General features: G+C 69.4%; 55 protein-coding genes and 1 tRNA gene. 14 read left to right on the top strand and 42 right to left on the bottom strand.

Annotated elements, in window-relative coordinates; translation table 11 throughout:
- Positions 1-24 precede the first annotated feature (24 nt).
- The 3 genes from ASD65_RS00285 to ASD65_RS00275 all read right to left on the bottom strand — a co-directional run bounded on the left by ASD65_RS00285 (position 25) and on the right by ASD65_RS00275 (position 3,410).
- Complete coding sequence (locus ASD65_RS00285) at positions 25-606, bottom strand: YdeI/OmpD-associated family protein (protein WP_056224311.1); 582 nt, start codon at positions 604-606, stop codon at positions 25-27.
- A 198-nt stretch (positions 607-804) separates the two neighbouring features.
- Entirely contained in the window at positions 805-2,229 is a 1,425-nt protein-coding gene (locus ASD65_RS00280) for an HNH endonuclease signature motif containing protein (protein ID WP_056216862.1), read from the bottom strand.
- Positions 2,230-2,594: 365 nt separating this feature from the next.
- The gene (locus ASD65_RS00275; RefSeq protein ID WP_056224309.1) at positions 2,595-3,410 is read right to left on the bottom strand and encodes a glycosyltransferase; all 816 of its coding nucleotides are present in this window, start codon (positions 3,408-3,410) and stop codon (positions 2,595-2,597) included.
- A 29-nt stretch (positions 3,411-3,439) separates the two neighbouring features.
- Here ASD65_RS00275 and ASD65_RS00270 point away from each other — a divergent pair, with 29 nt between their 5' ends.
- Positions 3,440-4,603 carry a serine hydrolase domain-containing protein gene (locus tag ASD65_RS00270; RefSeq protein ID WP_056216861.1) on the top strand — a complete coding sequence of 388 codons (1,164 nt, stop codon included), beginning with the start codon at positions 3,440-3,442 and terminating at the stop codon, positions 4,601-4,603.
- 42 nt (positions 4,604-4,645) lie between these two features.
- On the top strand, positions 4,646-5,095 hold the full coding sequence (locus tag ASD65_RS00265; RefSeq protein ID WP_235566559.1) for a DUF1294 domain-containing protein: 450 nt from the start codon (positions 4,646-4,648) through the stop codon (positions 5,093-5,095).
- Positions 5,096-5,107: 12 nt separating this feature from the next.
- Here the strand turns inward: ASD65_RS00265 and ASD65_RS00260 are convergent, their stop codons facing one another.
- The 12 genes from ASD65_RS00260 to ASD65_RS00205 form a co-directional block, all read right to left on the bottom strand.
- Positions 5,108-6,067, bottom strand: coding sequence for a L,D-transpeptidase (locus ASD65_RS00260; RefSeq protein WP_082561501.1), 960 nt, complete (start codon positions 6,065-6,067; stop codon positions 5,108-5,110).
- A gap of 45 nt (positions 6,068-6,112) precedes the next feature.
- Positions 6,113-7,039 (bottom strand): urea transporter, encoded by a 927-nt coding sequence (locus ASD65_RS00255; RefSeq protein WP_056216858.1) that lies wholly within the window; start codon positions 7,037-7,039, stop codon positions 6,113-6,115.
- A 10-nt stretch (positions 7,040-7,049) separates the two neighbouring features.
- Positions 7,050-8,084, bottom strand: a complete 1,035-nt coding sequence (locus ASD65_RS00250; protein WP_082561500.1) for an urease accessory protein UreD — start codon at positions 8,082-8,084, stop codon at positions 7,050-7,052.
- A complete protein-coding gene (ureG, locus tag ASD65_RS00245) occupies positions 8,081-8,716 on the bottom strand; it encodes an urease accessory protein UreG (protein ID WP_056216856.1) in 636 nt (211 codons plus the stop codon). The genes ASD65_RS00250 and ureG overlap by 4 nt, the downstream gene beginning before the upstream one ends.
- Positions 8,717-8,760: 44 nt before the next feature.
- Positions 8,761-9,456 (bottom strand): urease accessory protein UreF, encoded by a 696-nt coding sequence (locus ASD65_RS00240; RefSeq protein ID WP_056216853.1) that lies wholly within the window; start codon positions 9,454-9,456, stop codon positions 8,761-8,763.
- A gap of 8 nt (positions 9,457-9,464) precedes the next feature.
- Positions 9,465-11,189, bottom strand: coding sequence for an urease subunit alpha (gene ureC, locus ASD65_RS00235; RefSeq protein WP_056216851.1), 1,725 nt, complete (start codon positions 11,187-11,189; stop codon positions 9,465-9,467).
- On the bottom strand, positions 11,189-11,626 hold the full coding sequence (locus tag ASD65_RS00230) for an urease subunit beta (RefSeq protein WP_056216849.1): 438 nt from the start codon (positions 11,624-11,626) through the stop codon (positions 11,189-11,191). Before ASD65_RS00230 ends, ureC begins: the two co-directional genes overlap by 1 nt.
- A 59-nt stretch (positions 11,627-11,685) precedes the next feature.
- On the bottom strand, positions 11,686-12,549 hold the full coding sequence (locus ASD65_RS00225) for a hypothetical protein (protein ID WP_056216846.1): 864 nt from the start codon (positions 12,547-12,549) through the stop codon (positions 11,686-11,688).
- Position 12,550: 1 nt separating this feature from the next.
- Complete coding sequence (locus ASD65_RS00220; RefSeq protein ID WP_056216845.1) at positions 12,551-12,856, bottom strand: urease subunit gamma; 306 nt, start codon at positions 12,854-12,856, stop codon at positions 12,551-12,553.
- A 174-nt stretch (positions 12,857-13,030) separates the two neighbouring features.
- Positions 13,031-16,564 (bottom strand): FUSC family protein, encoded by a 3,534-nt coding sequence (locus ASD65_RS00215; RefSeq protein ID WP_156378754.1) that lies wholly within the window; start codon positions 16,562-16,564, stop codon positions 13,031-13,033.
- 167 nt (positions 16,565-16,731) lie between these two features.
- Positions 16,732-17,898: a sensor histidine kinase gene (locus ASD65_RS00210; protein ID WP_056216839.1), complete on the bottom strand. Its 1,167-nt coding sequence runs from the start codon at positions 17,896-17,898 to the stop codon at positions 16,732-16,734.
- Between the two features lie 28 nt (positions 17,899-17,926).
- Complete coding sequence (locus ASD65_RS00205) at positions 17,927-18,592, bottom strand: response regulator transcription factor (protein WP_056216836.1); 666 nt, start codon at positions 18,590-18,592, stop codon at positions 17,927-17,929.
- Positions 18,593-18,750: 158 nt separating this feature from the next.
- On the opposite strand from ASD65_RS00205, the gene ASD65_RS00200 reads away from it, so the two are divergent.
- The 4 genes from ASD65_RS00200 to ASD65_RS00185 are packed head-to-tail and all read left to right on the top strand — an operon-like array spanning position 18,751 to position 22,230.
- Entirely contained in the window at positions 18,751-19,272 is a 522-nt protein-coding gene (locus ASD65_RS00200) for a hypothetical protein (RefSeq protein WP_056216834.1), read from the top strand.
- Positions 19,269-20,357, top strand: a complete 1,089-nt coding sequence (locus ASD65_RS00195) for an efflux RND transporter periplasmic adaptor subunit (protein WP_056216830.1) — start codon at positions 19,269-19,271, stop codon at positions 20,355-20,357. Before ASD65_RS00200 ends, ASD65_RS00195 begins: the two co-directional genes overlap by 4 nt.
- Positions 20,354-21,043, top strand: a complete 690-nt coding sequence (locus ASD65_RS00190) for an ABC transporter ATP-binding protein (RefSeq protein WP_056216827.1) — start codon at positions 20,354-20,356, stop codon at positions 21,041-21,043. Before ASD65_RS00195 ends, ASD65_RS00190 begins: the two co-directional genes overlap by 4 nt.
- Complete coding sequence (locus ASD65_RS00185; RefSeq protein ID WP_056216825.1) at positions 21,040-22,230, top strand: ABC transporter permease; 1,191 nt, start codon at positions 21,040-21,042, stop codon at positions 22,228-22,230. Before ASD65_RS00190 ends, ASD65_RS00185 begins: the two co-directional genes overlap by 4 nt.
- Before the next feature lie 127 nt (positions 22,231-22,357).
- Here the strand turns inward: ASD65_RS00185 and ASD65_RS00180 are convergent, their stop codons facing one another.
- From ASD65_RS00180 to ASD65_RS00140, 8 genes are all read right to left on the bottom strand, one after another.
- The gene (locus tag ASD65_RS00180; protein ID WP_056216822.1) at positions 22,358-24,700 is read right to left on the bottom strand and encodes a cellulase family glycosylhydrolase; all 2,343 of its coding nucleotides are present in this window, start codon (positions 24,698-24,700) and stop codon (positions 22,358-22,360) included.
- Between the two features lie 201 nt (positions 24,701-24,901).
- Positions 24,902-25,774, bottom strand: coding sequence for a DUF1684 domain-containing protein (locus tag ASD65_RS00175; protein WP_056216819.1), 873 nt, complete (start codon positions 25,772-25,774; stop codon positions 24,902-24,904).
- A gap of 27 nt (positions 25,775-25,801) precedes the next feature.
- The gene (locus tag ASD65_RS00170) at positions 25,802-26,770 is read right to left on the bottom strand and encodes an Ldh family oxidoreductase (RefSeq protein ID WP_056216815.1); all 969 of its coding nucleotides are present in this window, start codon (positions 26,768-26,770) and stop codon (positions 25,802-25,804) included.
- Positions 26,771-26,779: 9 nt separating this feature from the next.
- A complete protein-coding gene (locus ASD65_RS00165) occupies positions 26,780-28,411 on the bottom strand; it encodes a dipeptide ABC transporter ATP-binding protein (RefSeq protein WP_056224300.1) in 1,632 nt (543 codons plus the stop codon).
- A complete protein-coding gene (locus ASD65_RS00160) occupies positions 28,408-29,274 on the bottom strand; it encodes an ABC transporter permease (RefSeq protein WP_082561498.1) in 867 nt (288 codons plus the stop codon). The genes ASD65_RS00165 and ASD65_RS00160 overlap by 4 nt, the downstream gene beginning before the upstream one ends.
- Entirely contained in the window at positions 29,268-30,293 is a 1,026-nt protein-coding gene (locus tag ASD65_RS00155; RefSeq protein WP_156378753.1) for an ABC transporter permease, read from the bottom strand. The genes ASD65_RS00160 and ASD65_RS00155 overlap by 7 nt, the downstream gene beginning before the upstream one ends.
- Complete coding sequence (locus ASD65_RS00150; protein ID WP_056216812.1) at positions 30,290-31,900, bottom strand: ABC transporter substrate-binding protein; 1,611 nt, start codon at positions 31,898-31,900, stop codon at positions 30,290-30,292. The genes ASD65_RS00155 and ASD65_RS00150 overlap by 4 nt, the downstream gene beginning before the upstream one ends.
- A 415-nt stretch (positions 31,901-32,315) precedes the next feature.
- The gene (locus tag ASD65_RS00140; protein WP_056216807.1) at positions 32,316-32,969 is read right to left on the bottom strand and encodes a TetR/AcrR family transcriptional regulator; all 654 of its coding nucleotides are present in this window, start codon (positions 32,967-32,969) and stop codon (positions 32,316-32,318) included.
- 89 nt (positions 32,970-33,058) lie between these two features.
- Between ASD65_RS00140 and ASD65_RS00135 the strand changes: the two genes are divergently transcribed.
- Both ASD65_RS00135 and ASD65_RS00130 read left to right on the top strand, forming a co-directional pair.
- Positions 33,059-34,021 carry an alpha/beta hydrolase gene (locus ASD65_RS00135; protein ID WP_200948607.1) on the top strand — a complete coding sequence of 321 codons (963 nt, stop codon included), beginning with the start codon at positions 33,059-33,061 and terminating at the stop codon, positions 34,019-34,021.
- Between the two features lie 56 nt (positions 34,022-34,077).
- Positions 34,078-34,818: an SDR family oxidoreductase gene (locus tag ASD65_RS00130; RefSeq protein ID WP_056216801.1), complete on the top strand. Its 741-nt coding sequence runs from the start codon at positions 34,078-34,080 to the stop codon at positions 34,816-34,818.
- Positions 34,819-34,906: 88 nt separating this feature from the next.
- Here ASD65_RS00130 and ASD65_RS00125 read toward each other — a convergent pair whose 3' ends face one another.
- Positions 34,907-35,233: an ArsR/SmtB family transcription factor gene (locus tag ASD65_RS00125; protein ID WP_200948606.1), complete on the bottom strand. Its 327-nt coding sequence runs from the start codon at positions 35,231-35,233 to the stop codon at positions 34,907-34,909.
- 16 nt (positions 35,234-35,249) lie between these two features.
- Between ASD65_RS00125 and ASD65_RS00120 the strand changes: the two genes are divergently transcribed.
- The gene (locus tag ASD65_RS00120; protein ID WP_056216794.1) at positions 35,250-35,726 is read left to right on the top strand and encodes an SRPBCC domain-containing protein; all 477 of its coding nucleotides are present in this window, start codon (positions 35,250-35,252) and stop codon (positions 35,724-35,726) included.
- A 327-nt stretch (positions 35,727-36,053) separates the two neighbouring features.
- On the top strand, positions 36,054-36,359 hold the full coding sequence (locus ASD65_RS00115) for an NIPSNAP family protein (protein ID WP_056216791.1): 306 nt from the start codon (positions 36,054-36,056) through the stop codon (positions 36,357-36,359).
- A gap of 83 nt (positions 36,360-36,442) precedes the next feature.
- Here ASD65_RS00115 and ASD65_RS00110 read toward each other — a convergent pair whose 3' ends face one another.
- The 3 genes from ASD65_RS00110 to ASD65_RS00100 all read right to left on the bottom strand — a co-directional run bounded on the left by ASD65_RS00110 (position 36,443) and on the right by ASD65_RS00100 (position 38,418).
- Positions 36,443-37,603, bottom strand: coding sequence for an RNA polymerase sigma factor (locus ASD65_RS00110; protein WP_056216789.1), 1,161 nt, complete (start codon positions 37,601-37,603; stop codon positions 36,443-36,445).
- A gap of 62 nt (positions 37,604-37,665) precedes the next feature.
- Positions 37,666-38,073 carry a YciI family protein gene (locus ASD65_RS00105; protein ID WP_056216786.1) on the bottom strand — a complete coding sequence of 136 codons (408 nt, stop codon included), beginning with the start codon at positions 38,071-38,073 and terminating at the stop codon, positions 37,666-37,668.
- A gap of 271 nt (positions 38,074-38,344) precedes the next feature.
- A tRNA-Pro gene (locus ASD65_RS00100) sits at positions 38,345-38,418 on the bottom strand.
- A gap of 109 nt (positions 38,419-38,527) precedes the next feature.
- Between ASD65_RS00100 and ASD65_RS00095 the strand changes: the two genes are divergently transcribed.
- From ASD65_RS00095 to ASD65_RS00085, 3 genes are read left to right on the top strand one after another with little or no spacing between them, the layout of a single operon-like run.
- Complete coding sequence (locus ASD65_RS00095) at positions 38,528-39,109, top strand: GNAT family N-acetyltransferase (protein ID WP_056216783.1); 582 nt, start codon at positions 38,528-38,530, stop codon at positions 39,107-39,109.
- A gap of 25 nt (positions 39,110-39,134) precedes the next feature.
- Positions 39,135-39,842 carry a lysoplasmalogenase gene (locus tag ASD65_RS00090; RefSeq protein WP_235566558.1) on the top strand — a complete coding sequence of 236 codons (708 nt, stop codon included), beginning with the start codon at positions 39,135-39,137 and terminating at the stop codon, positions 39,840-39,842.
- Entirely contained in the window at positions 39,839-40,207 is a 369-nt protein-coding gene (locus ASD65_RS00085; RefSeq protein WP_056216780.1) for an RNA-binding S4 domain-containing protein, read from the top strand. The genes ASD65_RS00090 and ASD65_RS00085 overlap by 4 nt, the downstream gene beginning before the upstream one ends.
- Here ASD65_RS00085 and ASD65_RS00080 read toward each other — a convergent pair.
- Together ASD65_RS00080 and ASD65_RS00075 are read right to left on the bottom strand one after the other, a co-directional pair.
- A complete protein-coding gene (locus tag ASD65_RS00080) occupies positions 40,204-40,623 on the bottom strand; it encodes a DUF2809 domain-containing protein (RefSeq protein WP_235566557.1) in 420 nt (139 codons plus the stop codon). The two genes, ASD65_RS00085 and ASD65_RS00080, sit on opposite strands and share 4 nt — an antisense overlap.
- A complete protein-coding gene (locus ASD65_RS00075) occupies positions 40,602-41,501 on the bottom strand; it encodes an NUDIX domain-containing protein (protein WP_056216777.1) in 900 nt (299 codons plus the stop codon). Before ASD65_RS00075 ends, ASD65_RS00080 begins: the two co-directional genes overlap by 22 nt.
- Before the next feature lie 271 nt (positions 41,502-41,772).
- Between ASD65_RS00075 and ASD65_RS00070 the strand changes: the two genes are divergently transcribed.
- A complete protein-coding gene (locus ASD65_RS00070; RefSeq protein WP_056216774.1) occupies positions 41,773-42,192 on the top strand; it encodes a GNAT family N-acetyltransferase in 420 nt (139 codons plus the stop codon).
- Here the strand turns inward: ASD65_RS00070 and der are convergent, their stop codons facing one another.
- From der to ASD65_RS00005, 13 genes are all read right to left on the bottom strand, one after another.
- Entirely contained in the window at positions 42,193-43,716 is a 1,524-nt protein-coding gene (gene der, locus ASD65_RS00065; protein WP_056216770.1) for a ribosome biogenesis GTPase Der, read from the bottom strand. It lies immediately after the preceding gene.
- 15 nt (positions 43,717-43,731) lie between these two features.
- On the bottom strand, positions 43,732-44,424 hold the full coding sequence (cmk, locus tag ASD65_RS00060; protein WP_056216767.1) for a (d)CMP kinase: 693 nt from the start codon (positions 44,422-44,424) through the stop codon (positions 43,732-43,734).
- Positions 44,417-45,544 (bottom strand): prephenate dehydrogenase, encoded by a 1,128-nt coding sequence (locus tag ASD65_RS00055; protein WP_056216765.1) that lies wholly within the window; start codon positions 45,542-45,544, stop codon positions 44,417-44,419. The genes cmk and ASD65_RS00055 overlap by 8 nt, the downstream gene beginning before the upstream one ends.
- A gap of 2 nt (positions 45,545-45,546) precedes the next feature.
- Positions 45,547-46,326 carry a pseudouridine synthase gene (locus ASD65_RS00050; protein WP_056216762.1) on the bottom strand — a complete coding sequence of 260 codons (780 nt, stop codon included), beginning with the start codon at positions 46,324-46,326 and terminating at the stop codon, positions 45,547-45,549.
- Positions 46,323-46,964, bottom strand: coding sequence for an SMC-Scp complex subunit ScpB (gene scpB / locus ASD65_RS00045; protein WP_235566556.1), 642 nt, complete (start codon positions 46,962-46,964; stop codon positions 46,323-46,325). The genes ASD65_RS00050 and scpB overlap by 4 nt, the downstream gene beginning before the upstream one ends.
- Positions 46,954-47,808 (bottom strand): segregation and condensation protein A, encoded by an 855-nt coding sequence (locus ASD65_RS00040; RefSeq protein WP_056216757.1) that lies wholly within the window; start codon positions 47,806-47,808, stop codon positions 46,954-46,956. Before ASD65_RS00040 ends, scpB begins: the two co-directional genes overlap by 11 nt.
- Complete coding sequence (locus ASD65_RS00035; protein WP_056216754.1) at positions 47,792-48,625, bottom strand: ParA family protein; 834 nt, start codon at positions 48,623-48,625, stop codon at positions 47,792-47,794. Before ASD65_RS00035 ends, ASD65_RS00040 begins: the two co-directional genes overlap by 17 nt.
- A gap of 167 nt (positions 48,626-48,792) precedes the next feature.
- Positions 48,793-49,308: a septum formation family protein gene (locus ASD65_RS00030; RefSeq protein WP_056216752.1), complete on the bottom strand. Its 516-nt coding sequence runs from the start codon at positions 49,306-49,308 to the stop codon at positions 48,793-48,795.
- An 88-nt stretch (positions 49,309-49,396) separates the two neighbouring features.
- A complete protein-coding gene (gene xerD, locus ASD65_RS00025) occupies positions 49,397-50,320 on the bottom strand; it encodes a site-specific tyrosine recombinase XerD (RefSeq protein ID WP_056216749.1) in 924 nt (307 codons plus the stop codon).
- A 1-nt stretch (position 50,321) separates the two neighbouring features.
- The gene (locus tag ASD65_RS00020) at positions 50,322-50,921 is read right to left on the bottom strand and encodes an NUDIX domain-containing protein (RefSeq protein WP_056216746.1); all 600 of its coding nucleotides are present in this window, start codon (positions 50,919-50,921) and stop codon (positions 50,322-50,324) included.
- Positions 50,914-52,611: a CTP synthase gene (locus ASD65_RS00015; RefSeq protein WP_056216743.1), complete on the bottom strand. Its 1,698-nt coding sequence runs from the start codon at positions 52,609-52,611 to the stop codon at positions 50,914-50,916. Before ASD65_RS00015 ends, ASD65_RS00020 begins: the two co-directional genes overlap by 8 nt.
- Positions 52,612-52,683: 72 nt before the next feature.
- On the bottom strand, positions 52,684-54,378 hold the full coding sequence (recN, locus tag ASD65_RS00010) for a DNA repair protein RecN (RefSeq protein WP_056216740.1): 1,695 nt from the start codon (positions 54,376-54,378) through the stop codon (positions 52,684-52,686).
- Between the two features lie 13 nt (positions 54,379-54,391).
- The gene (locus ASD65_RS00005) at positions 54,392-55,339 is read right to left on the bottom strand and encodes an NAD kinase (RefSeq protein ID WP_056224289.1); all 948 of its coding nucleotides are present in this window, start codon (positions 55,337-55,339) and stop codon (positions 54,392-54,394) included.
- Between the last annotated feature and the right edge of the window lie 252 nt (positions 55,340-55,591).

The following is a 55,591-nucleotide window of genomic DNA, read 5'->3' as shown; positions in this document are numbered from 1 at the left end:
GGGCCTTCACGCGATGCGGCTCGCTCACGGCCGGGGATGCGGCGTCTCCCCGCGCGCGAGCATGTCGACAAGACGCGCGACGCGATTCGCTCTCGTCACGGCAGTGGGGGCGGTCATCACGCGATGGAGCACGGCGTACCGGTTCGTCGCATCGAGCTGTGCGAACAGAGCGGATGCCGCGGGTTCGGCCGCGAGCGCCGCCGCAAGGTCGTCGGGCACCTGCGCAGTCGACGCACCGGAGTAGGCGCGATCCCAGCGTCCGTCTCCCTTCGCGCGGTCGATCTCCGCCTGTCCCCGCGGACGCATCCGGCCCTCGTCGACGAGCCTGCCGACGATTTCGACGTTCCGCTTCGACCACAGCGAGGCCTTGCGCCGCGGAGTGAACCGCTGCAGAAAGGTCGCAGCATCCATACTCGCCTTCTGGCCGTCGATCCACCCACTGCAGAGTGCGTGCTCAAGTGCCTCGGCGTAGGTAAGCGTCGTAGGCGCGGTCGCCCCCTTCTTGGCGAGCACGAGCCAAACGCCCTCCGAAGTGTCTTCGTTCGCGTCCAGCCACACCCGCCAGGCGGCGGCATCCGTCACGACGAAAGGATCCTTGTCGGCCATCCGTCGAGGGTAGCCGGTGACCTCGGTGCGCTGCTCCACGACGGCTCGCCATCGAACGATGTGCCCGCGAGCAGAAACCCTCGATGACGAACTCGATGGTTGGTACAACCGGTCGACACAGTCGGATCGCGTCCTGAGGCGGGCCGGCGACGACGCTTCGACAGATTCAATCATCGGGGTGGGTTCAGGGTCCGGGGGTCATGTTCGGAGGGCGAATCGTTCTCGCATCCGCACCGGCGATTTCGTGATCGGGCGCCATTGCCCCGACCCGTCCCACCACGTGGGCCCGCGGACTTCCGGGATGCCGTCACGCATCCGGACTTTCCAGCCGCCTGTGTCGAGGGTGCGATGGTGGTGCCAGCACAGCAGCACCCCGTTGTCGGTATGCGTCGGTCCACCTCGCGCATGTTCGTGCACATGGTGGATTTCACACCAGCTCGCATCGACATGGCAGCCCGGGATGACACATCCGCCGTCGCGCAGCGCGATCGCGAGTCGCTGGCGGTGGTTGAACACCCGATCGGAGGTCTCGATCGACACGATCCGCCCTCGGTCGTCGGAGGTCACTCGTTGCACCGCGCGGCAGCACGCAATCTGCCGCGCCGCGCCCACCGATACCGGCTCGTCGCACCCGTGGAGGTGCGCGTATCCGGAGCCGTTCTGAAGGTCTTCGGCACGCACCGACACGACGAGGGTGGGCGCGGCGCCACCGAGCGTCGGCAGTACGCCCGACCCGGCGACCCGTTCCAGCACCATGGCGAACACATCGTGCAGCTTCTGTGCACGGGTGCGACGATCAGCAAACGTCTCGGCTTCGGTGTCGGGTTCTTCGGTGAACCATGGCCCCGTGGGTGTCGGCGCTTGGTCGACCTTGGGATTGAGGATGCTGTCGGCGACCAGCTCAAACTGCGCCGCGACGTCCGCGAGCAAGTTGCCGTGAAAGGGCACGACCCCGTCGCGGCAGACACCGAACGTCACTCCACGCCTGCGCAGCGCCACTCGCTCGCGCGGCTCGGCGCCGTCTTGATCGAGGTACATCGCCCACACGGTCGCGAGCGCCCGCAGATCGTCGGCGCACGCCGCGGGGGCTCCATCCACACCCTCACCCCGGGAGGCCGCGGCCAGTTCGTGATCAGCCGCGAGGAGCGCGGCATGACCCGCCGTCGAAGCGACCCCTGACAGCGGGACGGTGACCGCGAGCACGCCGTCGACCCCGATGTGTCCGGCTGCCAGTGCCGCGCGCATCGCCGGGTAGTCCGCCGGCAGCACCTCACCCGAGCTCGGCGCCGTCTCGCGGATGACCGCGCGCCCCGCCTTCACCAGGTCGGCCGCCGAACGGGACGAAACCTGCGTGACCCGCTGCACGAGCTCCCCCGCCGATCGGCATCCGAACCTGGTACTCATCCGCTCGTCGCGCACGGGCACGCTCGAGCGGTAGTCGATCTGCGCGGCCCCCTCGATCATCAGCGCCTCAGCCCGGCGGGCCACGCGCGCAGCCACCGCCATCACCTCGAGCAGACTCTCGTCCGTCGCTACCCGCAGCCCGTGATCGGTGAGAGCCTCATCGACCGCACCGCCGAGCGCAGCATCAAGTGTTGCGAGGGTGGCGACGAGGTCTTCCATACCCCTATTCTGCCGAAGGCCTCCGACATTCCTGACCTAGAAAACAGCAGATCAGCACACTAATTTCCTGTTGATATCTCCGCTCTGGAGCCGCTTGGGGAGGAGCCGTCGCACGGCTGTTCCTGAGCCCGACACCAGGGCCGACGATGCTTCGACAGGCTCGGCGAACGAGAGGCGTAGAGGGCACCCCGGGAGTGCACGCGCGGGCATGTCGCCTCGGTCGCTTCGCTCCCTCGCTCAACAACCGGGGCGGGCAGGGGCGGGCGCTTCGTCTCGCTGCGCTCGCTCAGCGACCGGGGGTGGACGTACGTCGGCGGGCGCTTCGTCTCGGTCGCTTCGCTCCCTCGCTCAACAACCGGGACAGGTCAGCGGCCGAAGCCGGGGGCCCAGTCCTCGTCGGTGGGCGACCACGGGTCTTCGCCGTCGACGATGGTCACGCGGCGCGCATCCGCCAGCTCGCTGCGCCGGCGCCACGCGGCACCCTCGGGCCAGCTGGCGGCGAAGGTCGGGACCACGCGCCACACCCGTCGCCACAGCCCGCGCTGCGAGGTGAGCGGGCGCGAAGACACCGGCATCCGCAGTGTCGGGTCGTACCGGATGCCGTCGGACGGCCGCAACTGGATCGTCAGGTCGAGGTCATCGTGGATCTTCGCGTTGCTGCGATCCACGCGGTCGCGCACGCGCTCCCACACCGACGCGCGCATCGCGAAGTTCGAGCCGAAAACCAGCGGATGCCCCAGCCACTTCTTGATCCAGTAGTGCCCACCGCCGATGTACCAGTGCTCACCGAGATAGTGGACGAGCGGCGTCGCGCCGTAGAACTCCGCACCGCCGGTCAGCACCCCGAGCCCGGGGTCCGACACGAACGCGCGCACCAGCCGGGCGATCCAGTCGTCATGCGGACGTGAGTCCGCGTCGATCCGCGCGATGATGTCGGCCGACCCCATCGCCTCGTCGTATCCGCGCGCCGCGGCGGGCCAGATCCCGACCTCCGGCTCCGGGAACACCTCGGCGCCGAATCGACGTGCGACCTCGGCCGAGGCATCCGTACTCGCGTTGTCGATCACCACGATCCGGTCGGCCTGATGCGTCTGCAGGGCCAGTGCCTGCAGGCAGGCCTCGAGGAACTCGGCATCGTTGCGGCACGGGATGACGACGGTCACGCGGGGTGGGAGCGACACGAAAGTCACCCTACTCGTAGGCTCAGACCGTGGATGCGACGACGCGGGTATTGGACGAATCCGTCGATGCGGCGATCGGATCGGGCGTGCCTCTGATCATCGCAGGACTGACCGACACGAGCGAGACCCGCTATCTCCACCCCGCAGGCCGACGCACCGCGGACGGGGATGCCGCGGCATCCGACACCGTCCTCGCACTGTTCTCGGCGACCAAGGCGTTCACCGCGACCGCGGCCCTCCAGTGCGTCGAGGACGGCCTGCTCGACCTGGACGCCCCGGCCCGCGAGTATCTGCCCGAGATCGGCGATCTGCGGGTGCTGGAGGAGCTGGGTGCCGACGGCTCGGTGCGCACCCGCCCGCCCAGCCGCGACATCACGGCGCGCATGCTGCTGCTGCACACGTCCGGACTCGCGTACGAGATGTTCGACCCCCGCTACGCCGTGCTCGCGCGGCAGCGGATGAGCCATCCCTCCCCCACGCCGATGCGGGACTCGCTGTTCTCGCCGTTGCTGCACGACCCGGGCGAACGCTGGACGTACGGCATCTCGATGGATTGGCTCGGGCTCGTCGTCGCCGCCGTGCGCGGGCAGCGCCTCGACACGGTCGTGCAGGAGCGCATCTGCGCACCGTGCGGCATGACGTCGACCTCGTTCGACATGCGCCCCGACATGCGCCCGCGGCTCGCGACCCTGTTCCGCCGCACGCGCGACGGGTCGCTCGTGCCGTCCACGGCCGAGGTGCCCGATACCCCCGAACTCGACATGGGGGGCCAGGGGCTGTACTCGACCGTGCCCGACATGCTCGCACTGCTGCGGGTGTGGCTGGGCGACGGCTCCGCCCCGGGCGGACGCCTGCTGCGCCCCGAGACGATCGAGTGGGCGGCGCGCGGGATGCCGGGGCTCGAGGTCACGCCGCTCCCCTCCGCGATCCCGGCCTTGACCCGCGACGCGGACTTCTTCCCCGGCTCGCGCAAATCGTGGGCCTACTCGTTCCTCGTGACGGAGGACGACGTGCCCGACGCCCGTCGCGCCGGCACACTGTCGTGGGCGGGCCTGGCCAACGTGCACTACTGGATCGACCGAACCTCGGGTCTCGCCGGCGTCTGGGCGGCACAGATGCTGCCCTTCTTCGACCCGGCGTGCGCCGCCGGTGTGGACGCCTTCGAGCGGGCCGCGTACGCCGAGCTGAGCTGACCGCAGCCGGGCGGGGTACGTCGGCACCCTAGGATCGAGCGCATGTCGTCCCCGTCGCCGCGTCGCACCGCCGCTCCCCCGGTCCGCCCCGACCGCGACCTGTCGCGACCGCTGCCCGCCGCGCTGAGCTGGTCGGTCGTGCTGCTGTTCGTCGCCGCATTCGCCGCTGCCGTCGTGCTCGTGCCGCTGCCGCTGTGGCTCCCCGCGATCTACGGCGTCCTCAGCGTCCTCGCCTTCGCGACCTACGGCATCGACAAGGCCGCGGCCAAGCGCGGGTGGTCGCGGGTCTCCGAGCAGACGCTGCTGCTGCTCGGCTGGGTGGGCGGATGGCCGGGCGCACTCATCGCTCAGCAGCTGTTCCGCCACAAGACCCGGAAACGCTCGTTCCGCCGGGCGTTCTGGACGAGCGTCGTCGGCAACATCCTGGTCCTGATCGGGGTCATCGTGCTGGCCCGACAGGCGATCTGGGACATCGGCGCGCTGTTCGGCTGAAGCGCGGCAGCCCTACGGCCGGATGATCACGGGTGTGCCGAGCGGAAGCTGGGCGAGCCGGGTGATCGCGTCGGGGTCGACGCGGAGGCATCCGTTGGAGATGTTGCCGGAACGGTCGTCGTGGTAGTGGAAGGCGGTCACCGCGGCCTCCGCCCCGCCGAACCCGTCGAGGGTCGGCGACTGCACGGAGAGGTACACGAGCGGATGCCCGCGGGTGTACCAGAACGACGGTTCGGTGCGGATCGTCATGACGAACGCGCGCCCCACCGGAGTGGGCGTCCCGTCGGCGCCCCAGCCGAAGTCGGTCGCGATGCGCTCGGGCACACCGGCCCGCACGATGTCGATCGTCCGCGCCGAGATGCTGACCTCGACGGTCGCGTCGAGGGGGGTCAGCTCGACGTCCTGCATCCGCAGCCACCCGGTCACCTGCGCGGGGTTGCCCTGTGACGGCACCGCCTCGCGCCCGACCAGGAGCACCTTGACCCAGTTCTCCTGCTGCTCGATCACCGGCACGGTGGTGCCGTCGAACGGGAACTCCCGCGGCAGATAGGCGATCGGCTGCCCGGTCGGGTCGGCGAACACCGGCGCTCCCCAGTCGATCGGCCGCGCGGCGAGGCCGGTGAAGGCGCCATACGGATCGTCGTCGACGGGCAGGCTCCCGAGCACCGTGAAGACGTTGATCTGCGTAAGCTCGCTGAGGCCGTAGCCCGTCGTGTTCGCCGGGAACCCGGTCGGAGTCGGCGTCGGGGTGGGTGTGGGCGTCGGCGTGCGGGTCGCCGTCGGTGTGGCCGAGGGGGTCGGCGCTGCGGCCGGCGCCGCCGCGGGGCGCAGCATCCACGCCGTCGTCCCGGCCGCGATCAGCACCACGACCAGGGCGATGATCAGCCACACCCGAGTCGACCGTCGCCGGGCAGGCGCGACGGATGCCGCATCCGTCGTCGCGGACGCGTCGTGCGGCGCCTCATCCCCCATCACCCCATGGTCGGCCCCGCGAGCGGATGCCGCAACTCGGGCAGGTCAGGTGCGCTTGGCCGACGGGATGTAGTGGGCGATGATCAGGAACACCCACGTGGTCAGGATGTACGGCCAGGTGTAGGTCGGGCCGGACAGTTGATGCATGAACAGGGTGACGAACGCGGTGACGATGGTGCCGATGACCGCGAGGATCCAGGACGTCGGGCTGCTCTTGAGAAACACAACCGCCAGTGCGATCGCGGTCAGCACGCCGGAGTAGCCGGCCAGCCCGTTCGCGGTCTCGGTGAGGGTCTCTCCCATCAGCAGCGCGCAGACGCTGCCGACGGCACTGCCCATGATCGCGGCGAGGCCGACCTTCCAGCTCGCGACGAACAGTCCGAGGAGGATCAGTGCACCCGCCCAGAGGTTGTCGATCAGCACCACCTGCGACACGTTCGTCAGGAGCGACCGTGCGAAGGCGAGCGGCACGGAGTCGACCGTCGGTGACGCCGCGGCGGTCACATGAAGCGCCTGGGTGCTCACCAGCACACCGGTCGCGACGATGCAGAACGGCGCCGTCGTGGACGGCAGCTGGAAGACCTTGAGCGGGGTCTTGGTGAACAGTGCCACCACGAGCCACGCCACTGGTGCGCACAGGGCTCCGCCGACGACGGCGATCGGGTAGGCGGGCCACTGCTCGCCCCCGATCGCGGCGAACGTGGCAGCGCCGACGAGCGCGCCGCAGAAGCCCTGCAGACCTGCGGTGATGTCGGATGCCTTGGCGCCCAGCATCCGTCCCGCCAGCGTCGCCGCGACACAGCCGAGAACGGCCAGGATCGCCATACGCCAATCCGCCACGACGAACGCCGCGATGATCAGCAGCGCCGTGATGATGTTGACCTGGAAGTAGATCTGCGAGAACCCGCGGCCGAACCCGAGCAGCCACGCCCGGAACGACCCCACCGAGTTCGCTGTCGCGGCCTGGCTCATGTCGGTCCTCCTAGCTCTTGCGGATGATCGGCGCCGGCGCACCGGTCAGAAGCTCGTGGGCCGCGGCGGTCGCGGCGGTGTTCGCGCGCGCCATCGCCACCGGGTCGTTGCCGACCAGTCGCACCCAGACACCGGCGTCGCCGGGCAGCGCGCTGACCCCGAACATCAGGTCGTCGTCGTACTCGTCGGCGAGCGCGGCGTGCAGGCAGTCGGCGAGCGCCGCCACCGGCACACGGGACGTGAACACGTAGAGCATCGCGAGGATGTCGTGGTCGGCGAGCACGCCGAGCCCCTCGACCCCGCCCTCATCGCCGGGGCAGAGCCGCACCCGGTCCAGCGCGACGAGGCGCCCATCGGGGCGGCGCACCTCGAGATCGGATGCGTACACGTCGTACTCGTGCCGTTCTCCGCGCGCCAGGCGCCCGGCGTACACGATCTCGCCGAGCAGCAGGGTCGCGGACTCGTCGAGCACGACCTCGGTCTGCTGGTACAGCCGCGACTGCGCGAACGGCACGACCGGCTCCGGCAGGTACTCGACGTACGCATCCGCCTCCACGGTGATGTTCATGAGCGAGACCGCGTAGTCGTGCTCCATCCGGTACGCCCGCGTGTGCGCCTGAGTGGTCACGTACGCCGATGTGCCGGGACCGAAGGCCAGGTCGGTGCGCAGCCGGTCGCCCTGCACGATCCCCCCACCCGTCGACATCAGGTACGTGTATGCCATGTCGGGGCGCTCGGGGTTGAAGTACAGCGGGTGCATGATCTGCAGCGGGGACTTCTGGTAGTGCTGCACCAGCTCGGTGCGGCCGCGGTTCTGCGCGAAACCGAGCTGCAGGATGCCCACCTTGCCGGGGCTGCCGACCGGCAGGATCGGCTGCGACCCGGCGTGCCGCTGCACTTCGATCGGCACCCGTTTCGGTTCGTAGTACTCGGGCTGCAGACGGTACCCGCCCGCGTTCGGCGCGCGCAGCGGCACCACCGGCGCGAGTTGCTCGGCGGGCTCGTCGGTGTCGATCTCCGCCGCCACAGCGGTGGGGGCCGTCATCCGACCAGTTCGGCTCGGGACTGCGCCCAGTGCGACATGATCTGCTCGTGCAGCTGCGCCAGGCCCTCGCCGGTGAGCGAGTTGGTCAGCACCACGGGCTTGTCATCGCGCACCCGGAGGGCGTCGCTGTGCATCACATCGAGGTTGGTGCGCACGTACTGCGCGATGTCGATCTTGTTGATCACCAGGATGTCGCTCTCGGTGATGCCCGGACCCCGCTTGCGGGGCATCTTCTCCCCCTCGGCCGTGTCGAGCACGAACACGAACACGTCGGCGAGCGCCGGCGAGAAGGTGAGCGTCAGGTTGTCTCCGCCGGACTCGTAGATGAGCGTGTCGATGTCGGGGAACCGCTGCAGCATCTCGGCACCGGCGGCGAGGTTCATCGTCGGGTCATCCCGCACCGCGGTATGCGGGCAGGCGCCGGTCTCGACGCCGACGACGCGTTCGGGATCCAGGATGCCGGCGAGCTCGCGCCGCACGTGCTGCGCGTCCTCCTGCGTGTAGATGTCGTTGGTGATGACGCCGGGCGTGCGCCCCGCCGCGATCAGCAGCGGCACCAGCGCCTCGGTGAGTGCGGTCTTGCCGGACCCGACAGGGCCCCCGATGCCGATCCTCAGGACGTTCTCGCTCATGGTCTCCTCTTTCCCTCTGTCGTGCGGGTGAATCGTGGTGAAGCTCAGCTGGCGAACAGGCGCGCCTCGGCTCTCTCGTGCTGGGCGGACATGATGTCGGCGACGGGCGCGCAGCCGCCGAGATCCGCGAGATCCCGAGCCACGGCATCCGCCGCCACCTGCTCGATGACCGCGCCGGTGCCGTGCAGCATCACCTGCGCGTGCCGGTGATCGGTCAGTCGCAGACGCAGCGCGGCGCCGACGAAGCTCACCGCGAAGGCGAACAGATCGGATGCCACGGCCTGCTCCGTCTCGACCCCGCTGTCCGCGTAGACCATGGCCGTCGCGACGGGTTGGCAGCCCGGTGTCGTGCCGGCCGTGACGCGTCGCCCGTACTCGGCGAGCGCCGGTCCGCCGATCACCTCTCCCGCGAGATCGGTGAGCTGATGGCCGCTGCGCACCGATGCCCGGCGCATCTCGGCGTTCAGTTTGGACGCGAACAGCCGCTGATCGACCTCCTGCACCAGCCCCCAGTCCGCGGCGAGAGCCGCACGGTGCGCGGCGGCGAGCGCGGTGGCATCCCCCGGCCCCACCGAATGCGTCAGCAGCTCCGCGAGCAGCTCCTGCACGTCGCCGCGCTCCACGAGACGGGCCTGCGCATACCCCTCCAGTCCGTGGGACATCGTGTAGAAGCCGCTCGGGAACGCCGAGTCGGAGAACTGCAGGCTCGAGAGCAGCTGACGCACATCCGAGTTCGCCATGCCGCCCCTTACGCGAGGAAGAACAGCTGGGTGAGCGGCAGCGACTGCGCCGGGTCGATGGTGGCGACCTTGCCGTCGTACGTCACGACGTACGTCTCCGGGTCCACCTCGATGACCGGTGTCGCGCTGTTGCGCACCATGTGCTCCTTGCCGACCGTGCGGCACTTGTGCACCGGCAGCACCTGGCTCTCCAGCGACAGCTTCTCCGGAATGCCCTTGTCGATGGCCGCCTGCGACATGAAGGTTACGCGCGTGGATTGCAGCGCGCGCCCCTGCGCCCCGAACATCGGCCGGAAGTACACCGGCTGCGGCGTCGGCAGCGATGCGTTCGGGTCACCCATCAGCGCCCAGTTGATCAGGCCGCCCTTGACGATCAGCTTGGGCTTCGCCGCGAACGAGTCCACCGGCCACAGCACGATGTCGGCGATCTTGCCCACTTCGAGCGACCCGATGTAGTCCGAGACGCCCTGCGTGATCGCGGGGTTGATCGTGATCTTGGCCAGGTAGCGCAGCACGCGGAAGTTGTCGTTGTCCTCCGCGTCCTCCGGCAGCTTGCCGCGCTGGTCCTTGCAGTGGTGCGCAACCTGGAAGGTACGCATGAACGACTCCCCCACGCGGCCCATCGCCTGCGAGTCGGACGACACCATCGAGATGATGCCCTCATCGTGGAAGACCGTCTCGGCCGAGATCGTCTCCGCACGCACGCGCGAGTCGGCGAACGAGACGTCCTCCGGGATGTCGTGCGAGAGGTGGTGGCAGACCATGACCATGTCGAGCAGCTCGTCGACCGAGTTCACCGTGTACGGCAGCGTCGGGTTGGTCGAGGACGGGAGCACGTTGGGATGCCCCGCGACCTTGATGATGTCCGGCGCGTGCCCGCCGCCCGCACCTTCGGTGTGGAACGTGTGGATGGTGCGGCCGTCGATCGCGTCGAGGGTGTCCTCGACGTACCCGGCTTCGTTGAGGCTGTCCGAGTGCAGCGACACCTGCACGTCGAACCGGTCGGCGACGTTCAGGGCCATGCTCAGTGCGGCAGGTGTGGCACCGAAGTCCTCGTGCACCTTGAGTCCGGCTGCGCCGGCCTCGATCTGCTCGATGAGCGCCTCCGGCAACGATCCGTTGCCCTTGCCGTGGAAGCCCATGTTCACCGGCATCGCCTCGGCGGACTCGAGGAGTCGGGCGAGGTTCCACACGCCCGGCGTCGTGGTCACGCCGTTCGTGGCATCCGTCGGCCCGGTGCCACCGCCGAACAGCGTCGTGATCCCGTTGGAGAGTGCGGCATAGGCCTGCTGGGGAGAGATGTAGTGCACGTGGCTGTCGATGCCGCCCGCGGTGGCGATGAGGTGCTCGCCGGCCAGGATCTCGGTGCCCGTCCCGACGACCAGCCGGGGGTCGACGCCGCTCTGCGTGTGCGGGTTGCCGGACTTGCCGATGCCCGCGATCTTTCCGTCGCGGATGCCGATGTCGCCCTTCACGACGCCCAGGATCGGATCCAGGATGATCGCGTTGGTGATCACCAGATCCAGCACCATCTGGTCGTTGGTGGCCTGCGGGTCCGCGGCCATGCCGTCGCGGGCGGTTTTGCCACCGCCGTAGACGACCTCGTCGCCGTAGTGCCCCTCGTTGAAGTCCTTCTCGATCTCGATCACGAGGTTGGTGTCGGCCAGCTGCACCCGGTCGCCGACCGTGGGGCCGAACAGGTCGGTGTACTGCTTGCGCGAGATGATGGCCATTACTTCGTCCCCTTCTTCGCCGTGGTGGTGCTTTTGGCGCGGCTGGAGCTCTTGCGCGCAGTCGGCTTGCCGTTCTTGAACCCGAGCTCGGTCATCAGCGCCATCGCGCGCACCTTGGTGGAGGCGGCATCCAGCCCGCCGTTGACGAGACCGTTGAAGCCGATGATGTGCCGGTTGCCCGCATACGCCGTCAGCGTCACTTCCTTCGTGTCGCCGGCTTCGAAGCGCACACCTGTGCCGGCGGGCATGTCCAGATGCATGCCGTACGCGAGCTCGCGCTCGAACAGCAGGGCCTTGTTGACCTCGAAGAAGTGGAAGTGCGACCCGATCTGGACGGCGCGGTCGCCGGTGTTGCTGACCAGCAGCGTCACGCTCGGGCGCCCGGCGTTGATCTCGATGTCGTCGGTGCGGTGGTGGTACTTGGGACTGCCTAGCATGATCTTTTCCTTCCCTCGAAGAGGTTCAGTGCTTCATGTCGCTGTGCGTATGTCGTCCGTCAGTGTGCGTGGACGTGCTCGCCCTGTGAGTGGGAGTGGGTCTCGCCGCCGCCGTGGCTGTGCGAGTGTCCACCGTGGGAGTGGGTGTGGCCGGTCGATTCCTCGAACGCATGCGAATGCGCGTATCCGTGCCCGTGGTCGGCCTGCAGCCCCGCCTCGATGCCGGTGCGGCCGTGCCCGAGTTCGTGCAGGGCATCCCGGACACGCTCCTGGATGACGCGGACCACCGCGGATTCACTCATCAGCGGCCCGAAGAACTCGGCGTACCCGCGCTCGTCCGCGGGGATCGGCGACTCGCGCCCGAAGCCCGCGGGCACGACGACCGCGCTCGTGCTGCCGAGCATCCGAAGCCGGCTCAGGGCCTCGATCATGCCGGCATCCCCATCCGTGATGGCGACCTCGACGACGTTGCCGGCGCCGTGCGTGCGGACGAGGTGCGCGATCCGGTACAGCTCCGCGTCGTCGAACGGATTCGCGGCCGCCGCCCAGACCGCCAAGGCGGCATCGGGTGCGGTGCGGTGCACCGCGCCGGCGGCAGTGCGCAGCCACGCCGTGAGGTGATCGTCGGTGCCGAACGAGTCGGCCAGTGCGAGCCGGCCGTGCGCGCTGCCGGCCAGCCACTTCAACGTCTTGGCGGTGTCCGCGACGAACGTCGGGTTGCGACCGAACGTCATCGGAATGACGACGATGGGTGCGTCATCTGCGGCGATCAACCGGGTGATCAGGTTGTGCAGCGGCCGCCCGGCGGGGGTCACGATCGAGTGCGGCACGAGGTCGGTGAGGTACAGCAGATCGGCGCCGTTCGCGCTCTCGTGTCCCCCCACCAGCACCACCGTCGCACTCGGCGCGGCGGGCTGCGTCACGTCATACCCCGATCGGATCGTGGCAGGAGACGAGCTTGCTGCCGTCGACGAAGGTCGCCTCCACCTGCAGCAGCGGCAGGCGCTCGCGCACCCCGTCCATGCAGTCCTTCTCGGAGACGATCGTCTTGCCGAGCTCCATCACCTCGGCGACGGATCGTCCGTCGCGGGCCCCCTCGAGGATGGCCTCCGAGATGAGGGCGATGGCCTCGCTGACGTTGAGCTTCGTGCCTCGCTCGCGTCGGCGCCGGGCGAGTTCCGCCACTTGGTACACGTAGAGCTTGTCGATTTCCCGTGGAGTGAGGTTCATTTCTTCCCCGCCATTCGCCGTCGTGATCGAGTCGATACTCCCGCGCCAGGCTCCGAGCCAGGCCCGTCATCCGCGACCCTACGCCCCTCCTCAGGGGCTTGGCTACTGGTCTGCGAGAAGTTCATCCGGACGCGCGAGCGGTCGCGCGAGGCTCATGCCGCGCGGGGTATCGGGCTACTTCGACGCGAGCGCGGAACGGATGCGCGCGAATCGGCCGGTGTCGGGCTGGGCGTTGTCGATCATCACGGCGAGCGTCTGATCGATGCGCGCGATCGAGCTCAGCACGGCCTCCAGCGTCCTGCTGTCACCGGAGTCGTCGCGATCGGCGAGCGGGATGTCTTCCTGCAGCGCAGCCGGCAGCCGCCCGTCGAGCACCGTGAGCAGCACGTCGAAGTCGTCCTCGCACACGGTGCGCACCTGGTCCCACTCGTCGGCCGTCAGCGTGTTCTCGGCGGGTGCCAGCGCGTCTGTGGCGGCGATCAGGTGCCGTGTGTACAGCAGCAGCGCCCACAGCGCCGTCAGCTGCCCCTCGATGCCGTGGACGTCCAGAGCGCCGGACGCGCGTCGCAGCGGTGCCGCGGTCGCCTGCACGCGGCGCAGCTGGGCGGTCATCTGCAGTTCTTCGTGCGCGAAGGACTTCCTGTCGAATCCGGCTGCGGCGGGGTCGTTGCTCAGCCGCTGCAGGCACCGCTCGGTGACGTCCTTCACCGTGCGGACGAGGCGCATCGTGTCGGTGTTCAGGCGGGTACGGGTGCGGGTCGGCAGGATGAGGGCGGCCACCACGAGGGCGATGACGGCGCCGACGACGGTCTCCAGGATGCGCAGCTCGATCGTCTCGGTGTCGAGCTTGCCGAGGTACTCGTAGAGCATCGCGAACATCATCGTCTGCCAGAAGGTCGACAGCGGCGCCGACACCGCCCGGAAGTAGGTGGAGGCGAAAAAGGTCAGCGCGAGCGCCGGCAGCAGCACGGCGGGATTGCTGCCGACGGTGATGGCGAGCCCGAAGCCCACGGTGGCGCCTGCGACGGTGGCGAGGATCCGCTGCGTCCCCTTGCGGTAGGTCTCCCCGTCGGTCTCGCCCAGCACCTGGTGCGCGGGCATCACAGCCCAGTACTGGTAGCTCGTCGAGATCAGCGACCCGACCCACAGCGCGAGCCCGGTCGACAGCGCGGCCTGAACGGCGCGTCTCAGCGGGGCGGCGAACGGCGACGCATCGGCATCCGACGTGGGCGACGTCGCACCGGCCGGACCGGCTGCGGCGGCGGCATCCGTCTCCGCTTCTCCCTCGGATGCGGGATCCTCCGTCGCGTCCGTGGGCGACGCCGTCCCCTCCGACGTGGCATCCGCGGCCGGTGGGGCCCCCCACGCCGCGGTCGCATCCGCCGGCTCCTCCTGGTCATCGGTCGCCGTCACGTTGCTGCCGAGCTCAGCGCTGCCCGCGGTGTGCAGCGCATCCGTGGCGGTCACCAGCTCGTACAGGGCACGGTGGACCTGCCGGGCCTGCGGGGGCCAATCGACGGGCGGGTCGCGGAACGCGAGGGCGGGGTGGACGGCTGCCGAGGAGTCGTCGCCGGAGGTCGCCCACGTCGGGCGCTCCGGGTATTCCCGCACGTGCTTCTGCACATGCTCCAGCTCGCCGGCGAGGAGCGCCCGGATCGGCACCGGCACCCGCAGCCCGGTGGCCGATCGGGCCGCCGTCGCCAGGTTGACGACCGCGAGCTCGACGTCGAACACGCGCATGCGCAGGGCGTCCAGCTGCCCCGGCGTGAGGCCGAGCTCGGAGTCCGGCTCCACCAGCTGCCCGCTCAGGAAGGATGCGGCGTGGTGCAGCTGCTTCAGTTCGGCGTGGACGCGGCGGCGCAGGTCCGGATCCCACCGCGCGGCCGAGACGGTGTCGATCAGCGGGTCCATCACGCGAGCGATGCGCAGCTCGAGCGCATTCACGCCGCCCACCACGACGCGGGCATGCGCGTTGCGGTTCGGGATCGCCTGGATCAGGACGGCGACGATGACGCTGAGGGTCGCGGTGAGGGCATAGAGCAGCCACTCCCTCGGACTCAGGCGCAGCAGCAGGATGAAGTAGAACGTCACGAACGCGAGCTGACCGAACCCGCCCCACATCGGACCGAATCCGGCCAGGATCATCCCGACGAACGCCAGGAGCACCAGCACGATGGCGGAGATCAGCGGTCCCGCGGGCACGATCGCGTCGAGGCCGATTGCCGCGAGCACCGGAATGATCACGACCACCCCGGCGAACCTGCCCCAGCCGGATCGTCCGCGGCCGGCGCCGGCCGCGGAGGCCGCGAACATCGTGATCATGCCGCCGAAGATGGCGATCTGCATCGGCGCCGATCCGGTCGCGGCGAACCCCACGCCGACCACTACGACGACCGTGAAGATGGCCGCACCCAGCACCCGCAGCGCATCGATGGCCCTCGACAACCCCGGGTCGATCAGCGTCATGCGGCGGTGGAAGAACGATCGGATGCGGGACGGGAGCTTCTTCGGAGACGGCGGGATCAGCACCGCATCCTCGACCTGATCGGTGCCGTTCGAATAGACCGGCTGGTAGTCGAGATCCTTGCTCACCGCGATGGTGAACTGCCGCGCGTGATACGCGAACGGCAGCCACTGGAGGTACCGAGCGTAGGCCTCCTCGAGGTCGACGAAAGGGGCCTCCTGCACGAGCTCGCCCATGTCGCGGTTGACCCCGGCGAATCGCGTCACCCACGGGTCACCGGCATCCGCCAGCTTCGCCGCACGCCGGCGGTTCATCGAACCGTGCAGCTTGCGGTCGGCCTCGATCAGCCGGTCGAAGTCCGCACGCGACAGCGCCTCGGGCACATCCGTGCTCTTCCAGTTCAGCAGCGGGTGCATGTACGCCTGGAACTTGTCGAACTGCTCGGTGAGGGGCAGCAGCGTCGGCTCCTGCGTGACGGGGTTCGAGGCCGGCAGCCCCCAGCGCAGCCCCGCGATCACGCCGCTGAGCATGCGGACCGAGTACGGCAGTGAGAACGTGTCGCGTCCGCTCTGGAAGTAGTACGCGGCGTGGTGCAGCCGCACGCCGTCGGTGTACGAGCCGAAGCTGTCCGAGATCGAGTCCAAGTGCCCGTCCAGTCCGCGCGACCTGCCCTCCGGGAAGTACGGCTTCAGGCTCGCGATCGGCTCGCCCACCCCGCGTCCCGCGCTGAAGAACTGAGACGAGAGGCTGCGCAGCGAGCTGATGACGTCGTAGATGCCGAGCAGGAACGTGAGGATCAGCGAGACCAGTACCACCCCGGTCAGGGTCTCGGCGATGGAGAGCACCCGGAGCACGTCGGTGTTCGGCGTCAGCTGCGACGTGCCGACCGTGGCCAGCTGCGCCGCGCTGAAGTAGATCGCGCCGAACAGGTCGGCGTGCACCCCGTCGTAGAGGAAGCTCTTGCCCTGCATCAGACCGAGGTAGATCAGGCCGAAACCGAGGATCACCCCGCCGATCCACGCCAGCACCGTCACCATGATCTGCAGGCCGGTCACCTGGCGCAGCACGACCGGCCGCCAGCGACGGGAGAGACGGCGCGTGATCTGCCGGATCAGGCTCCACTGCCACGAGGCGAGACGCCCGGCGAAGAAGCCCGCCTCGTCATAGTTGAGCGCAGTGAGAAAGACGTCCAGGAGGGTCAGTCCCAAGACGGCAATTCCCAGGCCCACCCAGACGGCGTCCACGCGGCCAGCATAGGGGTACGAGGTTCTCGCGTCGCGTGTCACCGCAGGATCGGCCTCGGCACGCCGCCGGGCACAACTGCGGGACGTCCGCTCGACACGCCGCCGCTACGGGCCGCACAACCGGCGCGTCGGCCCGAACCTCCGCAGTTCGGCACGCCGGGGCGTACCTACTTCGGTGCGGGCTCCGCGGGGAAGGTCACGATCACGCGCAGTCCGCCGGTGGGGCGGACCGTGAGCTCCAGGGCGCCGTGGAAGCGGGTGACGATGGCCGACACGATCGAGAGCCCGAGGCCGTGCCCCTTGGCCGACGTGGACCGGCGTCCCGCCGCGCGGGTGAACGGCTCCGCCAGGGCGGTGACGGCATCCGCTTCGAGGATCGCGCCGCTGTTCTCGACCTCGATCACCGCGGATCCGTCGGGGGCCGTGCGGGTGACGATCGTGAGGAAACCGTCGGATGCCGCGTTGTGCCGGATCGCGTTCTGCACGAGGTTGGTGACCAGTTGACGCGCCAGCACGGGTTCGCCGTCGAAGGGCGCGGGCTGCAGATCGAGCGCCACTGTGACCCCCGCTTCGACCGCTTCGTCGGCGCAGAACTCCGCGACCTCCGCCGCGACTCTCGCCAGGTCGATGCGCTCGCCGGTGACCGTCGACCCTTCGATCTGCGCCAGGCCGAGCAGTGCTTCTGCCGTCTCGATGCTGCGCTCGTTCATCGCCCGCAGTCGGTCGAAGAGCGCGCGCTCGGCAGGATCATCGCGCTGGGCGATCGCGACATCGAGCATCGCCCGGGTGGTGGCCAACGGGGTGAGCAGCTCGTGCGACGCGTTCGAGGCGAACCGCTTCGACGCGGCGAAGGAGCGCTCGAGCTGCGCGAGCATGTCATCGAAGTTCGCCGCCAGCTCGGAGATCTCGTCGCGCGGCCCCTCGAGGCGGATCCGCTGCGCAAGGTCGCCGTGCGCGGCCTTGCGGGCGGCGCCGTTGATGTACTGCAGCGGCCGCAGCATGCGCCCGGCGACAGCCCAGCCGACCGCGATGCCCACGAGGGCGAGCACGATGAGCACGATGAGGGAGACGATCAGCAGCAGGTTCAGCAGCTGCTCGGTCGAAGTGATCACGATCTCGGAGGCAGGGGTGGTCGTCGACGCGGGGGTGGTGCCGCCCGTGACCTCGGGCATCGGCGTCGAGATGCCCGGCTCCATCGGTTCCGTCGGGAAGGAATCGGATGGCACGAGGTCGTAGGTGGGCACGAATCGCATGAACACGTAGACGATCGTGAGCATCACGAGGCCGGCACCCGTGAGCAGGGCGGAGTAGGTCAGCGCCAGGCGCGTGCGCACGGTGGCACGATAGCGCCGGGTCTGCGGCTCAGTCGTGGTCTGTGATGGCATAGCCGACCCCCGGGACCGTGGTGATGATGCTGTGCTCGCCGAGCTTGCGACGCAGGTTGCTGATGGTGACTTTGACCGTCGCGGTGAATGGATTGGCGTTCTCGTCCCATGCCTTTTCCAGGATCGTCTCCGCGCTCACAACTCCGCCGTCCGCCCGCAGGAGCAGCTCGAGCACGGAGAACTCCTTGCGCGTGAGCTGCACGAACCTGCCGTCCCGGGTGACCTCGCGGCGGAACGGATCCAGACGCACCCCGCGCTTCTCCAGCACGGGCGGGAGCGCGGTGAACGTGCGACGGTTCAGTGCGCGCAGCCGGGCGATCAGCTCGGGGAACTGGAACGGCTTCGTCAGGTAGTCGTCGGCGCCGAGCTCGAGCCCACCCACGCGGTCGTCCAGGGCACCGGCCGCGGTCAGCATGAGAACAGCGGGACTGCTGGGGTCGGCGGCCAGGGTGCGGCAGACATCGTCACCGTGCACACCCGGGATGTCGCGGTCCAGGAGCACCACGTCGTAGTCGTTGATCTCCACCGCGGCGAGTGCGGCATCCCCGTCCCCCACGATGTCCGCCGCGATCGACTCCATCTCGAGCCGGGTGCGGATGGCGTCGGCGAGGAACTCTTCGTCCTCCACGATCAGCACGCGCATGCGCTCCCCCTCCGGTCGGTGATGTCCGCACCGAGTCAAGCAGACCGCGGGTTGGAGAAAGGTAAAAGGGACGCTTTACCGTCTCGCAACCGCCGCTTTGGTGAGGTGGAATCTGCCAGGTCGCCAGAGCCTGGCCAGATGTCGCAAGGAGCAAACACATGAGATTCTTCACCACCACCCGCAGCCGCCGCGCGACCACCGGCGTCCTCGCCCTCGCCACCGGCGCGGTGCTCGCCCTCGGGTTGTCCGCCTGCGCACCGGCAGGAGGCGCCGATCCCGAGCTCAAGTCCGGCGATCTGCAGACCTCGATCGTCGAATGGCGCCAGGCGATGGACGACTGCATGCTGAAGGCCGGCTTCGACCTGGCACAGACGTCCGCGGACGGCAGCCCCTCCGACTCCATCGACACCTCGCAGTGGGACATGAACGAATTCGACAAGGCGTACGCCTCGTGCACCGCCGAGGTCGGCGAGGCGCCCGTCGATGACAGCCTGCCCAGCGAGGACGAGCTCTTCGAGTCGCAGCTCGTGTTCGCGAAGTGCATGCGCGAGTTCGGCTACGACTACCCGGACCCGGTCAAGGGCTCGGGCGGCATGGGACAGGCGTTCGGTCCGGAGACCAACGGCGACGACGTCGACACCTGCACCGAGAAGGCCAACCAGCCGGTGGGGTCCAAATGAGCACGGACACCACACCGACCACCCCGCGTCCCCGGCGTAAGCGCGCGCTGCTGCTGACCGGCCTCGGCGTGCTCGTCGTCGCGGCGATCGTCGCTGCCGTCGTGCTCGTGCAGCGGCCGTCCTCGGCCGAGCCGAAGGTTGACAAGGTCTCGGTGGAGACCGTCATCATCACCCGCGGCGAATTGACCGAACAACTGCGCGCACAGGGCACGCTCGGGTTCTCCTCGCCCCGCGACATCGGCTCGACGCTGTCGGGCATCGTCACCGGCGTTCCGGCCGGCGGCACCGTCGTCACCGCCGGACAGGAGCTCTTCCGCATCAACGACTCCCCCGTCATCCTGATGCACGGCAACCTCCCCGTCTGGCGCGCGTTCACCGAGGGGATGACCAACGGCGCGGATGTCCTGCAGCTCGAGTCGAACCTCGCCGCGCTCGGCTTCTTCGGTCGCACGCCGGACGCGCAGTTCACGTGGCACACGATCGACGCCATCAAGAAGTGGCAGAAGTCGCTCGGACTCGAGCAGACCGGGATGATCGAAGACGGCCGGATCGTGTTCTCCCCCACCGATGTGCGCATCCAGTCCGCAAAGGCCTCCGTCGGCGACGCCGCGAGCGCGGCCATCGTCTCGGTCACCGGCACCTCCAAGGAGGTCCTGGTGTACATCGACACCCCCGACCAGGCCATCGCCCCGGCGGGCAAGAGCGTGACCGTCGTGCTGCCCGGCGGCGTGGAGACCACAGGCACCATCGTGACCGTCGGCGCGCCGGTCGAGCGCGACGGCACCAACGGCAAGACGCTGAAGGTCCCGGTGACGCTGACCCTCGATGACCCCGCCGTCGGGGCGGACCTCGACAATGTGACGGTGAGCATCCTGCTCACCCAGAGCAAGGGCACCGACCTGCTCCTCGCTCCCGTCACGGCACTGCTGGCTCAGCCCGGCGGAGGATTCGCCGTCGAGGTGATGACGGGCAAATCGGGCAAGACGAAGCTCGTCCCCGTCGAACTCGGCGCCTTCGCCAGCGGCCTGGTGGCCGTCACGGGTGGTGACCTCGCGGAGGGCGACAAGGTCGTGGTGGCCAAATGAGCGCCCCGATCGTGCAGCTGCGGGGCGTCACCCGCAGCTACGGCTCTCCGCCCACCGTGGCTCTCAACGGCGTCGACCTGACGATCGAGGAGGGCGAGATGCTCGCGATCGTCGGGCCCAGCGGTTCGGGCAAGTCGACGATGCTCAACATCATCGGCTCGCTCGACCGCGCGTCCGCCGGGAGCACCGAGATCGCCGGTCAGGATGTCATGAGCATGAGCGACAACGAGCTCTCCGCGCTGCGCGCCTTCACCATCGGGTTCGTCTTCCAGCAGTTCCACCTCTCGGACGGCGTCACCGCACTCGACAACGTCGCCACCGGCCTGCTCTACACCGGCATGCCTCCGCGTGAGCGCCGCCGCCGGGCCGCGATCGCCCTGGAGCGTGTCGGCCTGGGCGATCGCCTGCACCACCATCCGCGCCAACTGTCCGGCGGCGAGCGCCAGCGCGTCGCCATCGCCCGCGCGGTCGTGGGTGAGCCCAAGCTGCTCCTCGCGGACGAACCGACCGGCAGCCTCGACACGAAGTCCGGAGCCGGAGTGATGCAGATCCTCCGCGAGCTGCACGACGCAGGCACCACCGTCGTCGTCATCACGCACGACCAGGGTGTCGCGGCGGGCATGCCCCGGCGCGTCCACATCAGCGACGGCGAGATCGTGGCCGACGAGCGGGAGGAGGCGGCATGAGCATCGACCGACGTTCCCGTCTCCGCCCCGCCGACCTGTTCTCGCTCGGGTTCCACGGGCTGCGGGCACGGCCGCTCCGCGCAGTGCTGTCCTCGCTCGGCATCGCGATCGGCATCGCGGCGATGATCGCCGTCATCGGCATCTCGACATCGAGCCAGGCGCTCATCAAGGACAAGCTGGCCGCGCTGGGCACCAACCTGCTCACCGTGACCGGCGGCACCGACATGCTCGGTGCACCGGCGCCTCTCCCCGAGGATGCCGTGGCCCAGGTAAGGCGGATCCCCGGCGTGCTCCACGCGAGCTCGACCAGCACGCTGGACAAGGTCAACATCTACCGCAACGCGGAGATCGAGCGTACCCGCACCGGCGGGCTGTCCGTCGCGGCGGCGGATCTGGACCTGCTGGCCGCGACCGGCACCACGATGCTCACCGGTGTGTGGTTCAACGAAGCCACGGCGCAGTTCCCGACCGTCGTGCTCGGGCGGACCGCCGCCGAAAGACTCGGCATCCTGAATGAGGGTTCGCTCGTGTGGCTCGGCGAGCGTCAGTTCACCGTCATCGGCATCCTGGATTCGTCACCGCTCGTGCCCGAGCTGGACTCGGTCGCCTTCATCGGCGAGCCGATCGCCCGCCAGGCGTTCGGCTACAAGGGCAATCCCACGATGATCTACGAGCGGTCCGAGGAGGACCGCGTGGCCGAGGTCCGCAAACTCCTGCCTCCCACCATCAGCCCGCAGGCACCGACCGAGGTGAAGGTCAGTCGACCCTCGGACGCGCTCGCGGCGAAGAACACCGTCGACCAGGCGTTCACCGGGCTGCTCATCGGCGTCGGTTCGATCGCACTGCTGGTCGGCGGCATCGGCGTGGCCAACACCATGGTCATCTCGGTGCTCGAGCGCCGACGCGAGATCGGCCTGCGCCGTTCCCTCGGGGCGACCAAGCGCCACGTGCGCCAGCAGTTTCTCTTCGAGGCCATGCTGCTGTCGGCATATGGCGGGATCGCCGGAGTCGCACTCGGCTGGATCATCACGGCCATCGCCGCCAAGGCGAACGGCTGGGTCGTCGCGATCCCGCCCGAAGTGCTGGTCATCGCCGTCGCGGTCACCGTGGTCGTCGGAGCTGTCGCCGGGCTCCTCCCGGCGGTGCGCGCCGCACGCACCTCCCCCACGGCGGCGCTCAGCACCTAGGTCCTTCCGCGGCACAGCTTCGGGGCATCCGCTCGACACGCCGGTGGTGCGATGGCATCCACCGGCGTGTCGCGGTCTTGGCCCGAAGCTGTGCGGCGCGGCGGCCGACCGGGCAGAGGCGCGCCGGCTACTCGCCCGCCGTCAGCGAGTAGTCGCCGTCCGCACAGCCGCCGATCAGCCAACCGCCGGGCACCTGTGTGGTCGTGAGCTTCGTGATGCCGTCGACCTCGACGTTGGTCGCGGCGTCACCCGGGATCCACACCTCGAGGTCGCACCCGCGTTCCGGCGTCATGCCGGAGAACGTGAGGTTCGCGCCCTCGCCGTCGAGCGCCGTGAGATGCCCGGGCGCCACGCGCGGGTAGGCACGGCTCAGGATCTCGAGGATCGCGGTCTTGGGCGGGGCATCCCCACCCGTCTCGCAGTCCTGCACCATCAGGCCGTCACCGATCGGCTGGATGCCGTTCTGCGGGTCGCCGCAGGCCTGCTTCCATACCCAGTACGCACTGCCCAGGATCTGCGCGTCCTCTTCATCGGCGTAGCGGTTCAGGCGTGCGAGCACATCGGCATCCTCACCCCAGTACCCGTACTCCCCCGACCATAGTGGCGCGTCGTATTCGTCGGCCACGCGCTGCGCGAGCGTGAACTGCCGCTCCAGGCTGACGATCGGCGGAATCCCGAGGTCGCGGTCCATGGTGATCGACTCCGCGTACAGGTGCGGCGAGAACACGATGTTCTCGTCGTCGGTGAATCCGGGGGTCGGACCGGTGTCGAACCCGAGCCCCGACCACAGGATGCTCGGCTCCACGAACACGATCTGCGGTGCTCCGGCATCCCGGATCTCGGTGATCGCCTTGTCGTAGAACCCGCCGAGGAGGTGGGCTGTCGTGACCGGCGCGGTCTCGCCGAAGCCGGGTTCGTTGAGCAGGTCGAATCCGGCGACCATCTGCTCGTCGGCGAACTCCGCCGCCAGCTTTCCCCATGTCTCGGCGAGCGCCGTCTGGATGCCGTCGGTATCGAAGTAGAAGTGCTGGAAGGCCCGGTCGCCGGCCGGCGAGATGTCTCGCCCCTGGAACTGGCAACGCGGGGCGTTGTCGGTGATCGTCGCCCACTCGGGTGCGCCGTCGAAGCCCCACATCGGGTCGGTGCCGGGCCGGCAGACCGTGCCGTCGGCGGTGGCGCCGTTCCACCAGCCGTCCTGGTGCATGTCGAGCACCGTGTAGATGCCGTAGTCCTTCGCCCACTCCACGGCCTGCGTGATCTTGCCCAGATACTCGGGGTCCAGCGTGCCGCGCTCCGGCTCGAGCGCCGACCACGAGATGTTCAGGCGCACGACGTTGAAGCCTTGCTCCGCCATCCCGGCGTAGTCGTCCTCGGTCAGCGGTCGGTTCACCGGCACGTCGGGGCGCGCCTGGTAGAAGTCGACGAGCTGGTTCACGTTGACGCCGCGCAACAGCACCTGGTTGCCGTTGCCGTCGGAGATGATGTCGCCGTCGGCGCGGAGGAACCCGGCCGGCACGGCCTCCTTCGACTCGGCCGCCGACGTCGCCGATGCGGACCCGGTCGGCACCAGCCCGAGGGCCGCCACCACGGCGATCAGAGCGACGGATGCCGCGACCACCTCGGGCACGCGGGCCGAGCGTCCCGCGCGCACGCGGTCGACGATGACGGCGCTCACGCCGACGATCCAGCCGACGCACGCGGCGAAGGCGATCCCGTCCGCGACGGCGATGTAGGCCACCATCAGCGGCCAGATGTCGCCGCGGAATCCGCCGTCCACGACGAGGCCGACCAATGCCTGGATCAGCCCGACCATGCCGCCCGCGACGACCGCGGCCAGCCAGCCGCCCAGCACGCCGGGTACGCGCGCACGCATCCAGCGCAGGGACAGCAGTGTGGCGCCGACGATCAGCAGCATGGCCAAGATCATCGACAGCGGACCGCGGTCCAGACGCGGAGCCGGGATGCCGGGGGCATACACCGCGCCGGTCCACCACATGCCCGCAAGGAGCGGAGCAACGACGCCGAACAGGATGGCCGGTAGCCACACCGCCCCGCGCTCGCGCCGCACGCGGGTGGACGCACCGCCGAACCAGCGGGCGAACGCCGCCACGATCAGTGCCGCCGGCACGGCCTTCGCCGCAATGAATCCGGCGGCGTAGCCCGCCACGGCGAGGTTCCACGTCATAGCGAAGCACGCGGCCGCCTGCGCCAGCAGCACCGCGAGCACCAGACCGGGCACCAGGGTCCAGTAGCGGTCCCCGGCACGCAGAGTGACCCACCACGTCATGCCGAGCAGCACCGGCACGAAGATCACATACGGAGCGAGCGGCCACAGCCCGAGATCGAAGCGCAGGTCCGCGCCGGACCAGCCGACCAGCGCCAGCAATCCCGTCGGATCGGCGACCGCCTGGATGATGACGAGCAGGACCATCGCGATGAGCGCGACGGTGGGACGTCGTACCGAATTCATGTCACTCCGTCGTGGCAAAGATGTGTGCGGGACCGTCCGGATGACCTTCCATGAGGCTGGAGGGAGGTCAATCCCAAACGGTGCTTATGTTTACGATCACATTACATCGCATCGCTCGTCCACATCAACGGAGAAGCCCTGGCGACTCCGTCGAGTCTCCAGGGCTTTTTCGTGTGAGCGATTCGCGTCAGCGCCGCGGCGTCATCCGTTGTACGTGAGAACCCTTTCGATCGACTCGACGGGCTTGCGCTCGCCCGCGAGGATTTCGATCTCGACCGAGTTCTCGCGCGGCGGGATCGGGCACGTCACGAAGTTCGTGAAGGCGCACGGCAGCGGCGTGAGGTAGTTCAGGTCGATCGACTCGATCGACTCGGGCGCTTCTCCGGGAAGCCCCAACTCGACCACGCGGCCGGCGCCGTACGTCGTGCGGCCGCTCGTCTGGTCGCGCAGGTGCACCACGGGCTGGATGCCGGTGGCGGTCTCCTTGCCGATGACGACCAGGTCGTACGGCTTGCCGCCGAGCTCGACGCGCAGCGTGCCGATGCGAGTGGTGGTCTCACGGACGCCGGTCTCGACGGTGGCCTGCTCGACGTCGAGCGCCGCAGTCGGGGTGAACGTGGCCGGCAGTCGCCAGGCGAGGTCGTACTCGTAGGACTCGAGGTTCGAGAAGTCCTTGGCGGCCGACACCTTCGGGTCGCGCACACGGACGGCGAAGATGCGCTCGTCGGCATCGTTGGTGCGCACGATGGTCTCGATCTCGCGGTCGCCGAAGTACACCGGGACGCTCTTGCCGTGGCCGTAGGTCTGGTTGCGACCGGGGACGATCGCGACCGGCGCGCTGGGGTGCTCACCATCGACCGACAGCGTGGGGCCCTCGACGGGCGGAAGGAAGGTCACCTGTCCGTCGATGACCTGCCACTGGCCGGGGAGGTCTTCGAGGGCCTTCGGCTCTTCGCCTTCGTGCAGCCAGTACTGGGCGACCAGCGACGTCCATCCGTACGGCCGCGACAGCTCGGCGACGCGCGCGTGGCGCCATTCGCGCCACTGACCTTCGAGGTGCTCTTTCACTGGCATGCGCAGTGTTCCTTTCAGTGAGGTGGATCAGGCGGATGCCGCGTCGCCGGGCAGGGCGGGCAGCATCCGTTCGTCGATGGTGAGCGTCGCCGGAAGATCGGCGAGTCGCGAGGGCAGCAGGTCGAGGCGACCGGGGACGTGACCACCCGCGGCTTCCCAGCGCTGCAGGAGGTCGACACTCCCCTGCGCCGCCTCGTCGGACGGGGGCCGGAACGCGATGACGGTCACGCCGCGCAGGGCGTGCGGGCCGCCGCCCGCGGTGCCGCTGGTGCTGCCGGTCGCGACGCCGGCGAGCATCTGCACGAGCAGTCCGACGAGCGATGACATCTTGGTCGCGGGGAGGAAGGCGGCCAGCGCACTCGCGTCGGTGGTGAGTGCGCCGTCGGCGTCGATCCCGACACCCTCGGCCAGCGGCTCGCCCGTCTCGCGGTGCCCACGCAGGGCGGCGAGCGTCATCGGCGCCGTCGCGAAGTCGACGACGAGCGGCACGTCGCCGGCACGCGGCGCGGCGAAGGCGATCGGGTTCGTGCCGATCGCGGCGGCGGTCCCGCCCCAGGGCGCGACCATCGGTGCCGACTCGGCCAGCACCAGGGCGATCAGGCCCTGCTCGGCGAGACTCCGCGCGACGCAGCCGAGGATGCCGGTGGCTCCGACGTTGCGCAGACCGATGACCGCGGCGCCGTGCGCGTCGACCATCTCCCCGGCTCGCCGCGATGCTTCGGCCAGCGCGACGATGCCCGGCAGGCCGAGCGCGTCGAGGTTCGCGACGGCGCCCACCGCCGCGAAGGCCGCCGTACCGGTGCGATCGGTCGATGCCTGGAGGCGCTCGAGCTCTGCGCGCAGCATCCCGATCCCGAACCGTGGCTGACCGAGCAGCTCGGCGGTGAGGAGCCACAGAAGGGCCGTGTCACGGTCTTCGGCGTCGCCGCCGAATCCGGCCAGCGCAACGCGCAGCCGCGCGACGACCTCGTCGGTGGGAACGGATTCACCGGGCATGGTCACTCCTCACGCCTGCGCCGGCGCGACGGGTTCCGGCAGCGCCGGGATCGCGGCGAGCAGAGACTTCGTGTACTCGGATCGGGGTGCGGTGAACACGTCGTGCACCTCGCCGGACTCGACGACCGCGCCATCCCGCATGACCAGCACCCGATCGGCGATATGGTGCACGACCCCGAGGTCGTGCGAGATGAAGACGATTGCGACGCCGGTGGTCACGCGCAGGCGGCCGAGAAGCTCGAGCACCTGCGCCTGGACGGTGACATCGAGCGCCGACACGGCTTCGTCGCACACGATCACGTCGGGCTCGGGAGCCAGCGCCCGGGCGATCGCGACGCGCTGGCGCTGCCCGCCGGACAGCGTGCGGGGCCGTCGCTCGAGGTGCTCCTCCCCCAGCCCGACCGAGCGCAGCAAGTCGATCGTGCGGGTGCGGCGTTGCGCACGGCTCAGCGCCGGAAGTGCCTCGCCGATGATGCGGGCGACGGTGTAGCGCGGGTCGAACGAGCCGAGCGGATCCTGCGAGACGGTCTGGATGCGGCGGCGCAGCGCCCGGCGCTGAGCACCGCGGACGCCTGCCCACTGCTCGCCGTGCACGCGCACCTCGCCTGCGTCGGGCGCGACGAGACCGAGGACGATGCGGCCCAGCGTGGACTTGCCGGAACCGGACTCGCCGACGACGCCGAGCACCTCGCCGCGGGCCAGGTCGAACGACACCCCATCGAGGGCGGTGAACTCGCCGCGCGCGCCGGTGCGGTATCTCTTGACGACGTCCCGCACCGACACGACCGGGGCGGCATCCGGATCGATCGGGGGTGCTTCAGGCAGTGATTCGCCGGTGATCAGCGACCGGCCGCGGGCATCCGGTGTCGGGACGGCGCGGATGAGCTCACGCGCGTAGTCGGTGCGCGGCGCGGTGAGCACGTCGCGGGCGTCGCCTTCTTCGACGACCTCGCCGTGGCGCATCACGATCACCCGATCGGCGAGGCGCCCGACGACCGCGAGGTCGTGCGAGATCAGCACGAGGCCGGTGCCCTGGGCCTTGAGCGCGCCGAGCAGGTCGAGGATCCGCGCCTGGACGGTGACGTCGAGGGCGGTCGTCGGCTCGTCGGCGATGACGATCTCGGGCGAGCCGGCGATCGCGGACGCGATGAGGGCGCGCTGGCGGAGGCCACCGGACAGCTCGTGCGGCAGTTGGCGGGCGCGCAGCTCCGGTTCGGGGATGCCGACCTCGGTCAGCAGCTCGCGGACGCGCTCGGCACGCTCGGAGCGTGACCCCATGTCGTGCACGGCGAGTGTCTCGCCGACCTCGGCGCCGACGCGGCGGAGCGGGTCGAGCGAGCCCAGCGCGTCCTGCAGCACGAGCCCGATGCCGCGCCCGCGCACCTGTCGCCATGCCCGCTCGTCGAGCAGAGTCAGGTCGGTGTCGCGCCAGCGCAGCTCGGTCGCGGTGACCGTGGCGTTGCGACCGGAGACGCCGAGCAGGGCGCGCGCCGTGACGGACTTGCCCGAGCCGGACTCGCCGACCAGCGCCACGCACTCTCCCGGCGCGAGCGAGAACGAGATCCCGCGCACGACGGTCGAGGCGCCGCCGTCGAAGCTCACCGAAAGGTTCTCGACGGAGAGGATCGAGGCATCCGTCATCGCGTCACCCCCGAGACGAAGCGGCGCTGCAGCCACCGGCCGACCAGGTTGATCGACACCACGGTGACGGCCAGGAACACTCCCGGCCAGACGCCGAGCCACGGCGCGAGGGCGAGGTAGTTGCGGCTCTCGGACAGCATCAGGCCCCACTCCGGCGTCGGTGGCTGGGCGCCGAGTCCGACGAAGCTCAGCGCGGAACCGGCGATGATCGCGGTGCCGATGCCGATCGTGGCGAGCACGAGCAGCGGACCGATGGAGTTCGGGATGATGTGGCGGATCGCCACGAGTACGCCCGGCACGCCCAGCCCGGTGGCCGATTCGACGTAGCCCGACGACCGGACCAGCTGCACCTGGCTGCGCAGGATGCGGGCGTAGCCGGGGATCGCGCCGATGCCGATAGCGATGAGCAGGGTGGGGAGGCTGACCCCGAGGATCGCGACGAGCACGATCGCGATGAGCAGGTCGGGGAAGGCGAAGAGGATGTCGAGGATGCGCGAGAGCACGCGATCCACGACCCCGCGCGACATGCCCGCGAGCACGCCGATCACGATACCGCCGACGAGGGCCACGGCGACGGCGCCGAGGCCGAGCAGCAGGCTCGTACGAGCGCCGTAGATGACGCGCGAGTAGACGTCGCGACCGAGCTGGTCGGTGCCGAGCAGATGCTCCGGGCTCGGCGGCTGCAGGGCGTTGCCGGCATCCGCCAGCAACGGGTCGTAGGGGGCGAACACCGACGGGAAGAGCGCCATGATGACCACGCCGAGCAGTACGATCCCGGCGAGGATCGCGACGACCGTGTGCCCGGTGACCGCCCGACGCGGGCGGTTGATGCTCGTTTCGAGCGCAGCGCTGGAGATCACCATGCCGATCGCACCCCCGAGTCGATGCGGGTGCGCGGATCGATCGCCGCCGAGAGGACGTCGATGATCGAGTTGACGATGACGAATACGAGGGCGCCGAAGATGATGATGCCCATGATCAGCGGCATGTCGTTGGCGATCACCGCGGTCAGCAGCACGCGGCCGAGGCCGGGGCGGGCGAACAATGTCTCGATGACCGCGGTGCCGATCAGCAGCGAGCCGAGCACGGCGCCGGCGTAGGTCAGCGCGGGCAGCACCGCGTGACGCAGGGCGTGCACGATGCGGATGCGCATGTCCCCTGCGCCGCGGGTGCGCGAGGTGACGACGAAGGGCTGGTCCAGCGCCTCCTCCATCCGCTCCCGCAGGATCTGCGCGAGCACGCCGGTCACGGGGATAGCGAGGGTGATCGCGGGCAGGACGAGAGCGCTGAAGCTGCCCGCACCGCTGGAGGGGAAGATCGGGATCATGAAGGAGAAGGCGGTCAGCAGCAGCAGGCCGATCCAGAAGGACGGCACCGAGATCGCCAGCAGCTCGAACGTCTGCGTCAGCAGCAGGGCGATCGGGCCGCGACCAGAGGACAGCGTGGCACCCACGACGGAGAGCACGATCGCCAGGATCAGAGCGGATGCCGCGAGCGCCGCGGTCGGGCCGATATTGGCCGCGATGATCTCGGTGACCGGCTGGCGCAGCAGGTAACTCTGCCCGAGGTCACCGCGGAACATGCCCGTCATGAACTGCCAGTACTGCTCCCACACCGGGCGATCCAGGCCGTAGTTCGCGATCACTTCGGCGCGCAGACCGGGCGTGATCTCGAAGACGCCCTTCAGTAGCACGTCGGCGGGGTCCCCCGGCATGAGCTGCAGCATGAGGAAGACGAACGTCGCCGCGACGAGCATGACCACGACGATGTCGATGAGCTTGCGCAGCGCCACCCGCCCGATGGCGCGGGCGCGGAGGTTCGCCGACGGGGCGGGCGGCACGATCGCGCCACCCACCCCGTCGAGCCGAACCGGCGTCGTCACTGAGCGGAACCCTTTTGCACGCCGTAGAACGCGGTCGGGTAGCCCACCGGGTCGAACTCGATCCCGCTGATGTCATCCGCCGTCGCGACGATGAAGTTCTGCACGTACAGCGGCATCACGACGCGCTGATCGCTCAGACGCTCCTGGATGCTGCGGTACAGCTCGGCGCGGTGCGCGTCGTCGTCGAGGGTCTCCCAGGCTTCGAACAGCCAGCCGGTGACCTCGTCGTCTTCGTACTTCGGGTAGTTCACGATCGGACCGGCGACGGTCAGCATGATGTAGGCATCCGACTGGCCCCACGACTCTGCCGCGATCTCGAAGTCGCCGTCCTTGATGCGAGACAGGTAGCTCGCGGTGTCGAGCTTCTCGATCTGGATGTCGATGCCGCTCTTGAGCACATCGGCCTGGATGGCCTCGGCGAGCACATCGCGCTGGTCGCGGATGTCACCGCTGTCGAACACCCAGCGCAGCACGAGCGGCTCCCCCGTGGCGTTGACGCGGATGCCGTCCTCGTTCACCTCGGTATAGCCCGCCGCGACGAGCAGCTCCTCGGTGCGGGCCGGGTCGTAGGCGTAGCTCTCGACGACGTCCTCGTTGTACGAACCGGCCGGGGCCGTCGTGGGTGCGAGGGTGGTCCAGGCCCGGTCGTAGCGGCCGGCGTAGATGTTCTCGACGATGCCGTCGAGGTCCGCAGCGGAGAACAGCGCGTCACGCACGGCGATGTCGCTGGTCGGGCCGGTGGCCGTGTTGAGCATGGCGACGAACGGCACGCCGGCGGCCGGGGCATCCACCGTCAGGAAGCCCGCGGATTCCAGCTGCGCCGCGTTCAGCGGAGGAACAGCGGATGCCGCGTCGGCCTGACCGGACTGCAGCGCGCCGATGCGCGCCTGGGTCTCGGGAACGAACCGGATCTCGACCTTCTCCACGTTCGCCGGTCCGGTGTGGGTCGCGTACTCCGGTCCCCACTCGTAGTCCTCGTTGCGTTCGAGCTTCAGCGACTCGCCGTGCACGTACTCGACGGGGATGAACGGCCCGGTGCCGACGAGGTTGGTCGGATCGGCGCAGCGGTCGGCATCGGAGAACTTCTCGATGGACTCGCTGGAGAGCACCGGGAAGTCGGGGGTCGACAGCTGCTGCAGGAGGTTGGCCTGCGGATTGGGGAGGGTGGCCTCCCAGGTGTTGTCGTCGATGACGCGCGAGCTCTCGAGCCAGTCGATGTTCAGCAGCGTGGTGTCTTCGGCGGTGAAGCGATCGGCGCTGGCCTGGACGTCGTTCGCGTCGAGTGTCGTGCCGTCGTGGAAGGTGATCCCCTCGCGGATGTGCAGCGTCCAGGTGATGCCGTCTTCGGCGACGGACCATTCGTCGGCAAGGCCCGGCGAGTAGCTTCCGTCTGCCGCCTGGCGCACGAGCGGGTCGAAGATCTGACGCGCGACACTGTAGTTGGCGAGGTTGCGGTAGCCACCGGTGTCGAAGCACACCGGCTCGAGGTCGCTCAGGAAGACGAACGTGTCGGCGTCGCTGGTCGCGGGACCCGCGCAGCCGGCCAGCACGATGATGAAGCCTGCGGTGGCTGCTGCAGCGCCCGCACGACGGGTGTTCCGGATCATTCGCGATCTCTCTGTTAGATGGAGCTGTCGGACGTCGCGCAAGGCGACAGCCGGGTGACGGCACGCGCGCACGAGCGACTGCGAAACACGTCTGGGAATGAGGACGCCGGGGATGTTGTGCACCCGATCACGTCACGCATCCGCATCCTCTCCAGTGGGGGTATCGCTGGGGAGGATCACAAATCGTTCGCCGTCGCCGTTGACCTATCGGAGGTCATACGGAGGCAGGGCCTGCGGATGGTCGATTCCGAGCAGCGGCGCCCTGAGGCGGCGGTGCGTGACCAACGTATCGAGCCGCCGAGCATTCAGACAAACTGATGATCACAATTGGTGACAAAAGGGGTCGGCGGGGCCTGTCGCGCCCGGGCGCGGGCGCCCGCCCGAGATGTCGTTCCTCACCCCGAGGCGCGACGGCTCATCGGCCCGCTGCCCCAGCGCTGGGAGAGACCGACAGCGGCGCGTCGAGAAGGTTGTCCCGCGCCAGCCAGTCCGGGAGCATGGCCGCGATCGTCTGGGCGACATCGTCGACATCGGACTCCGCCGCCTGCAGGTCCGCGTGCAGCAGTGCGAGTATCCCTCCGACGAGGAACCGCGCACCACGCTGCACGTCGAATCCGACGGGCTTGGCGGGCGCCTGCTCGATCGCGGCGACGAGGTGCGCCACCAACGCCCCGTGCAGTTCGGCGAGCGCCGGCATCTGCCCGTCCAGGACGAGGACCGCCACGCACAGATCCCGGTGCTCGGCGAGGTGGCCGAACAGATCGCGGAAGCTCGCGGCCGTCGGCCCGACAGGCCGGCCGGGCTCCCTCTCCTCCTGGGGCGGGTCGAACGCGTCGAGAACCGAACGGAGCGCCGCGACACCCACGTCCTCGATGCCCGCGAAGTGCGTGTAGAACGAGCTTCTGCTCACGCCGGCCACGCGCACGAGCTCCGCGACCGTCGGCGTGCTGCCCGATTCGAGGAGCTGCTCGTAGGCCGCGAGCAACTGGCTGCGCGTCCGCATCGATCGCGGATCGGTGGGGTCGCCCTCACGCATGAACGCCGCGGGCGGAATTCCGGTCAATCCCATCGGTCACCTCCTCACTTTGAGAGTAGTGGACAACAATCGGACAGATGTCCGTTAGTGTGTTCTCCAACCTCCACCGAAAGGAAGTCGAGATGTCAAAGATGATGCTCGATCCACAGATCACCGCGATCTACACGGCCATGGCCGAGACCCTCCAGTCGTTCGGCGACTTCACTCCCCCGGCTCGCGGCGATGTCCAGGCACTGCGCACGATGATCGACGCGTCGATGCCCGCATGTCCCGCACCCCCGTCCACGGGTGTGAGCCTCACACAACATATGGTCGCGTCCTCGAACGAGGGGCAGTTCGAAGTCCGATGGTTCACGCCTGAGAACCTGGCGACCGACACGGCGGGCCCCGCCGTGGTCTATCTGCACGGCGGCGGCATGGTGGCCGGCAAGGCGGAGTACTACGACGATCTGGTCAAGTACTACGTGCAGCAGTCCGGTGTGCCGTTCGCCTCGGTCGACTACCGTCTCGCCCCGGAGAACCCGGGTACGGGGATGGCGACGGATGCGGCGGACGCGATCGACTGGCTGATCGCGCGAGCCGCCGAGCTGTGGATCGATCCCCAGCGGATCGCCGTGATGGGCGACAGCGGCGGCGGCGGCGTGGCCGCGGGTGCGGCGATCCTCGCTCGCGATCGGGGCGTCGCGCTCGCGAAGCAGATCCTCGTGTACCCGATGCTGGATGACCGCACGATCACTCCCGATCCCTCCATCGCCCCCTACGCGGCGTGGGACTGGGACTCCAACTGGACGTGCTGGACCGCCGTACTGGGAGACGACATCGCCGGCGACGACGTCTCGCCGATCGCTGCGCCCGCGCGCCTCCGCGACTTCAGCGGCCTTGCGCCGGCGTACATCGAGGTCGGCGAGCTCGACATCTTCCGCAACGAGTCGATCTCTTACGCCCAACGCCTCCACGCCGCCGGGATCTCGTGCGAACTGCACGTGCTCCCCGGCGTCACGCACGGGCACGACCGCGTCAGCGTCGACATCGATGTGTCGCGCCGCTCGTTCGCGGACAGGTGCCGCGTCCTCGCCGCGCTCTAGCCATACCACCACCCCAGCACCCAAGGAGGACTCACAACGTGGTCAGAACTTACGCCATGACCGGCTCAGCATCGGGAATCGGCAAGGCAACAGCGTCGCTCCTGCGAGCGGCGGGCCACAAGGTCATCGGAATCGACCTGCGCGATGCCGAGATCATCGCCGATCTGTCGCTCAAGTCCGCGCGGGATTCGCTCGTCGAGAAGGTGCACGCGCTCTCGCCGGGCGGGATCGATGGCATCCTCGCGATCGCCGGCGGGCCCGCGGAGGTCAACTATCTCGGCGCTGTCGCGACCCTCGACGGACTGCGACCGCTGCTGGCTGATTCGCCCGCTCCCCGGGCGGTGGCGGTGTCGTCCTTCGCCGCCGCGCTCGAGGTCGATGAGGCCCTGCTCGAGGCGTATCTGAGCGGCGACGAAACCGTCATCGCCGAGGAGTCGGCGGCTGCGGCGAAGGATGGGCGCGAGCAGTTCCTCTACGCGACGTCGAAGCGCGCGGTATCGCTCTGGGTACGTCGTCAATCGATCACCGCCGAGTGGGCGGGTGCAGGCATCCCGATCAATGCCGTGGCGCCCGGAGTCATCCGCACGCCGATGACCGAAGAGATCCTCTCCACTCCGGAAGGGCACGCGATGCTCCTCGGCATGGTGCCGGCGCCCCTCAACGGACCGGCCGAGCCTGAGGTTCCCGCCCGACTGCTCGCGTGGTTGGTGAGCGAGGAGAACTCGCACGTGACGGGTCAGGTCATCTTCCTGGACGGCGGAGCCGACGCGACGGTCCGCGGGGACAGCATCTTCTGAAACCGCCCCGCACCATTCGAGCGGCCTCACCCCTCCGGGTGGGGCCGCTCGTCTTCGGCTCTGGAGGCCGAATCGAGTGCGCTCGCCGTCACTCCGCGTCCAGCTCGTCGAGCAGATCGACCGCGGCGTGCATGTACTCGCTGATCCAGCGGTCGTGGATGCGCTTGATCGGAAGCGGCGCCAGCGCGAGGTGCCGCTCGCGACCCACCTTTCGACCGATGACGAGTTCAGCCCCCTCCAGCACGCGCAGATGCTGAAGCACCGTAGTGCGGTCCAGCTCGGGGAACAGCGCGCACAACGACCCCGTGGTGTGGGATGAGCCCTTCAGCGCGTCCAGCATGCGGCGACGCACCGGCGACGCCAGCGCCTTGAACACGCGGTCATCGTCGGCATCCTTGTCCGTCGCCTCATTCATGTTGTATAAATATAACATGAATGACGAAATGAACCTCACCGAACTCTCCTTCTCCGTCTCCGGGCGAGTCGCCCGCACGCCGGAGGAGGTGTATGAGGCCGTCGCCGACCCCGCACAACTCTCGCGCTACTTCACGACGGGTGGGGCGCAAGGCAGGCTGGAGTCCGGCACGAAGGTCGCATGGGACTTCGCCGACTTCCCCGGCGCGTTCCCCGTCACGGTGGTCGAAGCCGACGCGCCCCGCAGGATCGTCGTCGAATGGGACGGCAAGGCATCCGCCCGGGAGAACGGCGCCACTCGGGTCACCTTCGAGTTTGAGCCGATCGACGACGGCTCACGGACCCTGGTGACGATCACTGAATCATCGTGGCTGCCGACCCCCGAAGGAGCGACCGCGGCGTTCGGCAATTGCGAAGGCTGGACGATGATGCTGACTGCGCTCAAGGTCTGGGTGGAGCACGGCATCAACGTGCGCGAAGGTTTCTACCGCTGAGCCGATGGCGCGATGCGCAGAGGACGGACCTCCGCAGCACACGACGCTCAGAGCCGGCTCGCCGGGGCGGCCGAGGGGCGAGAGCCCAGTTCTCAGCAGAGATACCGTAACTCGCGGCAACGAGCGGCAGCTTGGTCGCGTCGTAGTTGGTTCGCCGATTCGATCAGATCCGGGGCTCCACGCCCGCATTGCGACTGGTCTACAGACGCGCTCTGCCAGGTTTCCGAGCTTTCTCCGCCATACTTCGAGCGTTGTACCGTGAAGCTCGTCGCGCCGACTTCGCGTCGGCGAGACTCCGCGGGTACGCCTGATCACAAAGGAACCTCGATGATCACTGTTCATCTTCGCTATGAGATCGATCCCGACAAGCTCGACGACTTCACCCAGTACGGCCGCACGTGGATCCGACTCGTGAACAGGCTCGGGGGCACCCACCACGGCTACTTCATGCCCAGCGAGGGCGACAGCGACGAGGCGTTCGCGTTGTTCACCTTCCCGTCGCTGGCCGAATATGAGATCTACCGGAACGCTTCGAAGACGGATCCGGAGTGCCAGGAGGCGTTCGAGTTCGCACGTGCGACCGGCTGCATCCGTCGCTACGAGCGCCGGTTCCTCTCTCCCGTGTTCTCCTAGCGGTCGACGACCGCGACACCCGCGCGGCCGGAGGCGGCCCCAGGTGGATGCTGGTTGCCGCGCACGCGGATCCATGGCCTTGATCAGCGATCGTCGGCGATCGTGTCCCGACTCTGGCTGAGGCGCTGCGCCTGGCGCAGCAGGTGCTCCTGTTCGAGGATGCTGGTCGCTAGGCGTGCGGCCTCCGCGTACTCGGCGGCAGCTGCATCCGTGGCACCGCTCCGCTCCTGGAGGTACGCGAGCGCGGCGTGGTACCGCGGCACATCATCGCCCACGAGGTCGAGGGCGGCCAGGCCCGCGCGCGGCCCGTCCGCCTCGCCGATCGCGACCGCGCGGCCGAGTCGGATGACGGGCGAGTCCCCGAACACGAGAAGCTCGTCGTACCATTCCACGATCTGGACCCAGTCGGTCTCGGCGGCAGTCGGCGCATCCGCGTGCAACGCCGCGATCGCGGCTTGCGCCTGGTACTGCCCCAGCCGGTCCCGTGCCAGCGCCGACTGCAGGATGGCGACGCCTTCGGTGATCGCATCCACGTCCCACAGGGAACGATCCTGCTCGGCGAGCGGCACGAGCCGGCCACCTATGACACGGGCCGGCCGCCTCGCATGGTGCAGCAGCATGAGCGCGAGGAGCCCGGCGACTTCAGGCTCGTCGGTGAGCGCGGCGAGCTGGCGCGTCACGCGAACAGCCTCAGCAGCGATGTCGATCTCGCCCGAGTACCCCTCGTTGAACAGGAGATAGAGAACGCGCACCACACGGGACAGATCGCCCGGCTGATCGAGCGGGATGCCGACGAGTCGCTGCTTCGCGCGGCTGATGCGCTGGGCCATGGTCGCCTCCGGCACCAGGAAGGCATCCGCGATCTGCCGCGTCGTGAGGCCGGCGACCGCACGCAATGTGAGTGCGATCGCCGACGTCGAGGTGAGGACCGGATGTGTGCACAAGAAGTAGAGCCCGAGCGTGTCGTCATGCTGCGGCACGAGGCCACGTTCGGGTTCTTGCGCGAGTCTCTCCTCCCGGGCGGCGCGCGCCGTATCGCTGCGCACCTGATCGAGGAACGCACGCCACGCCACCGTGACGAGCCACGCGCGGACGTCGCGCACTCCCCCGAGGATCGGTCGCTCGAGCGCTCGCACCAGAGCGGTCTGCACGGCATCCTCGGCCGACGCGAAGTCCGCGCCGCGCCGGACGAGGATGCCGACGACCTCTGGAATCGCACGGCGCAGTGCCGTGGCTGGGCCCACGCGCCCGGAGGCTCCGGATGACGCGCCAGCGGCATCTGGAGGGGGCGTGGGGACCACCGACGTCATCCGACCTCGGCCGGTGGAGCGCTCATCACCTCGCGCAGTTCCAGCCACTCGCCGAGAGGGGTGCCGCCTGCCCACGGCGCAGCCGACAGCTCAGAGGCGAGGTCGAGCGCCCGCTGGTAGGAGTCGACTTCGATGAGCATCCAACCCGCGATGAGATCCTTCGTCTCGGCGAACGGACCGTCGACGACGGGCGGGCGCCCCTCGCCATCGAAACGGACCCACGCGCCTCCCATCGAGAGTCCCTCCGACGAGACCAGTTCTCCCGACGCGAGCAGCCGCTCCTCCATGTCCAGCATGTACTGCACGTGCGCGGCCCACTCATCCGGCGTGAGCTGATCCATCGGGACCGCATTCGCCGCGGGGCGACCGCCCCGGTAGTGCTTGAGCATCAGATACTTGGCCATGACAGCCTCCCATTCTGTGCGGCCATTCTGGCCGCTTCAGATAGGAGACGGAACCGACCCGGCGATCTCGACATCGGCCGGGGAAATTCTCCGGGGTACCGCATCGGCCCACTCACGCAAGCACCCGCGCGATCAGGTCGCTCGGCGTGAGGCCGCGCCGCGTGCCGAGCCCTCGAGCGGCGCGGGCCCCCGTGAAACCCGGTTCATCCATACTTCAGCGCAACGCAAAAGACGAAGAGCCGACCCAAAGGCCGGCTCTTCGTCATTTCTGTCGGGATGACAGGATTTGAACCTGCGACCCCCTGACCCCCAGTCAGGTGCGCTACCAAGCTGCGCCACATCCCGAGGCCCGCGCTCTCGCGCAGACAACTCCCCTATCCTACCGGGTCCGCGGAGCGCCCGCGAACCCACACGGTCCCTTGTCGGTGTCCGAGCCCGCCATTACCGTCGGAACATGAGTGAGATCCTCATCGCACCCGCGACGTCAGACCGCGTGGCGGATGCCGAGTACGCACTGTCGGGCGGCGGTGACGGCCGCAGCTGCCAATGCCAGTGGTGGACGATCACGAACGCCCAGTTCCAGAACACCACCCAGGACGAGCGCGCCGGGTTGCTGCGCGACGAGATGGCGTCCGATCCGCCACCCGCGCTGATCGCCTACGTGGACGGCGAAGCGGCGGGGTGGGTGCGCGTCGGTCCCCGCACCGCACAGCCGCGCCTCGCGCGCACACGCGAATTCGCGACCAACTCCCCCGAGCCCTTCGACGATCCGAGCGTGTGGGCGGTCACGTGCTTCGTCGTACGCAAGGAGCACCGCGCGACCGGGCTGAACTCCCGCCTGCTGGACGCGGCCGTCGACTTCGCGCGCGATCACGGCGCGCGCGTGATCGAGGGGTATCCGATCGACGTCTCAGCCGGACCGAAGCGCGCGAACGACCTGTTCCGCGGGATCCTGTCGGTGTTCCAGGATGCCGGTTTCCGCGAGGTCGCCCGTCCACGCCCCGACCGTGCGATCGTCGCACTCGCCCTCGACTGAGCGGGCGCGCGAATACGATGGGGCGGTGACCTCACCCTCCATCGCGCGCCGTAGCGCGGCATCCGCTCTCCCCGGCTCCTGGTGGTGGGGTTTCGTGCCCTTCGTGCTCGTATCGATCGTGCATGTCGCCGCGCTGGCCGCAGACGCCGATGCCTTGGCCGCCCCGACCAAGCTCGCGCTCATGCCGCTGCTGGCCGTCGCCGTGTTCTGGGGCGGGCGCGGTTCGACGTGGGGCACGCCCTTCGCGCTGCTGTTCACCGCGATCGCGCTGTCGTGGCTCGGTGATGGCGCGGCCACGTTCTTCCCGTTCGCACCCACCCTGCCGATGATGCTGCTCTGCTTCGGGCTGGCGCACCTCTGCTACATCTGGCTGTTCTGGCGACGCCTCGCCGTACGCCGACTGCCGGCCTGGTCGATCGTGTACGCCCTGTGGTGGGGTGTCCTGGTCGCCGTCTTGTGGCCGTTCCTCGGCGCTCTCGCGATCGCCGTCGCCGTGTACGGCCTCGTGCTGGGCGGCACCGCGGCCGCGGCATCCCGCTGTCATCCGCTCATCGTGTGGGGCGGGGCGTTCTTCCTCAGCTCGGACACGATCCTGGCTTTCCGCCTCTTCATGCCCGACGCGATGCCCGATTGGACGAGCCCGGCGGTCATGTTCACCTACTGCCTCGGGCAGGGTCTGATCGCCGCCGGAGTGATCGTCGCGACGCGTAGCGGGAAGGTCGCCACGGAATGACGGATGCCTCGGCCCGCGTCGACGCCTGGCTGTGGGCGGTGCGGATCTACAAGACGCGCTCCGCCGCGACCACCGCGTGCCGGGCCGGTCATGTGCGCGTCAACGGCGAACGGGTGAAGGCGGCGCAGCCCGTGCGACCGGGCGATGAGATCCGCGTGCGGATCGCCGGGTTCGACCGGCAGCTGGTCGTGCGCACGCCGATCTCCAAGCGCGTCGGCGCCGCAGTCGTCGCCACCGCCATGGAGGACCGCACTCCCCCGCCGCCGCCGCGCGAAGAGGTCGCCGCCGTGCCGGTGCGCGACCGCGGAACCGGACGCCCGACCAAGCGCGAGCGTCGCGACATCGACAAGCTGCGCGGCTACTAGGCCCGGGACGTCGTACGCCGCAGGATCGCCGTATCGATCAGCAGGAGCGCAACGGCCGTCAGGGCGTAGACCACCAGGTCGCGTCCGTCGAAGACCGTGCCCAGCACGAGCATCGCGGGAGGGAAGACCGCGCCGACCTGCTGCGGGATGCCCGTCAGCTGGAACAGCTCGATCCCCATGCACCAGACCAGGGTGATCAGCCCCACGATCCACGACCGGAGTCGGGGCGCGACCAGCACGAGGGCGGCGTAGACCGCGGCGACGTACAGCGCATCACCCGCGATGTCGGCGAACGTCGACTCGGGCAGTACCCGGTGCACCGCGAGGCCCGCGACGATCACGAGCGCGAGCACGACACCGGCCACGATGCGGAGCTTCGACGCCGCCGCGCCGCTCAGAGCCGGTCGCGCAGCCACGAGACCGACTGGACGCGCGCGCCGAGTGCGGCGACGCGTTCCGAGAGGCCGCGGTCGCTGGTGACGACGGTCACCGTGCGTCCGGCGGCGAGGAGTGCAGCAGTCTGCGCGACGATCTCGTCATCGCCGGATGCCTCGGCCGCGACCACGCGGACCGTGCCGGTCGCCGTGGCGGCGCTGCGCGCTTGACCCTCGACGACGGCGACGAACTCGGGGAACCAGGTCGTGGCAGGAAGGTCGAGGGACGCGGCATCCATCCCCGTCTCCGCGAGCGTCTCGATCCGCGCGATGAGGCGCTCGGCCGCACCCGCGCGGTCCTTCCACCAGCCGTCGGGCACCGACCCCACCACGTTCGCCACATCGACCACCACGGCCGGTCGCAGCGCGAGCGCGGGTCTGAGGCCGACCCAGGAGGCGGCGAATCCGGGATGCAGCGGCAGCGCGTCGATCTCGTCGATCGGCACCCACGCCAGGGCGTGGCTCTCGGGGTCGCTGATCACCGGCTCGAACGGGGTGACCACGTCGCCGACCAGCGTGGCGTACGTCCAGACGTCGAGATCGAGGACGCTGGAGAAGCGCGACACGATCGCCGTCGGCGGTACGCCGGCCTCTTCGGCGGCTTCGCGGAGGGCACCGTCGCGCGCGGACTCGTGCTCGTGCCGCGCGCCACCGGGCAGCGCCCACGTGTCGCCGAAGTGGCTCCACGAGACGCGGTGCTGCAGCAGCACGCCGCGCTCGGGGTCGAGGGCCAGGAGTCCCGCGGCGCCGAATCTGCCCCAGAACCGCTCACCCGACTCGGCCACGACCCAGGCATCGCCGGGGTCACGCGGACCGAGTGGTCGGCGCGGCTCACCGGGCCGAGGGGGTTCGATCGTCACCTCTCCACCTTGTCATATCCGCCTTCGCCCAGCGCCGACCCCCGGCTCGCGAGCTCACAAACCAGCCCGCAGCTTTCGTGAGCTCGCGCGCGGGCGGCGTTCCCGGTCTCGCGAGCTCGCAGAAACGGCGCGCTGGAGCCGCCGGGAGCGTGCCACTTTTGTGAGCTCGCGAGACAGCGGCCCGGCCCACACCATCCGTGGACGCAGCCAGGGGCCACGTGTCCCGGATTGGCCGCGGCCCGGATTCGGCCGGTCCCGGCAGACTGGGGCGATGGACTATGTGCTCGACGACGACCCGAGCCGCATCCAGCGCGATCTCGTGTGGGAGTGGCTTTCGACCGACGCCTATTGGGGCCGCTGGCGCTCGCGCGCCGACATCGAGGCGCAGCTGGACAGCGCCTGGCGCGTGGTCGGTGCCTACGACGCCGCAACCGGCGCCCAGGTCGGGTTCGCCCGTGCCGCCTCGGACGGGGTCGGGTTCGCCTACCTCGCGGACGTGTTCGTCCTCGAGGCTCACCAGGCCCAGGGGCTCGGCAAACGGCTGCTCAGCCTGATGATCGACGAGGGCCCCGGGCGGGACTTCCGCTGGACGCTCTTCACGAAGGACGCCCACACCCTCTACGAGGGCTTCGGGTTCGCCGCTCCCGATGAGACGGCCATGGTCCGTCCATCGGGAGCAGCGAAGCGCTGATCAGCGCGTGCGCTTCTCGCGCACCCGCATGTTGACGACGATCGGCGTGCCCTCGAAGCCGTAGATCTCGCGCAGACGACGCTGCACGAAGCGGCGGTAGCCCGGGTCAAGGAAACCGGTCGTGAACAGCACGAATGTCGGCGGACGGCTCGCGGCCTGCGTGCCGAAGAGGATCCTCGGCTGCTTGCCACCGCGCAACGGGTGCGGGTGCTCGGCGACGAGCTCGGAGAGGAACGCGTTGAACTTGCCGGTCGGGATGCGCTGATCCCACGACTCGAGCGCGGTCTCCAGCGCGGGGACGAGCTTCTCGAGGTGGCGTCCGGTGCGCGCCGAGATGTTCACGCGCGGGGCCCAGGCGACGTGTGCCAGGTCCTGCTCGATCTCACGCTCGAGGTAGCGGCGGCGGTCGGCGTTCTCCAGGTCGTCGTCGCTGAGACGGTCCCACTTGTTGAACGCGAGCACGAGCGCACGGCCCGACTCGATCACCATGTCGATGATGCGGATGTCCTGCTCGCTGATCGGCTGGCTCACGTCCAGCACGACGACGGCGACTTCGGCCTTCTCGAGCGCGGCCGAGGTGCGCAGCGACGCGTAGAAGTCGGCGCCCTGCTGCAGGTGCACACGACGACGGATGCCGGCGGTGTCGACGAGACGCCACAGCTTTCCGCCGAGCTCGACGATCTCATCGACCGGGTCACGCGTGGTGCCGGCCAGTTCGTTCACGACGACGCGCTCTTCGCCGGCAGCCTTGTTCAGCAGCGACGACTTCCCGACGTTCGGGCGACCGAGGATCGCGACGCGGCGCGGGCCGCCGATCTCGTGCTTGGCGACGGCGGAGATCTCCGGCAGCACCTTCATGATCTCGTCGAGGAGATCCGCGACACCGCGGCCGTGGATGGCCGAGACCGGGTAGGGCTCGCCGAGTCCGAGGTTCCACAGGGCAGCCGCTTCGGGCTCCTGGCGGGCGTCGTCGATCTTGTTCGCGACGAGGAAGACGGGCTTGCCGCTGCGGCGCAGCATCTTGACGACTGCCTCATCCGTCGAGGTGGCGCCGACCATGGCGTCGACCACGAAGATGACGATGTCGCACAGGTCGATCGCGACCTCGGCCTGCGCGGCGACCGCGAGGTCGATACCGCGGGCGTCGGGCTCCCACCCGCCGGTGTCCACCAGCGAGAAGCGGCGGTCCATCCACTCGGCCTTGTACGTGACACGGTCACGGGTGACACCGGGGGTGTCCTCCACGACGGCCTCGCGGCGACCGAGGATGCGGTTCACCAACGCGGACTTGCCCACGTTCGGGCGACCGACGATCGCGACCACCGGCAGCGCCGGCAGGATCTCGATGCCGTCGACGCCGCGGGTGCCGGAGTCGAGGATCTGCGCGTCGGTCTCGTCGAGCTCGTAGTCGGCGAGGCTCGCGCGGAGGGTCGCCGCACGGATCTCGGCGAGCTCCTCGTCGATCGCGGCGAGCTTCTCGGCGAGGCGGTCGGGGCCGCCTTCGTATTCGTCTTCAGCGCCCATTGTGCGCTCCTGTCTTCAGCGAGTGATGCCCGTGCCGATGACGTTCAGCACGGCATCCACGGTCTGGTCGAAATCCAAATCCGTCGAATCGACCACGACGACGCCGGGGGCGGCGGTCAGGAAGTCGACGACGGTCGAGTCGGATGCATCGCGACGGTGCAATGCGGCTGCCACGGTCGCGGCATCCTGGGTCGTCACCTCGGCGCTGCGGCGGGCCGCACGCACCTCCGGCGATGCGGTGAGCAGGACGCGCACGGGCGCGTCCGGAGCCACCACTGTGGTGATGTCGCGTCCTTCGACGATGACACCGGGCAGGCCGGAGCCGGCCACGAGGGCACGGAACAGGTGGTTGATGCCCTCGCGCACGGGGGGAACGCGTGCGACGCCGCTGACGGCGTCGGACACCTCGGGCTCGCGGATGGCGGCGGTGACGTCGGTCTCGCCGACGCGCACCCAGTAGTCATCGGGGTCGAGCGAGATGGCGTAGTCGAAGTCGCCGGAGACGTCCAGGACGGATGACGCGTCCGACGTGTCGACGCCCCGCTGGATCGCGAGCCACGCCAGCGCCCGGTAGGCGGCGCCGGTGTCGAGGTAGCCGTAGCCGAGGCGACGGGCGACCTGCTTGGAGACGCTGGACTTGCCGCTGCCGGCGGGTCCGTCGATCGCGATGATCGCCGGAGCCTCGTGCGATGTCGAGAAGTCAGTCATTGGAGGTGCTCGCAATCTTCCAGCCGCGGGCTTCGAGACCCTCGACGGCCCGGCGCACCGCGCTCGGCTCGACGCTGATCTCGGCGAGGCCGAACTGGGCGCCCGGCGAGTGCTCCAGGCGGAGGTCCTCGACGTTGACGTCGAGCTCGCCGAGCTCGCCGAACAGGCGTCCGAGCTGACCGGCGGTGTCGTCGACCATCACGACGATGGACTCGAAGCGGCGGTTCTGGCCGTGCTTGCCGGGCAGTCGTTCGACGCCTTCGTTGCCGCGGCGGATCGTATCGGCCACCGAGCGACGGGCGCCCGGCGCATCAGGGGCGCGCAGGGCATCGGCGACGGAGGTCAGGTCGGCGGCCAGTGCGTCGAGAACGTCGACGACCGGTGCCGCGTTGGCGCCGAGGATCTGCACCCACAGTTCGGGGGCGGACGCCGCGATCCGCGTCGTGTCGCGCACACCCTGTCCGGCCAGGCGCAGCGAGCCGTCCGGCGCGTCGACGAAGCGTCCGGCGAGCAGGCTCGCGACGAGCTGCGGGACGTGCGAGACGAGCGCGACCGAACGGTCGTGCTCCTCCGGGGTCATCTCGATCGGCGTCGCGCCGAGGTCGAGCGCGAGCCCTTCGACCAGCGCGAGGTCGGCGGCGGAGGTCTCTTCATCGCGGCAGACGACCCAGGGGCGCCCGACGAAGATGTCGGCGCGGGCGGAGATCGCCCCGCCGCGCTCACGGCCGGCGAGCGGGTGCGAGCCGATGTAGCGGGTGAGGTCGACACCACGGGCCCGGAGCGCGTGCAGCGGCTCGAGCTTGACGCTGGCGACATCCGTCACGACGGCGTCGGGATAGGCGGCCAGTTCGCGGGCGATCACGTCGGCGGTGACATCGGGCGGAACCGCCACGACCACCAGCGACGGGGCATCGGTCTCAGCCGCGGCGCGACCCGCGCCGTAGTCGATCGCGAGACGCAGCTGCGACGGCGAGGAGTCGGCGAGGACCACGTCGACGCCGAGGGCGGTCAGCGCGTGACCGATGCTCGAGCCGAGCAGGCCGGCACCGACGATGCGGACCGTGCCGCCGACCCGTGCGGCGACGCGCGCGCGCACGGATGCTGCGTTCGATTCGCTCACGGCTACTTCTCCTGGTCCCCCGGCGCTGCGCGCGACAGGGTCAATAGCGCGCCACGTTCTACTTTAGTCAACTCGCGGGCCTTCCCCACTGGGAGGCTTCCCAGGTGGAGCGGGCCGAACTGACGTCGGACCAGCTCGAGGACCGGGTGACCGACCGCCGCCATCATGCGCCGCACGATGCGATTGCGTCCGGAGTGCAGGGTCAGCTCGACCAGCGAGCCCTCTCCCTCGGCCGAGGACGACAGCAGCCGCGCCTTGTCGGCGGCGATGTGGCCGTCCTCCAGCTCGATGCCGCGCGTCAGCGTCGCGATGACCTGCGGCGTCACGCGGCCTTCGACCTTGGCGATGTAGACCTTGGTGACGCCGAACGACGGGTGCGCGAGCACGTGTGCCAGATCGCCGTCGTTGGTGAGCACGAGCAGACCGCTGGTGTCGGCATCCAGACGCCCGACGTTGTAGAGCCGCTCGTCCCAGTCCGCCGTGAACTCGCGCAGATCGCGCCGGCCACGGTCGTCGAGCATCGAGCTCACGACCCCGGTCGGCTTGTTCAGGATCACGTAGCGCTTGGACTGGTCGAGCTGGATCGCCGTGCCGTCCACGTCCACGAGGTCGACCTCGGGATCGATGCGGTTGCCGAGCTCGGTCACGACCTCGCCGTTCACGCGCACGCGACCGTCCACGATCATCTCTTCGGCCACACGGCGCGAGGCGACGCCCGCGTTCGCGAGGACCTTCTGCAGCCGCACGCCCTCTGTCGGCCGGTCTGTCGAATCGTCGTTCATCGTCCCACCTCGTCGAATCCGTCCGCGCCGTCGTCCAGGAGCGGTGAAATGTGCGGCAACTCGTCGAGCGAGTTGATCCCGAGGTTCACCAGGAGCGCGTCGGTGGTGCCGTAGTTGATGGCCCCCGTCTCCGCGTCTGTGAACACTTCGGTGATGAGCCCGCGCGCCAGCAGCGTCCGGACCACGGAGTCGACATTGACCGCCCGGATCGATGCGACCTGGCTGCGCGAGACCGGCTGCTTGTAGGCGATCACGGCGAGCGTCTCCAGGGCCGCCTGCGACAACCGCGACGGCGCCTGCGTGTTGACGAACTCCGACACCACGTCGTCGTGCTCCTCGCGCACGTAGAGCCGCCAGCCGCCGCCGACCTCGCGCAGCTCGAACCCGCGTCGCGGTCCGCCGGCGAGGCCGTCGTAGTCCTCGACGAGACCCTCGATCGCCTGTCGCACGGCCGGGACCGGAGCAGAGACCGCCGCAGCGAGGCTCACGAGGCTCTGGGGCTCCTCGATCACGAGCAGTATGGCCTCGAGCCGGCGGGCGACGGAAACCACGTCGTGCGGGCGCGCAGGGGCTTCGGACGACTCGGATGCCGCGGCATCCGTCTCGCGCATCGTCTGCTCAGTCGGCTCATCGGTCATAGTCGGCCCCCAGGGTCGCAAGGTTCTCTTCGGACCACCGCTCGGCGGTCCAGCGCAAGGTCAGCTCGCCGAGCGGCTCGAGCTGCTCGAACGACAGCGCGGCGTGGCGGTAGAGCTCGAGCACGGACAGGAAGCGCGCCACGAACACGCCGGGCTGCGTGACGCCGGCGACCAGTTCGCGGAAGGACAGAGCGCCCGCGTTGCGCAGCAGCGCGACCACGACGGCGGCCTGCTCGCGGATGCTGACCAGCGGCGCGTGCAGGTGGTCCAGGCCGACGTGCGGGATCTCGCGCGGCGTCATCGCGAGCAGCGCCAGCGCGGCGAAGTCGTCGGCGTTGAGCGTCCAGACCAGCTCGGGCGCGGCGCGGCGGTACTTCTCGTCGAGACGCACGGCCCGCACGTGCCGGCGATCTTCGGTCTGCAGCTGCGCGGAGAACCACGTCGAGACCTGCTTGAACGCGCGGTACTGCAGCAGGCGCGCGAACAGCAGGTCGCGCGCTTCGAGCAGCGCGACGGATTCCGCATCGACGAGCTCGCCCTGCGGCAGGAGCCCGGCGACCTTCATGTCGAGCAGGGTGGCGGCCACGACGAGGAACTCGGATGCCTGGTCCATGTCGTCGTCGGAGTCGAGCTGGCGCAGGTACGCGATGAATTCGTCCGTCACCTTGCTCAGCGCGATCTCGGTGATGTCGAGCTCGTGCTTGGAGATGAGGGTCAGGAGCAGGTCGAACGGTCCGTCGAACACGCTGAGCGAAACGCGGAATCGGCCGTTGTCAGCGGCTTCGTCCGGTTCGGTCCGCTCAGCGACCGGGTCGATGGGGCTCTCCTCAGGCGACGGCGCCACGAGCGACCAGCTCCCGCGCCAGCCGCAGGTAGGCCTGGGCGGCTGGATGCTCGGGCGCGAACTCGGTGATCGGCATGCCCGACACCGAGGCATCCGGGAACTTGACCGTGCGACCGATGACCGTCTCGAGCACATCGTCGCCGAAGGCCTCCACAACGCGCTCCAGCACCTCGCGCGAGTGCAGCGTGCGCGGGTCGTACATGGTGGCGAGCAGCCCGTCCATGGTGATCGACGGGTTCAGGCGGTCGCGGACCTTCTCGATCGTCTCGATGAGGAGGGCGACGCCGCGCAGGGCGAAGAACTCGCACTCGAGCGGAATGACGACGCCGTGGCTGGCCGTGAGCGCGTTGACCGTGAGCAGCCCGAGCGACGGCTGGCAGTCGATCAGGATCACGTCGTAGTCCGGTGCGACCTGACGCAGCACGCGGGCCAGGATCGTCTCGCGGGCGACCTCGTTGACGAGGTGCACCTCGGCCGCGGACAGGTCGATGTTCGCCGGGATGATGTCCAGGTCGGGGGTCGCCGTGTGGACGATGACGTCCTTGGCGTTGCGCTTGGTATCCAGCAGCAGGTCGTAGATCGTGGGGACGTCGTGGGTCTGCACGCCGAGGCCCGCCGAGAGGGCGCCCTGCGGGTCGAAGTCGACGGCGAGCACCCGCCGGCCGTAGTGCGCGAGCGCGGCAGCCAGGTTGATCGTGGTCGTGGTCTTGCCGACCCCGCCCTTCTGGTTGCACAGGGCGATGATCCGAGCCGGTCCGTGCCCGTTGAGCTTCGGAGGGGTCGGGAAACCGTGGTACGGACGCCCGGTCGGCCCCATGGGGGTTTCGGACTCCGAGGTCTTCGTCGACCTGGTCTTCGTTCTGCTCTCAGCCACCGTGGTCTCGCTTCCTCATGCTCGCTCGATAGTAGTCGGCAACAGGCCTCCGTACGGGCAGAAACGGCGTCGCGGCGCCTACCCGAGGGGTAAGCGCCGCGAACACGGACTCAGCGCGCTGCGCCGGCGAGGGTGCCGGTGAGCTTCGCGCCGGACGGATCCCACGCGATGCACAGCACTTCGCGGTCGCCCGAGTCCCACGAACCCTCGGTGGGGTACATGGGCCAGAGGTCGAGCGCCGACTCTTCGTAGGCGAGACCGACGAACGTCGTGAACTCGACCGCGCAGGCTTCCTGGGCATCGGCGATAAGCGCTTCCTCGCCCGGGAAGGCGCCGTCCGCGACCTGGTACGAGAAGTAGACCTCGTCGTCGTGCGGCTCCGTGCACGGGACGATCGGGAGGCTGCTGACCTCTTCCGTGTCGATCCCGGCCGTGTTGAGGCAGTCGCCCACCTGGACCGCGAAGACGTCGGCGTTGCCGGCTTCCTCGGTCACCTCGCCGGTCTCGGCGTCGCGGACGGGCTGCGACGACGGCAGGAACTGGTCGAGCATCGAGCAGCCGCTCAGCGTCACCATGGCCGTCAGCACGATGGCAGCGGCGGCAAGGCGCGCGCGTGTGTTCTTCATGTGTTCCCCCCGGGAATCCTTGAGGCCGCCCCAGTGACGGCGCCAACCGCCCAGTGTGGCGAAGATCTCAGGTAGACGCCAAATCGCTTCAGCGCGCGCGGGGGTGAGAGGTCGCGTAGACATCGCGCAGCGCGTCGACGGTGACGTGCGTGTAGATCTGGGTCGTGGACACCGAGGCGTGGCCGAGCATCTCCTGCACGACGCGCACGTCGGCGCCGCCCTGGAGCAGGTGCGTGGCGAACGAGTGGCGCAGCGTGTGCGGCGAGACGTGGGCGGTGAGATCCGCGCGCGCCGCGGCATCCCGGATGATCAGCCATGTGCTCTGTCGCGACAGCGGCGCGCCACGGGCGCCGAGGAAGAGCTTCGGGGTCGCGCGTCCTCGGCGGGAGAGTTCGGGGCGCACCCGCGTCAGGTACGCATCGATCGCCGCCCGGGCGTACGACCCGACCGGCACGATGCGCTCCTTCGATCCCTTGCCACGTACGCGGAGCGCCTCTCCGTGCCCGACGTCGTCTACGTCGAGCTGCACGATCTCGGACACGCGGGCCCCGGTGGCGTACAGCAGCTCGAGCAGCGCGCGGTCGCGCACGCCGATCAGCTCCCCCGCCGGCGCATCGGCCGGAGCGGGTCCGGAGGCGTCCAGCAGGCGCTCGACCTGCTCGATCGTGAGGGCCTTGGGCAGGCGCCGCGGAGCCTTCGGCGGGCGCAGCCTTCCGGTCGGGTCCTCAGCCTCGATCCCTTCGCGTACGAGGAAGCGGTGCAGCCCGCGCACGGAGCTCTGCAGGCGGGCGAGACTGGATGCCGCGGGTGCGGGCTGTGCAGATGCCCTGTCGGCGATGAACTCGCCGACGAGGGCGGGCGTGACCTGTGTCGATTCGTCCACGCCGCGCTCTGCCAGCCAGGCGAGGTACCCGGACAGGTCGCGCCGATACGCCGAGACCGTGTGCTCGGACAGCCCGCGCTCGATCGAGACATGGCGCAGGTACGCGTCCACCGCCCGATCCAGCCGCATGTCAGCCCGCGGCCTCGCGCCGGAGCTTCTCCGCGGCGGCGAGGACGCCGGAGGCGAGGATGCCGTTGCGCATCCGTCCCTCCAGCACGGCCGTCACGGCATCCGCCAACGGCACCCATTCGATGCGGATGTCGGCCTCCTCCGCCTCGCGCGCGTGCGGCTGGTCGCTGGGGGCGAGGCCGCGCGCCAGGAACACGTGCACGATCTCGTCGTTGCCGCCGGGCGTCGTGAAGACGCTGACGAGCGACTCCCACTCGGCGGCGACCAGGTCGACCTCCTCGGCGAGCTCGCGGCGCGCCGACTCGAGGGGCGACTCCCCCGCGACGTCCAGGAGCCCCGCCGGGATCTCCCAATCGCGATGCCGGATCGGATGCCGGTACTGCTGGATGAGCAGGACCCGGTCCTGCTCATCCAGCGCGACGATGGCCGCGGCGCCCGGGTGCGCGACGTACTGGCGCACCAGGTCGTGCCCGTTGTACCGGAACGTATCCGAGCGCACATCCCAGATCCGCCCCTGGTACACGCGCTCGCTCGCGACGATCGTCGGCTCGACGATCTCGTCGCGCAGCTCAGAGTGGTGCGACGCCGCGGTGTCAGTCATTCTCGACGTCGTCGAACAGCTCGCTGGCGCGGTGCCGCTCCAGTGCCGCCCCGACGAGCCCGCGGAACAGCGGGTTCGCGTCGGTCGGACGCGAGCGCAGCTCCGGGTGGGCCTGGGTGGCGATGTAGTACGGGTGCACGTCGCGCGGCAGCTCGACGTACTCGACGAGGTTGCGGTCGGGCGACAGGCCGGAGAACACGAGGCCGGCCGCGGCGATCTGATCGCGGTAGCGGTTGTTCACCTCGTACCGGTGACGGTGACGCTCGGACGCCTGCGAGGCGCCGTAGACCTCTGCCGCGATCGATCCCTCAGCGAGATCGGCCGGGTACAGGCCCAGGCGCATGGTGCCGCCGAGGTCGCCGCTCTCGATGATGTCGACCTGCTCCTCCATCGTCGCGATGACCGGCGCCGTGGTGTCCGGGTCGAACTCGCTCGAGGACGCGTCGGTGATGCCCGCGACGTGACGGGCGTATTCGATCACGATGCACTGCAGGCCGAGGCAGATGCCGAGCGTCGGGATGCCCTGCTCGCGCGCGAACTTGAGCGCGCCGATCTTGCCCTCGATGCCGCGGATGCCGAATCCGCCCGGGATGACGATCCCGTCGACCGGTGCGAGCGCCCTAGCGGCACCTTCGGGGGTCTCGCACTCATCGGACGGGATCCAGCGGATCTTGACGTGCGTCTCCTGCGCGAACCCGCCGGCCTTGAGCGCCTCGGTGACCGAAAGGTAGGCATCCGGCAGGTCGATGTACTTGCCGACCAGGCCGATCGTGACCTCGTGCTTCGGGTTGTGCACGGCCTGCAGCACACGCTCCCAGCGCGTCCAGTCCACGGCCGCGGCCTTGGTGAGCCCTAGGGTGCGCACGATGTACTCGTCGAGGCCCTGCTCGTGCAGCATCGTCGGGATGTCGTAGATGCTCGGCACGTCGACGGCGTTGACCACGGCGTCCTCGTCCACGTCGCACATGAGGGCGATCTTGCGCTTGTTCGCCTCGGTGACGGGACGGTCGCTGCGCAGCACGAGTGCGTCCGGCTGGATGCCGATCGAGCGCAGGGTCGCGACCGAGTGCTGGGTCGGCTTGGTCTTCTGCTCGCCCGACGCGCCCATGAAGGGCACCAGCGAGACGTGCACGAAGAAGACGTTCTGACGTCCGAGCTCGTGGCGGATCTGACGCGCCGACTCGATGAACGGCTGCGACTCGATGTCGCCGACCGTGCCGCCGATCTCGGTGATGATCACATCGGGCTTCGGCGACTCGTCGGCCTGCAGCCGCATGCGGCGCTTGATCTCGTCCGTGATGTGCGGGATGACCTGCACGGTGTCGCCGAGGTACTCGCCGCGACGCTCCTTCGCGATGACCTGCGAATAGATCTGGCCGGTCGTGACGTTGGCGGCCTGGCTGAGCTCGATGTCGAGGAAACGCTCGTAGTGGCCGATGTCCAGGTCGGTCTCGGCCCCGTCATCCGTCACGAAGACCTCGCCGTGCTGGAACGGGTTCATCGTGCCGGGGTCGACGTTGAGGTACGGATCGAGCTTCTGCATGACGACGCGCAGTCCGCGAGCCGTGAGGAGATTGCCCAGGCTCGCGGCCGTGAGGCCCTTCCCCAACGAGGAAACGACACCTCCGGTCACGAAAATGTGCCTAGTGGTGTCGTTCGAATTAGCAGCCGTTTGAGAAGTGTCCGTCACGGGCTTTTATCCTATCAGTCGCTATCGGGAGGAAGCTGCGAAACACGTCGGGCGGGCCGCGCCGATGCGTCGTCAGCGGTTGTGAGCGAGCGCGAGCAGTTCTCGCGCATGGGTGAGGGCGGCATCGGAGTCGGGCAGTCCGGACAGGAGCCGCGCCATCTCGGACTCGCGGTCGGCACCGCCTAGCCGCCGCACGCTGGACGCGGTGACCGAGCCGTCATTGGCCTTGACCACCGTGAGGTGGTTGCCGGCGAAAGCGGCGACCTGCGCCAGGTGGGTGACGGCGATGACCTGCGAGGTCTCGGCGAGCCGGGCGAGCCGGCGCCCGACCTCGATCGCGGCGGCACCGCCGATGCCGGCGTCGACCTCGTCGAAGACGAAGGTGGGTACCGGGTCGGTGCCGGCGATGACGACCTCGATCGCGAGCATGACGCGGCTGAGCTCTCCGCCGGAGGCACCGCGCGATACGGGGCGGGGTTCGGCGCCCGGGTGCGGCGCGAGGAGGATCGCGACGTCGTCGCGTCCGGAAGTGGACAGCGCGCCCTCCGTGACTTCGACCGAGAGTCGGGCGTCCGGCATGGCGAGCTCGCGCAGCTCCGCGCTGACGGCGTCGCCCAGTCGACCGGCGGCCTCGATCCGGGCCGCGGTGAGCAGACCGGCAGCGGCGTCGAGCGCGGTGGCCGCGGCATCCCGTTCCGTCGTCAGTCGCTCGATGCGGTCGCCGTCGTCATCCAGCTCGGCCAGGCGCGCGGACCCGCTCTGCAGCAGGTCGATCGCGGCGTCCAGCGTGCCGTGGGTGCGGATGAGCGTACCGAGGACGGCGCGCCGCTCCTCGACCGTGGCCAGTTCGTGCGGGCCGCCCTCATCGAGGTCGGCGAGGTAGCCGGCGAGGCCCGCGGCCGCATCGGCGGCACGGTAGCCCAGATCGGCCACCTGCTCGGCCAGAGCCTCCAGCGCGGCGTCGCTGGACGTAGCGCGCTCCAGCGCCCTGCGCGCCTCGGCGAGCAACGTCCCGACATCCGGGGCGTCGTCCTCGCCGGAGAGTGCGTCGTGGGCCGTGGCGGCCGCCACGCGGAGGTCTTCGGCATTCGCCAGACGCTCCGCGCGCTGATGGAGCTCGAGATCCTCCCCCGGCTGCGGGTCGGCTGCTTCGATCTCGGTGATGGCCTCGCGCAGCTGTGCAGCCTCGGCCCGTCGCGCATCGCGGTCGGTGAGCAGCGTGGTGAGCTCGCGATCGGTCTCGCGCCAGTGATCGAACGTCGCACGATACGCGGCCAGGGCCTCGGCCACCGGCACACCGCCGAAGCGGTCGAGCGCATCGCGCTGGGCGACGGCGGAGCGCAGCCGCAGCTGGTCGGACTGGCCGTGCACGACGACGAGTTCATCCGCCAGGTCGGCCAGAACACCGGCGGGGGCCGCGCGGCCGCCCACCGAGGCTCGGCTGCGTCCCTCACTGGAGATGGTGCGGCCGACGAACAGCTCCGCCCGCCCATCGCCGAGCGGTTCGAGTTCGCCGCCGGCGTCGCGCACCCGGTCGGCGACCGCGCCGCGCTCGGACACGATCCAGACTCCGTCGACGGATGCCTGTTGAGCACCGGCACGCACCGCGCCGGAATCGGCGCGCTGGCCCAGGAGCAGCCCCAGACCGGTTACGACCATGGTCTTGCCGGCGCCGGTCTCGCCGGTTATCGCGGTGAATCCGGGCCCCATCGGCAGTGTCGCCTCTGCGATGACGCCGAGGTCGCGCAGCCGCATCTCCTCGATCACAGTGCGCCCTCGCTCACGAGGTCGCCGAACGCGTGGTGATGGTGCCCGTGATGGCGGCGGGGCCGCGCCAGCCCTCGACGGGCAGGCGGAACTTGCGCACCAGACGGTCGGTGAAGGCGGCGGGATGCAGCCGTGCGAGACGCACGGGACGCTCGGAGCGCCGGACGACCACACGAGCGCCCGGAGGCAGGTCGTGCGAGCGGCGACCATCGCACCAGAGGATGCCGGTGCCGTTGGTGCGCTCGAGCACCTCGATCGCGATCGAGGCTTCCGGACCGACCACCAGGGGCTCGGCGAACAGCGCATGCGCCGACAGCGGCACGACCGCGATGGCCTCGACCGTCGGCCAGATGACCGGACCGCCGGCGGAGAAGTTGTATGCAGTGGACCCGGTGGGCGTGGACACGACGACACCGTCGCAGCCGAAGGTGGACAGCGGGCGTCCGTCGATCTCCATGACGACTTCGAGCATGCGCTCCCGGCTCGCCTTCTCGACCGTCGCCTCGTTCAGCGCCCAGGTCTCGTAGATGACGGAGTCGGCGGAGTCCTTGACCCGCACCTGCAGCGCCAGACGTTCCTCGACGGTGTAGTCGCGGTCGATCACACGGCGGACCGCGTCATCCATGTCGTCGCGCTCGATCTCCGCGAGGAAGCCGACGTGCCCCATGTTGATGCCCAGCACGGGAGCCGTGCCGTCGCGCACGAGTTCGGCCGCGCGCAGGATCGTGCCGTCACCGCCGAGCACGATCGCGAGCTCGATGGCGTCGACTGGCACGTCGATGCCGAGACGAAGGACATCGGGGAGTTCGCCGAGCACCTCGATGAGCTCCTCGCGATCATCCGGAGGAACTACGGCACGAGCCCCTGCGACGCGCAGCGCCTCGAAGACCCGCTGCGCCGCCTCGACCGTGTCGTCGCGGCGCGCGTGCGCCACCACGAGGATGTTGCGCTCGTGCGTCATCGCTCTCCCGTCGATCGGCTGGTTGTCCTCAACCATTCTGTCGGATCGATCCCCCTCAACGCCCGAAAGTGCACAGGCGATGCGAAGGATTCGAGATCGACGTGCGCGATCGAATCCGGAGGCCACCCGCAGACGCGGGGCGGCGCAACTTCGCGTGTTAACGCGAAATGGCCACCCAGCGTTGGGTGGCCATTTCTCGAAAGAAGTCCGGCGGTGTCCTACTCTCCCACAGGGTCCCCCCTGCAGTACCAT

Source organism: Microbacterium sp. Root61 (assembly GCF_001427525.1).
Lineage (GTDB): Bacteria > Actinomycetota > Actinomycetes > Actinomycetales > Microbacteriaceae > Microbacterium.
The sequence above is the reverse complement of the archived record's forward strand: the minus strand, read 5'-3'. Positions and strand labels throughout refer to the sequence as shown.

Excerpts from the sequence above, each read along its gene's own strand:
- ASD65_RS00200 (WP_056216834.1), top strand. The coding sequence starts at position 18,751 with ATGAGATTCTTCACCACCACCCGCAGCCGCCGCGCGACCACCGGCGTC.
- ASD65_RS00160 (WP_082561498.1), bottom strand. The coding sequence starts at position 29,274 with ATGGTGATCTCCAGCGCTGCGCTCGAAACGAGCATCAACCGCCCGCGT.
- ASD65_RS00005 (WP_056224289.1), bottom strand. The coding sequence starts at position 55,339 with ATGACGCACGAGCGCAACATCCTCGTGGTGGCGCACGCGCGCCGCGAC.
- ASD65_RS00280 (WP_056216862.1), bottom strand. The coding sequence starts at position 2,229 with ATGGAAGACCTCGTCGCCACCCTCGCAACACTTGATGCTGCGCTCGGC.
- ASD65_RS00105 (WP_056216786.1), bottom strand. The coding sequence starts at position 38,073 with ATGGCCAAGTATCTGATGCTCAAGCACTACCGGGGCGGTCGCCCCGCG.
- ASD65_RS00140 (WP_056216807.1), bottom strand. The coding sequence starts at position 32,969 with ATGGGATTGACCGGAATTCCGCCCGCGGCGTTCATGCGTGAGGGCGAC.
- scpB (WP_235566556.1), bottom strand. The coding sequence starts at position 46,964 with ATGACCGATGAGCCGACTGAGCAGACGATGCGCGAGACGGATGCCGCG.
- ASD65_RS00125 (WP_200948606.1), bottom strand. The coding sequence starts at position 35,233 with ATGAATGAGGCGACGGACAAGGATGCCGACGATGACCGCGTGTTCAAG.
- ASD65_RS00070 (WP_056216774.1), top strand. The coding sequence starts at position 41,773 with ATGGACTATGTGCTCGACGACGACCCGAGCCGCATCCAGCGCGATCTC.
- der (WP_056216770.1), bottom strand. The coding sequence starts at position 43,716 with ATGGGCGCTGAAGACGAATACGAAGGCGGCCCCGACCGCCTCGCCGAG.
- ASD65_RS00170 (WP_056216815.1), bottom strand. The coding sequence starts at position 26,770 with ATGCCCGGTGAATCCGTTCCCACCGACGAGGTCGTCGCGCGGCTGCGC.
- ASD65_RS00120 (WP_056216794.1), top strand. The coding sequence starts at position 35,250 with ATGAATGACGAAATGAACCTCACCGAACTCTCCTTCTCCGTCTCCGGG.
- ASD65_RS00095 (WP_056216783.1), top strand. The coding sequence starts at position 38,528 with ATGAGTGAGATCCTCATCGCACCCGCGACGTCAGACCGCGTGGCGGAT.
- ASD65_RS00195 (WP_056216830.1), top strand. The coding sequence starts at position 19,269 with ATGAGCACGGACACCACACCGACCACCCCGCGTCCCCGGCGTAAGCGC.
- ASD65_RS00255 (WP_056216858.1), bottom strand. The coding sequence starts at position 7,039 with ATGAGCCAGGCCGCGACAGCGAACTCGGTGGGGTCGTTCCGGGCGTGG.
- ASD65_RS00050 (WP_056216762.1), bottom strand. The coding sequence starts at position 46,326 with ATGAACGACGATTCGACAGACCGGCCGACAGAGGGCGTGCGGCTGCAG.
- cmk (WP_056216767.1), bottom strand. The coding sequence starts at position 44,424 with ATGACTGACTTCTCGACATCGCACGAGGCTCCGGCGATCATCGCGATC.
- ASD65_RS00205 (WP_056216836.1), bottom strand. The coding sequence starts at position 18,592 with ATGCGCGTGCTGATCGTGGAGGACGAAGAGTTCCTCGCCGACGCCATC.
- ASD65_RS00150 (WP_056216812.1), bottom strand. The coding sequence starts at position 31,900 with ATGATCCGGAACACCCGTCGTGCGGGCGCTGCAGCAGCCACCGCAGGC.
- xerD (WP_056216749.1), bottom strand. The coding sequence starts at position 50,320 with ATGCGGCTGGATCGGGCGGTGGACGCGTACCTGCGCCATGTCTCGATC.
- ASD65_RS00175 (WP_056216819.1), bottom strand. The coding sequence starts at position 25,774 with ATGCCAGTGAAAGAGCACCTCGAAGGTCAGTGGCGCGAATGGCGCCAC.
- ASD65_RS00165 (WP_056224300.1), bottom strand. The coding sequence starts at position 28,411 with ATGACGGATGCCTCGATCCTCTCCGTCGAGAACCTTTCGGTGAGCTTC.
- ASD65_RS00190 (WP_056216827.1), top strand. The coding sequence starts at position 20,354 with ATGAGCGCCCCGATCGTGCAGCTGCGGGGCGTCACCCGCAGCTACGGC.
- ASD65_RS00035 (WP_056216754.1), bottom strand. The coding sequence starts at position 48,625 with ATGGGGCCGACCGGGCGTCCGTACCACGGTTTCCCGACCCCTCCGAAG.
- ASD65_RS00260 (WP_082561501.1), bottom strand. The coding sequence starts at position 6,067 with ATGGGGGATGAGGCGCCGCACGACGCGTCCGCGACGACGGATGCGGCA.
- ASD65_RS00240 (WP_056216853.1), bottom strand. The coding sequence starts at position 9,456 with ATGGCGAACTCGGATGTGCGTCAGCTGCTCTCGAGCCTGCAGTTCTCC.
- ASD65_RS00250 (WP_082561500.1), bottom strand. The coding sequence starts at position 8,084 with ATGACGGCCCCCACCGCTGTGGCGGCGGAGATCGACACCGACGAGCCC.
- ASD65_RS00135 (WP_200948607.1), top strand. The coding sequence starts at position 33,059 with ATGTCAAAGATGATGCTCGATCCACAGATCACCGCGATCTACACGGCC.
- ASD65_RS00185 (WP_056216825.1), top strand. The coding sequence starts at position 21,040 with ATGAGCATCGACCGACGTTCCCGTCTCCGCCCCGCCGACCTGTTCTCG.
- ureC (WP_056216851.1), bottom strand. The coding sequence starts at position 11,189 with ATGGCCATCATCTCGCGCAAGCAGTACACCGACCTGTTCGGCCCCACG.
- ureG (WP_056216856.1), bottom strand. The coding sequence starts at position 8,716 with ATGAGCGAGAACGTCCTGAGGATCGGCATCGGGGGCCCTGTCGGGTCC.
- ASD65_RS00020 (WP_056216746.1), bottom strand. The coding sequence starts at position 50,921 with ATGACTGACACCGCGGCGTCGCACCACTCTGAGCTGCGCGACGAGATC.
- ASD65_RS00220 (WP_056216845.1), bottom strand. The coding sequence starts at position 12,856 with ATGAACCTCACTCCACGGGAAATCGACAAGCTCTACGTGTACCAAGTG.
- ASD65_RS00030 (WP_056216752.1), bottom strand. The coding sequence starts at position 49,308 with ATGAAGAACACACGCGCGCGCCTTGCCGCCGCTGCCATCGTGCTGACG.
- ASD65_RS00115 (WP_056216791.1), top strand. The coding sequence starts at position 36,054 with ATGATCACTGTTCATCTTCGCTATGAGATCGATCCCGACAAGCTCGAC.
- ASD65_RS00180 (WP_056216822.1), bottom strand. The coding sequence starts at position 24,700 with ATGAATTCGGTACGACGTCCCACCGTCGCGCTCATCGCGATGGTCCTG.
- ASD65_RS00285 (WP_056224311.1), bottom strand. The coding sequence starts at position 606 with ATGGCCGACAAGGATCCTTTCGTCGTGACGGATGCCGCCGCCTGGCGG.
- ASD65_RS00085 (WP_056216780.1), top strand. The coding sequence starts at position 39,839 with ATGACGGATGCCTCGGCCCGCGTCGACGCCTGGCTGTGGGCGGTGCGG.
- ASD65_RS00265 (WP_235566559.1), top strand. The coding sequence starts at position 4,646 with ATGTCGTCCCCGTCGCCGCGTCGCACCGCCGCTCCCCCGGTCCGCCCC.
- ASD65_RS00130 (WP_056216801.1), top strand. The coding sequence starts at position 34,078 with ATGACCGGCTCAGCATCGGGAATCGGCAAGGCAACAGCGTCGCTCCTG.
- ASD65_RS00230 (WP_056216849.1), bottom strand. The coding sequence starts at position 11,626 with ATGCTAGGCAGTCCCAAGTACCACCACCGCACCGACGACATCGAGATC.